Annotated in this window: 46 protein-coding genes, 2 tRNA genes and 1 pseudogene (1 of these 49 only partly in view); 35 read left to right on the top strand and 14 right to left on the bottom strand. The window is 70.0% G+C overall.

Going from position 1 to position 57,534, the window contains the following annotated elements; all coding sequences use genetic code 11:
- Window positions 1–1,158: the 5' portion of a type VI secretion system ATPase TssH gene (gene tssH / locus Q0480_RS09930; protein ID WP_299132505.1), read on the bottom strand. It extends 1,545 nt beyond the left edge of the window; the window shows 1,158 of its 2,703 coding nt (coding positions 1–1,158); it begins with the start codon at window positions 1,156–1,158; its stop codon lies beyond the left edge, outside the window.
- Window positions 1,159–1,270: 112 nt separating this feature from the next.
- Between tssH and Q0480_RS09925 the strand changes: the two genes are divergently transcribed.
- From Q0480_RS09925 to Q0480_RS09840, 18 genes are all read left to right on the top strand, one after another.
- Window positions 1,271–3,355: a serine/threonine-protein kinase gene (locus Q0480_RS09925; RefSeq protein ID WP_299132504.1), complete on the top strand. Its 2,085-nt coding sequence runs from the start codon at window positions 1,271–1,273 to the stop codon at window positions 3,353–3,355.
- Between the two features lie 89 nt (window positions 3,356–3,444).
- Window positions 3,445–4,584: a type VI secretion system protein TssA gene (tssA, locus tag Q0480_RS09920; RefSeq protein WP_299132503.1), complete on the top strand. Its 1,140-nt coding sequence runs from the start codon at window positions 3,445–3,447 to the stop codon at window positions 4,582–4,584.
- A 2-nt stretch (window positions 4,585–4,586) separates the two neighbouring features.
- On the top strand, window positions 4,587–5,117 hold the full coding sequence (gene tssB, locus Q0480_RS09915; RefSeq protein ID WP_299132502.1) for a type VI secretion system contractile sheath small subunit: 531 nt from the start codon (window positions 4,587–4,589) through the stop codon (window positions 5,115–5,117).
- Window positions 5,118–5,120: 3 nt separating this feature from the next.
- Window positions 5,121–6,629: a type VI secretion system contractile sheath large subunit gene (tssC, locus tag Q0480_RS09910; RefSeq protein ID WP_299132501.1), complete on the top strand. Its 1,509-nt coding sequence runs from the start codon at window positions 5,121–5,123 to the stop codon at window positions 6,627–6,629.
- A 44-nt stretch (window positions 6,630–6,673) separates the two neighbouring features.
- Window positions 6,674–7,150 carry a type VI secretion system tube protein TssD gene (tssD, locus tag Q0480_RS09905; protein ID WP_299132500.1) on the top strand — a complete coding sequence of 159 codons (477 nt, stop codon included), beginning with the start codon at window positions 6,674–6,676 and terminating at the stop codon, window positions 7,148–7,150.
- A gap of 13 nt (window positions 7,151–7,163) precedes the next feature.
- Window positions 7,164–7,883, top strand: coding sequence for a type VI secretion system baseplate subunit TssE (gene tssE, locus Q0480_RS09900; RefSeq protein ID WP_299132499.1), 720 nt, complete (start codon window positions 7,164–7,166; stop codon window positions 7,881–7,883).
- 2 nt (window positions 7,884–7,885) lie between these two features.
- A complete protein-coding gene (gene tssF / locus Q0480_RS09895; RefSeq protein ID WP_299132498.1) occupies window positions 7,886–9,760 on the top strand; it encodes a type VI secretion system baseplate subunit TssF in 1,875 nt (624 codons plus the stop codon).
- Window positions 9,724–10,794 carry a type VI secretion system baseplate subunit TssG gene (gene tssG / locus Q0480_RS09890; RefSeq protein WP_299132497.1) on the top strand — a complete coding sequence of 357 codons (1,071 nt, stop codon included), beginning with the start codon at window positions 9,724–9,726 and terminating at the stop codon, window positions 10,792–10,794. Before tssF ends, tssG begins: the two co-directional genes overlap by 37 nt.
- A complete protein-coding gene (gene tagH / locus Q0480_RS09885; RefSeq protein ID WP_299132496.1) occupies window positions 10,791–12,095 on the top strand; it encodes a type VI secretion system-associated FHA domain protein TagH in 1,305 nt (434 codons plus the stop codon). The genes tssG and tagH overlap by 4 nt, the downstream gene beginning before the upstream one ends.
- Window positions 12,096–12,097: 2 nt before the next feature.
- Window positions 12,098–12,559 carry a type VI secretion system lipoprotein TssJ gene (gene tssJ / locus Q0480_RS09880; RefSeq protein ID WP_299132495.1) on the top strand — a complete coding sequence of 154 codons (462 nt, stop codon included), beginning with the start codon at window positions 12,098–12,100 and terminating at the stop codon, window positions 12,557–12,559.
- A gap of 16 nt (window positions 12,560–12,575) precedes the next feature.
- Complete coding sequence (tssK, locus tag Q0480_RS09875) at window positions 12,576–13,910, top strand: type VI secretion system baseplate subunit TssK (RefSeq protein WP_299132493.1); 1,335 nt, start codon at window positions 12,576–12,578, stop codon at window positions 13,908–13,910.
- 6 nt (window positions 13,911–13,916) lie between these two features.
- Window positions 13,917–15,275 (top strand): type IVB secretion system protein IcmH/DotU, encoded by a 1,359-nt coding sequence (gene icmH / locus Q0480_RS09870; RefSeq protein WP_299132492.1) that lies wholly within the window; start codon window positions 13,917–13,919, stop codon window positions 15,273–15,275.
- Window positions 15,275–18,805, top strand: a complete 3,531-nt coding sequence (gene tssM, locus Q0480_RS09865) for a type VI secretion system membrane subunit TssM (protein ID WP_299132491.1) — start codon at window positions 15,275–15,277, stop codon at window positions 18,803–18,805. Before icmH ends, tssM begins: the two co-directional genes overlap by 1 nt.
- Window positions 18,787–19,293, top strand: a complete 507-nt coding sequence (tagF, locus tag Q0480_RS09860; protein WP_299132489.1) for a type VI secretion system-associated protein TagF — start codon at window positions 18,787–18,789, stop codon at window positions 19,291–19,293. The genes tssM and tagF overlap by 19 nt, the downstream gene beginning before the upstream one ends.
- Window positions 19,293–20,381, top strand: coding sequence for a DUF2169 domain-containing protein (locus tag Q0480_RS09855; protein ID WP_299132487.1), 1,089 nt, complete (start codon window positions 19,293–19,295; stop codon window positions 20,379–20,381). The genes tagF and Q0480_RS09855 overlap by 1 nt, the downstream gene beginning before the upstream one ends.
- Window positions 20,378–21,400 (top strand): beta-ketoacyl synthase N-terminal-like domain-containing protein, encoded by a 1,023-nt coding sequence (locus tag Q0480_RS09850; RefSeq protein ID WP_299132485.1) that lies wholly within the window; start codon window positions 20,378–20,380, stop codon window positions 21,398–21,400. The genes Q0480_RS09855 and Q0480_RS09850 overlap by 4 nt, the downstream gene beginning before the upstream one ends.
- Window positions 21,400–22,527 (top strand): DUF4150 domain-containing protein, encoded by a 1,128-nt coding sequence (locus Q0480_RS09845; protein ID WP_299132484.1) that lies wholly within the window; start codon window positions 21,400–21,402, stop codon window positions 22,525–22,527. Before Q0480_RS09850 ends, Q0480_RS09845 begins: the two co-directional genes overlap by 1 nt.
- Before the next feature lie 9 nt (window positions 22,528–22,536).
- Window positions 22,537–23,442 carry a hypothetical protein gene (locus tag Q0480_RS09840; protein ID WP_299132482.1) on the top strand — a complete coding sequence of 302 codons (906 nt, stop codon included), beginning with the start codon at window positions 22,537–22,539 and terminating at the stop codon, window positions 23,440–23,442.
- Between the two features lie 32 nt (window positions 23,443–23,474).
- Here Q0480_RS09840 and Q0480_RS09835 read toward each other — a convergent pair whose 3' ends face one another.
- From Q0480_RS09835 to tssI, 3 genes are read right to left on the bottom strand one after another with little or no spacing between them, the layout of a single operon-like run.
- On the bottom strand, window positions 23,475–23,813 hold the full coding sequence (locus Q0480_RS09835) for a hypothetical protein (RefSeq protein ID WP_299132525.1): 339 nt from the start codon (window positions 23,811–23,813) through the stop codon (window positions 23,475–23,477).
- 23 nt (window positions 23,814–23,836) lie between these two features.
- Window positions 23,837–24,235, bottom strand: a complete 399-nt coding sequence (locus Q0480_RS09830) for a DUF6484 domain-containing protein (protein ID WP_299132481.1) — start codon at window positions 24,233–24,235, stop codon at window positions 23,837–23,839.
- Window positions 24,236–24,252: 17 nt separating this feature from the next.
- Complete coding sequence (gene tssI / locus Q0480_RS09825; protein ID WP_299132480.1) at window positions 24,253–26,583, bottom strand: type VI secretion system Vgr family protein; 2,331 nt, start codon at window positions 26,581–26,583, stop codon at window positions 24,253–24,255.
- A gap of 221 nt (window positions 26,584–26,804) precedes the next feature.
- Here tssI and Q0480_RS09820 point away from each other — a divergent pair, with 221 nt between their 5' ends.
- From Q0480_RS09820 to Q0480_RS09810, 3 genes are all read left to right on the top strand, one after another.
- Window positions 26,805–27,005, top strand: coding sequence for a hypothetical protein (locus tag Q0480_RS09820; protein WP_299132479.1), 201 nt, complete (start codon window positions 26,805–26,807; stop codon window positions 27,003–27,005).
- A gap of 71 nt (window positions 27,006–27,076) precedes the next feature.
- Entirely contained in the window at window positions 27,077–29,197 is a 2,121-nt protein-coding gene (locus tag Q0480_RS09815) for a hypothetical protein (protein WP_299132477.1), read from the top strand.
- Window positions 29,197–29,610 carry a hypothetical protein gene (locus Q0480_RS09810; RefSeq protein ID WP_299132474.1) on the top strand — a complete coding sequence of 138 codons (414 nt, stop codon included), beginning with the start codon at window positions 29,197–29,199 and terminating at the stop codon, window positions 29,608–29,610. Before Q0480_RS09815 ends, Q0480_RS09810 begins: the two co-directional genes overlap by 1 nt.
- Here the strand turns inward: Q0480_RS09810 and Q0480_RS09805 are convergent.
- The 3 genes from Q0480_RS09805 to Q0480_RS09795 form a co-directional block, all read right to left on the bottom strand.
- On the bottom strand, window positions 29,594–31,030 hold the full coding sequence (locus tag Q0480_RS09805) for a radical SAM/SPASM domain-containing protein (RefSeq protein WP_299132471.1): 1,437 nt from the start codon (window positions 31,028–31,030) through the stop codon (window positions 29,594–29,596). The genes Q0480_RS09810 and Q0480_RS09805 overlap by 17 nt on opposite strands.
- The gene (locus tag Q0480_RS09800; protein ID WP_299132469.1) at window positions 31,020–33,140 is read right to left on the bottom strand and encodes a caspase family protein; all 2,121 of its coding nucleotides are present in this window, start codon (window positions 33,138–33,140) and stop codon (window positions 31,020–31,022) included. Before Q0480_RS09800 ends, Q0480_RS09805 begins: the two co-directional genes overlap by 11 nt.
- 73 nt (window positions 33,141–33,213) lie before the next feature.
- A complete protein-coding gene (locus tag Q0480_RS09795; RefSeq protein WP_299132466.1) occupies window positions 33,214–33,423 on the bottom strand; it encodes a DUF6324 family protein in 210 nt (69 codons plus the stop codon).
- A gap of 102 nt (window positions 33,424–33,525) precedes the next feature.
- On the opposite strand from Q0480_RS09795, the gene Q0480_RS09790 reads away from it, so the two are divergent.
- Both Q0480_RS09790 and Q0480_RS09785 read left to right on the top strand, forming a co-directional pair.
- Window positions 33,526–33,602 (top strand) — tRNA-His (locus tag Q0480_RS09790).
- A 192-nt stretch (window positions 33,603–33,794) separates the two neighbouring features.
- The gene (locus Q0480_RS09785; protein WP_299132464.1) at window positions 33,795–35,747 is read left to right on the top strand and encodes an elongation factor G; all 1,953 of its coding nucleotides are present in this window, start codon (window positions 33,795–33,797) and stop codon (window positions 35,745–35,747) included.
- Window positions 35,748–35,801: 54 nt separating this feature from the next.
- Here the strand turns inward: Q0480_RS09785 and Q0480_RS09780 are convergent, their stop codons facing one another.
- Window positions 35,802–39,716, bottom strand: coding sequence for a heme utilization protein (locus tag Q0480_RS09780; protein ID WP_299132461.1), 3,915 nt, complete (start codon window positions 39,714–39,716; stop codon window positions 35,802–35,804).
- Window positions 39,717–39,996: 280 nt separating this feature from the next.
- Here Q0480_RS09780 and Q0480_RS09775 point away from each other — a divergent pair, with 280 nt between their 5' ends.
- The gene (locus Q0480_RS09775) at window positions 39,997–41,859 is read left to right on the top strand and encodes a tetratricopeptide repeat protein (protein ID WP_299132459.1); all 1,863 of its coding nucleotides are present in this window, start codon (window positions 39,997–39,999) and stop codon (window positions 41,857–41,859) included.
- A gap of 7 nt (window positions 41,860–41,866) precedes the next feature.
- On the opposite strand, the gene araD1 is transcribed toward Q0480_RS09775, so the two are convergent.
- The 4 genes from araD1 to chvE are packed head-to-tail and all read right to left on the bottom strand — an operon-like array spanning window position 41,867 to window position 46,680.
- A complete protein-coding gene (araD1, locus tag Q0480_RS09770; RefSeq protein ID WP_299132457.1) occupies window positions 41,867–42,841 on the bottom strand; it encodes an AraD1 family protein in 975 nt (324 codons plus the stop codon).
- A gap of 4 nt (window positions 42,842–42,845) precedes the next feature.
- Window positions 42,846–44,033, bottom strand: a complete 1,188-nt coding sequence (gene mmsB / locus Q0480_RS09765; protein ID WP_299132455.1) for a multiple monosaccharide ABC transporter permease — start codon at window positions 44,031–44,033, stop codon at window positions 42,846–42,848.
- A 4-nt stretch (window positions 44,034–44,037) separates the two neighbouring features.
- Window positions 44,038–45,561: a multiple monosaccharide ABC transporter ATP-binding protein gene (gene mmsA, locus Q0480_RS09760; protein WP_299132453.1), complete on the bottom strand. Its 1,524-nt coding sequence runs from the start codon at window positions 45,559–45,561 to the stop codon at window positions 44,038–44,040.
- A 57-nt stretch (window positions 45,562–45,618) separates the two neighbouring features.
- Entirely contained in the window at window positions 45,619–46,680 is a 1,062-nt protein-coding gene (chvE, locus tag Q0480_RS09755) for a multiple monosaccharide ABC transporter substrate-binding protein (protein ID WP_299132451.1), read from the bottom strand.
- Window positions 46,681–46,878: 198 nt separating this feature from the next.
- Here chvE and Q0480_RS09750 point away from each other — a divergent pair, with 198 nt between their 5' ends.
- The 4 genes from Q0480_RS09750 (at window position 46,879) to Q0480_RS09735 (ending at window position 50,147) form a co-directional block, all read left to right on the top strand.
- Complete coding sequence (locus Q0480_RS09750; RefSeq protein WP_299132448.1) at window positions 46,879–47,853, top strand: LysR family transcriptional regulator; 975 nt, start codon at window positions 46,879–46,881, stop codon at window positions 47,851–47,853.
- Window positions 47,854–47,924: 71 nt separating this feature from the next.
- Window positions 47,925–48,968, top strand: coding sequence for a phosphoribosylformylglycinamidine cyclo-ligase (gene purM / locus Q0480_RS09745; RefSeq protein ID WP_299132446.1), 1,044 nt, complete (start codon window positions 47,925–47,927; stop codon window positions 48,966–48,968).
- Between the two features lie 8 nt (window positions 48,969–48,976).
- Window positions 48,977–49,579 carry a phosphoribosylglycinamide formyltransferase gene (gene purN, locus Q0480_RS09740; RefSeq protein ID WP_299132444.1) on the top strand — a complete coding sequence of 201 codons (603 nt, stop codon included), beginning with the start codon at window positions 48,977–48,979 and terminating at the stop codon, window positions 49,577–49,579.
- A 76-nt stretch (window positions 49,580–49,655) separates the two neighbouring features.
- Window positions 49,656–50,147 (top strand): copper chaperone PCu(A)C, encoded by a 492-nt coding sequence (locus Q0480_RS09735; protein WP_299132443.1) that lies wholly within the window; start codon window positions 49,656–49,658, stop codon window positions 50,145–50,147.
- Window positions 50,148–50,198: 51 nt separating this feature from the next.
- Here Q0480_RS09735 and ndk read toward each other — a convergent pair whose 3' ends face one another.
- Entirely contained in the window at window positions 50,199–50,621 is a 423-nt protein-coding gene (gene ndk, locus Q0480_RS09730) for a nucleoside-diphosphate kinase (protein ID WP_299132442.1), read from the bottom strand.
- Window positions 50,622–50,785: 164 nt separating this feature from the next.
- On the opposite strand from ndk, the gene Q0480_RS09725 reads away from it, so the two are divergent.
- The 7 genes from Q0480_RS09725 to Q0480_RS09695 all read left to right on the top strand — a co-directional run bounded on the left by Q0480_RS09725 (window position 50,786) and on the right by Q0480_RS09695 (window position 56,884).
- Window positions 50,786–52,642, top strand: coding sequence for an ABC-F family ATP-binding cassette domain-containing protein (locus Q0480_RS09725; protein ID WP_299132441.1), 1,857 nt, complete (start codon window positions 50,786–50,788; stop codon window positions 52,640–52,642).
- Entirely contained in the window at window positions 52,642–53,280 is a 639-nt protein-coding gene (locus tag Q0480_RS09720; RefSeq protein WP_299132439.1) for a MarC family protein, read from the top strand. The genes Q0480_RS09725 and Q0480_RS09720 overlap by 1 nt, the downstream gene beginning before the upstream one ends.
- The gene (locus tag Q0480_RS09715) at window positions 53,277–53,855 is read left to right on the top strand and encodes a TIGR02281 family clan AA aspartic protease (RefSeq protein WP_299132438.1); all 579 of its coding nucleotides are present in this window, start codon (window positions 53,277–53,279) and stop codon (window positions 53,853–53,855) included. Before Q0480_RS09720 ends, Q0480_RS09715 begins: the two co-directional genes overlap by 4 nt.
- A gap of 258 nt (window positions 53,856–54,113) precedes the next feature.
- Complete coding sequence (exbB, locus tag Q0480_RS09710; RefSeq protein ID WP_299132437.1) at window positions 54,114–55,244, top strand: tonB-system energizer ExbB; 1,131 nt, start codon at window positions 54,114–54,116, stop codon at window positions 55,242–55,244.
- A gap of 4 nt (window positions 55,245–55,248) precedes the next feature.
- Entirely contained in the window at window positions 55,249–55,686 is a 438-nt protein-coding gene (gene exbD, locus Q0480_RS09705) for a TonB system transport protein ExbD (RefSeq protein ID WP_299132436.1), read from the top strand.
- Window positions 55,683–56,570, top strand: coding sequence for an energy transducer TonB (locus Q0480_RS09700; protein ID WP_299132435.1), 888 nt, complete (start codon window positions 55,683–55,685; stop codon window positions 56,568–56,570). The genes exbD and Q0480_RS09700 overlap by 4 nt, the downstream gene beginning before the upstream one ends.
- Before the next feature lie 240 nt (window positions 56,571–56,810).
- Window positions 56,811–56,884: transfer RNA gene (locus tag Q0480_RS09695), tRNA-Cys, on the top strand.
- 347 nt (window positions 56,885–57,231) lie between these two features.
- Here Q0480_RS09695 and Q0480_RS09690 read toward each other — a convergent pair.
- A pseudogene (locus Q0480_RS09690) lies at window positions 57,232–57,534 on the bottom strand (transposase); the annotation flags it as partial.

The raw sequence follows: 57,534 nt of genomic DNA, 5'->3' as shown, positions 1-57,534 counted from the left end.
GTGCTTCTCCAGCACGCCCGCCACGCCGCGCAACATCTGGACGGCGGCGGCCTCCTCTGGTTCCTCGACCTTCACCACCTGGAAGCGGCGGGTCAGGGCCGGGTCCTTCTCGATATGCTCCTTGTATTCGGCCCAGGTCGTCGCGGCGATGGTGCGCAACTCGCCCCGCGCCAGGGCCGGCTTCAGGAGGTTCGCGGCGTCGCCCGTCCCCGCCGCGCCGCCCGCGCCGATCAGCGTATGCGCCTCGTCGATGAACAGGATCACCGGCGTCTCGCTCGCCTGCGTCTCGTCGATCACCGCTTTCAGCCGCTTCTCGAACTCACCCTTCACGCTGGCGCCCGCCTGCATCAGGCCGATGTCGAGCATCATCAGCGCCACGTCGCGCAGCATCGGCGGCACGTCGCCCGAGGCGATGCGCAGCGCGAAACCCTCGACCACCGCCGTCTTGCCGACCCCGGCCTCGCCGGTCAGGATCGGGTTGTTCTGCCGCCGCCGCATCAGCACGTCGATGATCTGGCGGATTTCCGGGTCGCGGCCGATCACCGGGTCGATCTTGCCACCGCGCGCCCGGGCGGTGAGATCGGTGGCATATTTCGACAGCGCCGACTCACCGCCTGGCGGCTTGCGTGGCGCGGCATCGGCGGCCGGAATGGCGGGCGCGGCGGCCTCAAGCGAGGTCTCCACCACATCCCCGAGCCGGGCGGCGACCGCGTCGGCGTCGATCCTGTCGAATTCCGGGCTGATCTTGCCGAGCAGTCCGTCGAGCACCGGCGTCTTCAGCGCTGCGAGCAGCACATAGGCCGAGCGCACCTCCTCGTCGCCGAACTGCAACGCGCCGTAGTTCCAGGCTTCCTGGATCGCGTGGAAGATATGGTCGGAAAACTCCTCGATCGAGCCCGCGCCATGCGGCAGCTTGTCGATCGCCCGGGTCATGTCCGCCGCGAGCCGGCCCGCGTCGACGCCCGCCTCGCCGAGGATCAGCTGGAAGTCCGAGCGCGTGGACAAGGCCAGTTGCTCGACCCAGTGCGCCAGCTCGACGTAAGGATTGCCGCGCAGCTTCGCCGCGTCCGCCGCCGCCTTGAAGGCCCTGAGGCAAGTGGGATTCAGCTTGCCGACGAGTTCCTTGCGCTTGAAACCCTGGGAAGTCGCACGCTGCATGGGCTGGCCTTTCGGGGGAGCGGATAAATTTCCGCGCATACGCCGCCTTGCCTGATAGAATGCCACAAAACCGCGACAATACAATCGCGGCGCGCAGGCTTCGGAGGCGTCGATGATCGACCCGCTGCCCGGTGACATCTTCCGCAAGGGGCAGGTGCTCAACAATACCTATGAGATCGAAGGCGTGCTCGGTCGCGGCGGCACCGGCGAGGTCTATCGCGCCCGCAACCAGATCACCGGGCGCGTGGTGGCGATCAAGGCGCTGAGCCGCGCCTTCTCCGGCAATGCCGACTATGTCGAGTTGATGAAGCGCGAGGAGGAGATCCGGGAGATCACCGACGACGCGGTGGTGCGCTATACCGACTGCGGTCGCGTGGCGGAGGGACCGGTCTATCTTGTCATGGACTATGTCGACGGCGTGCCGCTCAGCGATCTGCTGGCGCGGGGGGGCGTGCCGCCGCGCGATCTCATGGTCGTCGGCCTGCGGGTCGCCGAGGGACTGAAGGCGACCCACGCCCGCGGCATCGTCCACCGCGACCTGTCGCCTGACAATATCATCCTGCGCGGGGGCGAGCCGGACCGCGCGGTGATCATCGACTTCGGCATCGCCAAGGACAGCCGGGAAGGCGCGAGGACCATCGTCGGCAATGATTTCGCCGGCAAGTACGAATACGCGGCCCCCGAACAGTTGGACGGGCGGGCCGAGCCGCGCTCGGATCTCTACGCGCTCGGCGCATCGCTGCTCGCCAGCTTTCGCGGCCGTGTGCCCGACATGGGCGGCAGCCCGGGCGAGGTGATGCGGCGCAAGGCCCAGCCACTGGATCTCGCCGGCGTGCCCGAACCCTTGCGCGCGCTCATCGCCGACCTGACCCAGCCCGACCCGGCGCGCCGGCCGCCGAGCGCCGCCGCCGTCGCCACCGAGATCCAGCGGGCGCTGAAGCCGCTGAGCGCGAAGCCGGCGCCGCGCCGCTCCCGGCGCTGGCTCGCGGTCGTCACCGCGATCATCGTCGCGCTGGCCGGGGCCTGGGGATTCGGCGCCTTCGACCGATTGTTTCGCCCGGCGGAGCCGGAAGTCGCCCCCTTCACGCTCAGCGCCTCGGTCGAGGCGACCGGCGCCGCGCTGCTGGCGGGTTATGCGCCGGACGCGGCCGGGCGCGAGGCGATCACATCGGCCTTCGCCGCCGCGGCGGCGGCGGCGGTTCCGGCCGACTCGCTGCGGATCGCCCGCGGCGCGCCGACGCCGACCTGGGCCGCCGCGGTGGTCGCCCTGCTCGACAGCGCCGCGGGGCTCGACGAATGGCGGCTCGATATCAGTGGCGGCGAGGCGACGCTGACCGGGCTCGCCCCCGACCGCGCGGCGCACGACGCCGCCGCCGGGCGTTTCGCAATCGCGGCGCGGGAAGGCGGATTCGACGGCCGCGCCCGGATCGGCACCGGCCCCCGCCATCTCGACCCCCGCGACGTCGCCACCCTGCTCGCCCCGCTCGCGACCTGCGGTCCGCTGGCGCAGACCCCGCCACCTGGCGAGGACTATCCGCTGGAAGGCACCGTCGGCATCGCCGGCGCCGTGGCGACGCAGGCCGACGCCGCCGCGATCCGCGCGGCACTCGACGCCCGCGTCGGCGACCGGGTGGCGCGGGTCGATCTCACGGTGCTGAACCCCCAGCTCTGCGCGGTGCAGGCGCTGCTGCCGGAGGTGGCGGCCGGGCCGATCTCGATCGTCTTCGGCACCGGCTCGGCCAGCGAGGCGGCCGTCGCGCCGAACATGTCGGGGGTCTACGCCGTGGGCGACAATCCGGTGATCGACGTGCTGGCTCCCGGTACGCTCGACAGCGGCTATCTCTGGGTCGGCATCGCGGACGTGACCGGAAACCTCTTCAACATCCTGCCGAACATCGGCCGGCCGGACAACGCGCTCGCCGCGATTGGCACGCTCGACGGCGGAGTGCGCGACATCCGGGTCGCCTATTCGAGCGCGGAGGCGGCGGCCGATCCGGGCAAGCTCGCCTTTACCGTGGACGACACTTTCGGCAAGAGCCTCGTCATCGCCATGCATACCGACGCGCCGCTCTTCGCGGTCATGCGCCCGACGACGGAATCGGTAGAATCCTTCGCACAAGGGCTGCGAGAGGTCATCGCCAAGGGTGACGTCAAGGTGCTGTCGGTGACGAGCCGGCTGATAGATACGCGGCAATAGCGCTATTTTTTCCAGCGTCTTGCCTGAAATGTGGTACGATTAAGCGTTCTAAAGGAATCTTTTGAAACCTCCCGAATCGGGGTGATTCGTTGTTTGACTTCGATCCCTGGTTGCGACCGCTGGATGGCGAGAACCCTTCCGGCGAGAGCCTGCGCGACGACCCGCGATTTCACGAGATCGAACGGCTGACCCAGCCGCGCGTCGAGGTGGTGCGGGACGAGCGCAACAACCCGATCGCCGAGACCAACGTACCGGTCGACTGGGCCGAGGTGCTGCGCCAGGCCGAGGCGCTGCGGCCGCGCGGCCGCGACCTGCGGCTGCTCGTCATCGTCACCCGCGCGCTCGCCAACGAGCGGGGGCTCGCCGGGCTCGGCGACGGGCTGACCCTGATCGCCCGCACCTTGTCCGAACATTGGGACGGCCTGCATCCGGAACTGCGCGATGGGCCGCCGCGCGACGCGGCGCGGCGGCGGATCAACGCGCTCGCCCAGATGCAGGGCGATCCCGACGGGCTGCTCGGCGATCTGCGGGCGATGGAGATGATGGCGCCGCGCGGCGTCGGCCGGGTCAGCGGCCGCGATCTCGAACGCGGCGTGCTCAGCGTCCAGGCCGTGCTGGCCAAGGCGCCGCGGATGGCGACCGAGGCCGACAAGGCGGCGCTCGCCGCGGCCCATGACGACCTGCTGAGCCGGGTCGGCCGGGGTTGCAAGGCACAGGCCGAGCTTGATCCCGACGGCCTCGCGCGCATGCTGGCCGAGGCGCGCGCCGCCGCCGAGGCGGTCGCCGCCGTCGAGGTCGCGCTCAAGGCGAGCCTCGGCGAGACGGCGCCGGTGCTGGCGGATCTCACAGGGTTCCTCGCGGGCGTCGCCGGCTCGCTGGAACGCGCCGCGCCGGCATCGGCGCCCGCATCGACGGCGGAACCGACGCCGGCACCGGCCGAAGGGGCCGCGCCGGTCGCGATGGCGGCCGTGGCCCAGGTGTTTTCGGGCGGGTTGCCGGACCGGATCGCCACGCGCGACGAGGTGGTGAAATGCCTCGATCTCGTCATCGCCTTCTACGACCGGACCGAGCCTTCGAGCCCGATCCCGCATCTCGTCCGCCGCGTCCGGCGCATGGTGCCGATGGATTTCCTGCAACTCATGGAAGACCTCGCCCCCTCGGGGCTCAAGGAATTCCGCCTTCTCGCCGGCGTTCCCGACGCGGGCAAACAACGGACAAAAGGTGAATAAGCATGAGTGAGAGCAAGGCCAAGGTCATTGAACGCAACCGCGCGCCCCGCGTGCAGATCGCCTATGACGTCGAGCACTACGGCAGTCCGACCACCATCGAGCTGCCCTTTGTCATGGGCGTGATGGCCGATCTCTCCGGCGCATCGCAGACGCCGGAGGCGATGAAGCCGGTGCCGGACCGCGCCTTCGTCGAGACCGACGCCGGACGCTTCAACAAGTTCATGGAGGCGCTGGGGCCACGGGTGAAGGCGCGGGTGAAGAACACCCTGCCGCAACCCGAGGGCGAGGAGAAGGACGAGGAGATGGCCATCGACCTCACCTTCAACTCGATGGGCGATTTCGCGCCCGACAAGATCGCGATGCAAGTCCCTCAACTGGCCGAGATCCTGCGGATGCGCCGCCAACTCGAGGAATTGCTCGGCTATATGGACGGGCGGATCGACGCGGAGAAGCGCATCGCCCAGCTCCTGAACAACGAGCCGCTGCTGCGGCAGTTGGCGGACCAGTCGCTCGGCGACAAGACGGAGGGCTGAGCCATGGCCGAACAGGAAAAGGCCGTCGCCGCCGGCGTCGCGGAAGCGGAGGCCGTCGATCTCGGCGAGTTCAGCGAACTTCTGGAAAAGGATTTTCGCGTCAAGAAGGACGACAGCGACAAGCTGCGCGGCCTCGTGCGCAACCTCGCCCTCGCCGCGCGGGCGAGGTCCGAGACGACGACCATCTCCTCGAATGCCATCAAGTCGATCAAATCCCTGATCGCCGGCATCGACGGCATGCTGTCCGAGCAGGTGAACGAGATCCTGCACGCCCCCGAGCTGCGGGAGATGGAGGGCACCTGGCGGGGCCTATACTATCTCATCAACAATACCGAGACCGATCAGAAGCTGAAGATCCGCGTGCTCAATATCTCCAAGGAGCAGCTGGCCGATACCCTCGAGGATTACGAGGGCCAGATGTGGGACCAGAGCCCGGTGTTCCGCAAGGTCTATACCGACGAATATTCGATGTTCGGCGGCGAACCCTTCGGTTGTCTGGTGGGCGGCTACGAGTTCTCCAACCATCCGAAGGACGTCGGCCTGCTGCGCAATCTGTCGGGCATCTGCGCCTCGGCGCACACCCCGTTCGTCGCGGCCGCCTCGCCCAACCTGTTCCGCATGGACAGCTGGCAGGAACTGCCGAACCCGCAGGATCTGCAGCAGATCGTCTCCTCGCCCGCCTATGCCTCCTGGCAATCGCTGCGCGAGAGCGAGGATGCGCGCTATATCGGCCTCACCATGCCGCGGGTTCTGGCGCGCCTGCCCTATGGCGCGGAGACGGTGCCGGTGAAGGGCTTCGCCTTCGAGGAGGAGGTGAACCAGGATCACGACAAATACGTCTGGATGAACGCCGCCTTTCCGATGGGGGTGAACATCAACCGCAGCCACAAGCTCTATGGCTGGGGCACGCAGATCCGGGGCGTGGAATCGGGCGGCACGGTGATCAACCTGCCGGTGCATACCTTCCCGACCGACGACGGCTCGGTGGCGATGAAATGCCCCACCGAGGTGGCGATCGACGACCGGCGCGAGGCGGAACTGGCCAAGCTCGGGCTGATGCCGATCCTGCACCGCAAGAACACCGACCTCGCCGCCTTCATCGGCGCGCATTCGCTGCAGGACGACGAGGCGCGGGCTGGACGGCTGGTCGATCCCGACGCGCAGGCCAACGAGCGGCTGAGCGCCAACCTGCCCTATCTGTTCCCGGTGTCGCGCTTCGCCCATTATCTCAAGGCGATCGCCCGCGACAAGGTCGGCACCTTCAAGGAGCGCGCCGACATGCAGACCTGGCTGACCGAATGGATCAACCGCTACGTGCTGGCCAATCCGGCCTTCGCCGACGACAAGGCCCGCGCCCGGCGTCCGCTCGCCGCCGCCGAGGTCCAGGTCGACAGCGTCGAGGGACGGCCGGGTTACTACGCCGCCCGCTTCTACCTGCGACCGCACTATCAGCTCGAAGGGATCAACGCCTCGCTGCGGCTGGTCTCCGAGCTGCCGTCCGTGAAATCCTGATCATGAAGTCCCGATCCTGACCCAGATCCAAGGGGGAGACACGCATGCCGAGAGCCGACGGAACGACAATCACCAAGATCGACGGATTCCTGAAGGTCCCCGACATACCGGGACCGAGCGAACGGGACGGGCATGAGGAGGAGATCGAGGTCCATGGTTTCAGATTCGCCATGGACGCGCCCTATGACCCGAACAGCCTGTCGCGGCGCGGCAGGGTCAATCTGGATATGATAATCTTTACAAAGTACTATGACATGTCGTCGCCCTATCTGAAGAAGGCGCTGTTCGACAATACCCCGCTCGACGAGGTGGTCTTTTCCGCTCGCCGCACCATCGACGGCGAAACTTCGGACTATCTCGTCGTCACCCTGACCGATGCCTCGGTGATGAAATACGAAGTGACCCAGGCCGAGGAGGAACCCGATCTTCTGGAGGAACGGGTGGGATTTGCCTATCACGCCATCAAGTTCGCCTACGACACGGACCACGAGGTCGAGATGAACGTCCGCGTGGCCAAGTGAGAGAGGCGGGCGCGTGAAACAGCCGGAGGCGCCAGCGCGGGCGACGCGCGAGTCGGTCCAGCCCTCGCTCTGGGACCGGCTCGTCAACGATCTGCCCGGGCTCGGCTCCGAAATCGGCTGGCTCCGCCGCCTGCTGGAAGCCGAGATCGGCGCCGAGCGGCTGACCGCGCTGCTCGACGCCGGCGCCCGCGCCATCGACGCCGACGCGACCCTGACGGCGGAGCAGCGCAAGAGCCTGCGCCGTGTCCTCCATCAGGAGCGGCGCCGGGCCGAACTGGAGGAGCGTGGCATCGTTGTCTCGCCCGACGTGCTGCGCGAGGCGGTGCGCCGCGACATCGAGGCGCTGTTCAATACCGAACGCTTCGAGGCGACGCCGCTCCTTACCGACGCCGAGGCCGCCGCCCTGCCCGACGATCCGCCTTCGCTCGCCGACTTCCCGGAGGCGCGGCGCAGCGTGGTGAACTACGGCGTCCCGGCCTTCGCCGGCCGCTCCAGCCGCGACTTCGACCGCGAGGCGCTGGCGCGCGAGATTCTCGGCATCCTCGCCACCTTCGAGCCGCGGCTGAAGCCCGGGGCGACAAAGGTCACCGTCACCACGGCGGACAAGGCGGCCGGGCTCCGCATCGAGATCGACGCGCTCCTGATCATGGCGCCCGCGCCGGAGCGGTTGCGGCTGCGCACCATGATCGACCTCGACAACGGACGGGCGCGGACCGAAACGCGGGGGGCCTGAGCTTGGACCGGGTCTTTCTCGACTATTACGAAGACGAGCTTGGCCATATCCGGGCACTGGCGGCCGAATTCGCCGACATGCATCCCGCCGTCGCCCGCAACCTGTCGCTCGACACGGTTCCCTGCCCCGATCCTTACGTCGAGCGGCTGCTGGAAGGCGTCGCCTTCCTCGCGGCGCGCACCCGGCTGAAGGTCGATGCCGAGGGGGCGCGGTTCGCCCGCGACGTGATCGAGGCGCTCTATCCCGACCTGATCGCACCGGCGCCCGCGACCGGCATCGTCGCGCTGAAGCCGGGACAGCAGGTGCTGACCATGCTCGGCGGGCACGTGGTCCGCCGCGGCACGCGACTCGTCTCGAGCCTGCGGCCCGGGCTTTCCACCCGCTGCACCTACACGACGGCGCAGGATGTCACGCTGTGGCCGATCGAGATCACCGGCGTCGACTACCTGCAGGACCGGGGCGCGCTCGCCGCCGCCGGGATCGGGGCGATCGGCGGCGCGGGTGGTGTCTCGGGTCTGCGCCTCACGCTCGGGCGGCTCGGCAAGGGCACGCTGGCCGAGCTGTCGCTCGACCGGCTCGATCTGCATTTCGCCGACCGCGCCCGCGCGCCGGCGCTGTTCGATGCGCTCTTCGGCGCCTGCGCCGCCGTCGGCGCCCGGGCGGAGGGCCGCGCGAACCCTGTCTCCGCCCTGCCCCGGCCGGAGATGATCGGCATCCGCGACGACGAGGCGCTGCTGCCACGCTCCCGCCCGAGCTTCGAGGGATATCGGCTCCTGCGCGAATATTTCGTCGCTCCCGAGCGGTTCCATTTCGCCCGGCTGGACGGCCTCGCGCCCATCGTCCGCGCCTCGGCCGGGCGGCTGGAGATCCTGATCCTGTTCCGCCGCGCCACGCCCGAACTCGCCGGCCTGCGTCCCGCCGACCTGCTGCTCCATGCGACGCCGATCGTGAATCTCTTCGAGCGGGAATGCGGCACGCTGGAGCTCGACGGCCGCCGCGCGCGGCAGGTGGTGCATGCCGACCGCGCCCGACCGCGCGACTTCGAGATCCTGCGCGTCACTCATGCGGAGGACAGCGACGCCGAAGGCCCCGAGGCCCTGGTACCGGAGCTGTTCAGCCTCGGCCAGACAAGGGGCGGTGGCTGGGTCTTCTCGACCGAGCGCAGGCCGCGCCGCCCGGCGGAGGATGAGCGGCGGCAGGGCCAGACCCGGACATCCTACGCCGGGGACGATGTGTTCCTCGCGATCTCGCGTCCCGCGGGCGACGGTCGCGCCCGGCCGATCAAGCGGCTCGACATCCGCGCGCTCTGCACCAACCGCGACCTGCCGATCCTCGACGATTCGCCCAGCCTGACGCCCGAGAGCGGTGATCCGGTCGAGCAGGTGCGCCTGCTTGGCGCCTTGCGTCCGCCCCGGCGCGCGATCGCCGCCACGCTGCCGAGCGGGCCGGCCGGCGAGTCGCGCGCCGACGACCTGGCCTGGCGGCTGGTCGCGCAACTGTCGCTGAACTTTCTCAGCCTCGCGGAAGCCGGCGAGGCCGCGACGCCGCTGCGCGCCTTGCTCGAACTCTATGCCGACCGGGGCGACCCGGGCCTTGCCCGCCATGCCCGCTCCATCACCCGGGTCGGCGCGCGCCCCGTGATCGAGCGGTTGCCGTTTTCCGGCCCGATGTGCTTCGGCCGCGGGGTGGAGGTCACGCTCGATATCGACCAGTCGCTGCTGAGTGGACATAGCGGGCTTCTCCTTTCGGGCCTGCTCGCGCGGCTCTTCGCCCGCTACGCCGCGATCAACGCCTTCGTCCGCACCCGCGCGCGGCTGATCCAGAGCCAGGAGGAGGTGCCATGGCCGATGACGCCCGGCCGCCGCGGCCTGATCTAGACGCGACGCCCCCCGCGCCCGCGCCACCGGCCTTGTCATTGCCCGCCGAGGCGATGGATTTCTTCGAGCTGATGCGGCGGCTGGAGCGGGCCGGCGGGCGCTTCGCCGCCGGTGGCCGGCCGGACGCCGAGCCCGCGCGCCTCGGCCAGACCGTGCGGCTCGCCTTCGCCACCCAGGACATCGCGCATTGGCGACCGGCCAGCGACGCCGCGCCGGCCGAGGTGCGGGTGGTGAATTTCGGGCTGCTCGGGCCAGAGGGGCCGATGCCGCTGCATCTCACCCGCTGGGTCTTCGACCGGCTGTCGCAGCGCTGGTTCTCCGACCACGAGGCGGGGGCGACGCATGACACGACCTTCGTCGATTTCGCCAACCTGCTGCAGCATCGGATGATCGGGCTCTTCTATCGCGCCTGGGCCGATTCGCGCCCGGCGGTACAGGTGGAGCGGCCGGGCGGCGGCCGCGTATCGGCCCTGCTCGGCGCGCTGGCGGGCGTCGGCCTGCCGGACGCCGCGCCGAGCGAGGGTTTCGGCGCGCTGGCGCGGCGTCACGCGACCGCGCTCGGCCATCAGGTCGAGGGGCCGGAGCGGCTGACCCGCCCGCTGGCCGACGCGCTGGATGTCGGGGTCAGGCTCGAGGAGTTCGTGGGCGTCTGGATGCCCATCCCCGCGCGGCTGCGGTCGCGGCTCGGCGGGCCGCTGGCGCGGCTCGGCGCCGGGGCCACGGTCGGCGCGCGCGCCTTCCAGCGCCAAAGCCGGATCGAGATCGCCCTCGGACCGCTGACCCTCGACCAGTTCAACGCCTTCCTGCCCGGCGCCCCCGCGCTCGACGGCGTGCGCGAGATCATCCGGCACACGGTCGGCGAGACGCTCGATGTCGATCTGCGGCTGGTGCTCGCCGCCGGCGAGGTTCCGGCCGCCCGCCTCGGCACCGCGCGCCTCGGCCGCGTCGCCTGGCTCGCGCCCCGGCGCGCGGGCGATCGGGGCGACCTGCGCTTTCGCGGTTTCGTCGGCTTCGGGCTGGAGACCGCGGCATGAGCCTCGTCGTCAGCATCGAGCAGGGTCCGACGCCCCAGGCGGTGCGACAGGCAAGCCTCAGGAGCGGCGCGCTCGTCATCGGCCGGGGCGCGGACGCCGATCTGCGGATCGACGATCCCGACATGTTCGTGTCGCGCGCCCATTGCACCATCGAGGCCGGGCCGACCGGCTTCACCGTCACCGACACCTCGACCGGCGGTCTCTTCGTCGATGACGCGCGCACCCCGCTCGGCACCGGCAACAGCGCCGCGCTCCGCGACGGCACCCGGCTCAGGATCGGTGACTTCCTGCTTCGCGTGCGGATTGCCGCGGCGCCCGCCGTCGCACCCCACGTCGCACCCGAACCCTGGCAGGCATCCGCGCCGCCGCCCGCCGCCACGACGGCGCGGTCGCCCTTCGACGGTGACGATTTCTTCGCCTCGCCCCGGCCCGAACCGGCGCCGCCGCGTCCCGCCGACCTGCCCGACGCTTTCGAGAAACCGGTGGCGCCGCGCTATTTCGCGCCCGAACCCGCCACGCCGGCCCGGCCGAGCCAGCCCTTCTTCGACGACCCCTTCACCCTCGACCCCCTGCCCTCGGCGCCGCCCCCGCCGGTGGCCCCCACCACCGCCTTCGACTGGCCCGCTCCCTTCGCCGCGCCCGCCGCGGAGCCGGCGCGGCCCGAACCCGCGCGCCCGGAACCGATCCGCCCCGAAATGACCCATCCCGAACCGACGCGGCCCGATCCCGGCGCGCGCGACGCCTTCCTGCGCGGGCTCGGGCTCGAACCGGCCGCCTTTCCGGCGCGAAATCCGGTGGCGGAGATGGAGGAATTCGGCCGCGCCTACCGGCTGATGCTGGAGGGTCTCATGCATCTCCTGCGCAAGCGGGCGCAGGAAAAGGACAATGCCCGCGTCTCGCGGACGATCGTCGGCGCGGCGGACGTCAATCCGCTGAAATTCATGCCGACCGCCGACGCCGCCCTCGCCAGCATGGTCGGCGAGCCGAGCCCGGGCTTTCTCGGGCCGGAGGCGGCGATCACCGGCGCCGTCCGGGACCTCGCGCAGCATCACGTCGATGCCTGGCGCGGCGTGCAGTCGGCACTCGCCGCGATGATCGACCGTTTCGATCCGGCGGCGCTGGAAGACGAGCTGAAAGCCCAGTCCACGCTGACGACCTTGCTCGCCGGCGGGCGTCGGGCCAAGCTCTGGGAACTCTACGAGGACCGCTACCGCGAGATCGCCCGAAGCGCCGAGCAGCGCTTCCTCGGCGAGGTCGGCGCCGATTTCCGCGACGCCTACGAGAGCAGCAAGGGAGAATGACCATGCCGACCCGACGCGCCTTCCTGATCGGGACCGGGGCCGCCACGCTCCTCGCCGGCTGCGGCGGTGAGCCGCCAGGGCCGGCGATCGTGACGCTCGCCTTCACCGGCGGGCCGGGCATGAACCCAGGGCCCGACGGCACCGACCGGCCGCTGACCATCTCGGTCTTCCGCCTGCGCGATCCCGGCGCCTTCGAGGCGGCGGATTTTCTCGCACTGCAGGCCGACCCCGCGGCGGCGCTCGGCGGGTCGCTCGTCGGCCTCGCGCAGGTCGCGGTCCCGCCCGGCGGCGCCGCGAACCTCGCCGTTACCATGGAGCCGGAGGCCGCCTTCCTCGGCCTCGCCGGCCTCTTCCGCGACCCCGGCGGCAAGGTCTGGCGGGTCAGCGCGCCGATCGCCCCCGGCACCACGCCGACCGGCTCCGTCACGCTCGGGCCGGGCGGGCTCGCGCTCAGCCTCGCCTGACCGGATCGGTGGGGGCATGAGCGACGCGAACAAGGTACTGTGGAGCGAGGGCCTGTTCCTGCGCTCGCAGCATTTCCAGCAGCAGGACCGTTTCGCCGAGGGGCTGATGCGCGGCGCGTTGCGCGCGGGAAGGCTGCAGACCTTCGGCTTCGCCGAACTCTGCCTCGACACCGCGCTGCTCGAGGCCGGGCGCCTCGCGATCCGCTCCGCCCGCGGGCTGTTCCCCGATGGCACGCCCTTCGCGATACCCGAAACCATGGATGCGCCGCCGCCGCTCGCCATCGCCCGCGACATCGCCGCCGGCCCGGTCATCCTCGCGCTGCCGGTCGAGACGCCGGGCGGCGCCAGCTTCGATTCGGCGCATGCCGAGCCGACCGGCGCGCGCTATCACGGGCGGATCGAGACGGTGCGCGACGCGGTGCATGGCGGCGCCGATCCCGAGGAGATCGAGATCGCCCGGCCGCGCGCCCTGCTGCTGCCACCCGGAGTGCCCGCAGGCGGCTATACCACGCTGCCGGTCGCCGAGTGTCTCGGCCTGCGCGCCGACGGCGGCGTCGCCCTCGCCGAGGGCTTCCTGCCGCCCGCGCTCGTCACCCAGGCCGTGCCCGCCTACGCCGACCTGCTGCGGGAACTGGTCACCGGCCTCGACCGGATCGCCGACGCGCACGGCCGGATGGTGCTCGGCGGGCCCGGCCGCGGCGTCGAGAACCTGCTGGTGCTCGACCTCGCCAATACCTCGCGGCCCCGGCTCGCGCATATGCTGGCGCAGGATCTCTTTCACCCGGCCGAACTCTATCTCGAACTCGCCGGCCTCGCGGGGCGGATGGCGACCTATGGCTCCGGCTCGCGGCGGCTGACCGAGCTGCCGGCCTACGACCATATGGCGCCCGGTCCCGCCTACGCGGCGCTCGCCGACACGCTCCGCTCGCTGATCCTCAGCCTGCGTTATGTCGAGCCGAAGTCGCGCGCCCTGCCGGTGATGAAGCACGCGACCAATGTCTGGAAGGTGCGCATCGATTCTCCCGAGATCCTGACCGGGGGCCGCATCGTGGTCCGTGTCGGCTCGGAACTGTCGGACGAGGCGCTGCGCCGGGTCTTCGTCAATCAGGTGACCGTGGGCTCCGCCGACGAATTCGACGCCCTGTGGAAATCCCGGCTGCCGGGGATACCGCTGAAGCCCCTGCATTCCCAGCCGCGCGAGATACCTTACGACGGCGACCGCCTCTGCCTCGAGCTCGACCAGCGCAGCGAACACTGGGCGTCTCTCCTCAATGCGCCGGGCTTCGTGATCGGCGTCTCCGGCGCGCTGCCAAGCGAGCCGCAAGTCGATTGCTATTCGGTCAACAGGTAGCGCGCGATGGTGAAGGACGATCCCTTCGGCCTCTCCGCGGACAGCGGCTTCGGTGTGTCGGCGGAGCCCGGACGCACCCGGGTGCGGCCCGCGCCGGCGCAAGCGTCGGGCTATGCGCCGGCCCCGCAACTCGCCGGTGTCGCGCGGCCAACCCGGGCCAGTGCCAACCCGCTGCTCAACGCCTTCGCGAGCCTGCTCGAATTCGCGCCCGAGCTTGAGGACGCGGTCGCGCCCGGCGATCCCGAGGCGCTGCGGGCGCGACTGCTCGGCGAGCTGACCACCGCGCGGGACGCCGCCGTCACGGCGGGCGCGCCGCTCGCCCGCGCCGACGCGGCGGCCTGGGCGGTGGCGGCGCTCCTCGACGATCTCGCGCTCAATACGCCGTGGGGGGGCGCCAGCGCCTGGCCGCGCCAGCCGCTCGTCGTCGCGCTCTCGGGTGATGTCGACGCCGGCGCCCGCTTCTTCGCCCGACTGGAGGAACTGGAGCGCAATCCGAACCGCGACCCGCAACTGCTTGAACTGCATTACCTCTGCCTCGCGCTCGGCTTTCGCGGCAAGTATCGCGTACCGGGCCGCGCCGGCGACCAGTCGATCGCCGCCGTCCGCGCCGCCGCCGCGCGCTTCCTGCGCGCGCCGGGCGCCGAGACCGAGCCGCTGTCGCCGAACTGGCAGGGCGTGCTCGCCCCCGACACGCCGCGCCGCTTCGCGGTGCCGGTCTGGGTGATGGCCACCGCCGCGCTGGTGCTTGCCGCCGCGGTCTACACCTGGCTCTCGCTGCGGCTCGGCGAGCAGTCGGACAATCTCTTCACCCTCGTCCGCGCCCTGCCGCCGCCCGAGCGCGCCGAGATCTATCGTCCCGACCGGACCGAGGCCGCCGCCGTCCCCGCCACCCCGGTCGAAAGCGCCGATTTCGCCCTGCTGCCGCTGTTCCAGGGCGCGGCGCCGCCCGGCCTGCTGCCGGCCCTGAAGGGCCGCGAGAGCGTCTCGCTCGCCACGCTCGTCCTGCAATGGCCGGATCCTGAGCTGTTCCAGTCGGCCCGCGCCACGCTGACCGACGGGTTCGAGCCGCTGATCGTGGCGATCGGCCAGGTGATCGCCGCCAATCTCGACGTGATCGGCGATGTCACCGTCGTCGGCCATACCGACAGCGTGCCGCTACAGACCAGCAACCCGCTCAGCTCGAACCAGCGGCTGTCCGAGGCGCGGGCCGCGACCATCGCCCGCATCCTCGCCGCGAACGGCGTCCCCGCCGACCGGCTGCGGGCGGAGGGTCGCGCCGCCACCGAGCCCGTCGCGCCGAACGACGGCCGCGAGGGCCGGGCGCTGAACCGCCGCGTCGAAATCCTCGTCGAGAAGCGCCTCTGATGGCGGTCCTGCGCGCGCTCTGGGCAATCCTCACCTCGCGCTGGCTCTGGACGCTGATCGGCCTCGTCCTTTTGTCGTTCCTGATCTGGACCTTCGGCCCGATCATCGCGGTCGGCGACAGCGCGCCGCTCGCTTCCGAGATCGCGCGGCTCGGGCTCATCGCGGCGCTGATCATCGTCTGGCTCGTCTGGCTGATCCTGCGCCAGCGCCGGGCGATCCGGGCCAACCGTCTCTTCGTCTCCGAACTCGCCGCCCCGGCCGAGAAGCCGCTCAGCCCCGGCGAGGAAGGCGTCGCGGCGATCAATGCGAAGTTCCAGCAGGTTCTGGGCGAGCTCCGGCGCCGCAAGCTCGGCGGCAAGCGCTTCCTGCGCGAGATGCCGTGGTACGTCATCATCGGACCGCCCGCGACCGGCAAGACCACCGCGCTGCGCCAGTCCGGCCTCGGCTTTCCGCTCGATCTGACCGACGATCTGAAGGGGGTCGGCGGCACCCGGAACTGCGACTGGTTCTTCACCGAGGACGCGGTGCTGATCGATACCGCGGGCCGCTATACCCAGCAGGAAAGCCAGGCGGAGGTCGACGCCGCCGAATGGCTCGGCTTTCTCGACCTCCTGAAGAAGCATCGGGGCCGGCGCGCGCTCAACGGCGTAATCGTCGCCCTGTCGGTCGACAGCCTGTCCGAAGGTGACGCCGCGATCCGCGCCCATGGCCGGCAGATCCGCAAGCGGCTGACCGAGTTGCAGGAGCGGCTGGAAATTCGCCTGCCGGTCTATCTGATGCTGACCAAGGCCGACCTCATCCTCGGGTTCGAGCCGTTCTTCACCGATCTCTCCACCGCCGATCGCGAACAGGTCTGGGGCGCCACCTTCGCCGCGGGGGTGCGCGTGGACGGACCCGAGGCCGCCCGCGAGCTCGGCCTGCTGACCACCCAGCTCGAAACCCGGATGGTGCCGCGGCTTGAGGCCGAGGAGCGGCTGGAGGCGCGCGCGCAGGTCTTCCGCTTCCCCGCCCAGGTGGCAAGCCTGGCAGAGCCCTTGCGCCTCCTCGTCGACACGGTCTTCGGCGAGAGCCGCTACGAGGAAAGCGCCTGGCTGCGCGGGGTCTATCTCACCTCCGCCACGCAGGAGGGCACGCCGATCGACCGGTTGACGGCGGCGCTCGCCTCGGCCTTCGGCCTGCCCGCCGCGCCCCGGTCGGCGCCGGCGCGCGTCGAGAAGCGCAGCTTCTTCCTGCGCCGGCTGCTGACCGAGGTGGTCTTCAAGGAGGCCGGCCTCGGCACGCTCGACGCGGCGGCGGAGGAGCGGCGCGTCTGGATCCGGCGCGGCGCCGCCGTCGCCTGCGCGGCGGTCGTGGTGCTGTCCGGCCTCCTGTTCACCATGTCCTATCTCACCTACCGGGGTGCTATCGCCGCCCAGGCGGATCAGTTCGAACAGTTGCGGACCACGCTCGCCCCGATCGCCGCGCGGCAGGCGCCGCTCGACCCGCTGGATCTCGATCTGGCTCTCGACGCGGTGACCGGGGTCGCCAATGCCCGCGCGCCCTTGCCGACCGGCGCCGCCAGCCTGATTGGCCCGTCCGCCGCGTCCGAGATCACCCGCGCCGATCAGGCGGCTTACGACCGATCGCTGCGCAATATCCTCGAGCCGCGGATGGTCGCCCTGCTCGAAGCCACCATGTGGCGCCAGATTCGCGACCCGGAATTCCTGCTCGGCGCGCTCAAGACCTATCGCATGATGACCGGCCTCGCGCAGATGGACCCCGATTTCGTCGCCGAGTGGTGGCAGACGACCCTGCCCGAGCACGCCCCGACGCCGCCCTTCCCGACCGAGGGCGCGGCGGAGCATCAGGTGGCCGCGATCGAGCGCATGGCGGTGGACGACAGCTACGTTCCGCCCGACGACGCGCTGGTCAACGCGGCGCTCGCCGGCATCTGCGCGATCCCGCTGCCGGTCCGCGCCTATAACGCGCTGATGTCGGATCCGGCGGTCGTCGCCCTGCCCGACTGGGTGCCGCTGAGCTTCGCCGGTCCCAACGCCGCGAAGGTGCTGACCCGGCGCTCGGACAAGACGCTGCGGGTCGGGATCGACGGCGCCTTCACCTACGACGGTTTTCACAAGGTGATCCTCGACCGGCTGGAAGATGTCGCCGCTCAGGCCGCCCTCGACCGGTCGGTCTTCGCCGGCGGTTGCGCCGAGAGCGCGGAGACTTCGGTCGCCAGCCTGTCCTCGGACATGCTGAAGCTCTATTACGAGGACTATATCGCGCAGTGGGACGGGTTCCTCCGTGACGTCAGCCTCGCGCCGCTGACCGATCTGCGCACGGCGGGCGAGAATCTGAAGGATCTCTCCAGCGCCGATTCCGCGCTGAAGCGCCTCCTGACCGCCGTCGTCGCCGAGACCGATCTCGCCCGCCCGGAAGAAGGCGGCGAACCGGCGGCCGCGCCCGCCGGCGCCTCGAAGCTGCTCGCCAAGCTCGGCAAGATCGGCAAGCTGGCGAAGAAGGGCGCGAAACTGATCCCCGCCGCCGGCGCGACGTCGGACGTCGATACTTCCGGCCAGCCGGTCTCGGACCATTTCAAGCCGATCCGCGCGGCGGTGGTCGAGGTCGATGGCGCGCCGCCCGCGCTCGATGACACCGTGGCCGCCCTCACCCAGCTCGCGAACGTGCTGCAGACCGTCGCCGCCAGTCCGAATCCCGAGGATGCGATCAAGCAGCAGGGCGGGCTCGCCGAACTGACCGGCGCGGTGGCGAACCAGGCGGCGATCCTGCCCGACCCGCTGAACGAATGGCTGTCCGGCATCGCCGGCGACACGATCGGCCTGACCGAGGAGGCGGTGATCTCCGATCTGAACGCCATCTGGCGCGCCGATGTCATGCCCTTCTGTCAGGCGGCGCTGACCGGGCGCTATCCCTTCGACCAGGCGTCGCGCATCGACGTCAATACCGCCGACTTCGCCCGGCTGTTCGGCCCGGGCGGGCTGATCGACGCCTTCACCAACAACCATCTCGTCGGCTATGTCGATACCGCCGCCCGCCCCTGGCGCTGGCGCGCCGACTTCGGGCTCGATCCGGCCAGCCTCGCCGCCTTCGAACAGGCCCGCCACATCCGGGACGGCCTGTTTCCCGGCGGCGCCGGCCCGAGCATGAACTTCACGCTCGAGGCGAAGGATCTGTCGCCGACCGCCGCCAGCGTCTCGCTCAATCTCGATGGTCAGGCGCTCAGCTACAGCAACAACCTCACCCGGCCGCAGCCGATGAGCTGGCCCGGCAAGGACCATACCGGGGTCATTACCCTCGCGTTCCGCCCGATCGACGCCTCGCCCGATGTCATGATCAGCGAGACCGGCGACTGGGCCTGGCTGCGCATGCTGAAATCCGGGCGGCTCGGCGCCACCGGCCTGCCCGAGGTCTTCAAGCTGCGCCTCTCCGCCAAGGGTCACTATGCCGATTTCGAGCTGCGCGCCGCCAGCGTCGACAATCCCTTCGATCTCTCGATGTTCGCCAAATTCTCATGCCCCACCCGCATCTGATGCCCGATCCGGATCCGACCCCGCCCGGCTTCTTCGGCAAGCTGCCGAGCACCGGCGACTTCGTGACCCGCGGCCTGCCCGCCGCCTTCGTCCGGTTCTGGGACGGCTGGGTGTCGCGCCACCTCGTCGCCCGGCTCGACCGCGCGCTCCGTTTCTTCCTCGGGTCGCCCGGGCCCCTCACCGGCGTCGTCCTCCCCTCCACCGACCGCGCCGGGCGCCGCTACCCGCTCACCCTCGCCGCCCGGGCCGACACCCCCGCCGCGCCGGCCTGGTACGCCATGCTGGAAGCGATCGCCGCCGCCGCCCTCGCCGAGTGCCTCACCCCGGACGCGCTCGAGGCCCGCCTCGCCACCTGTCCAGGCGCCGCCGATCGTGTCGCCGGGCTCGGCGATCCGCCGCCGCTCCTGCTCTGGACCGGGTCGGTGCCCCTGCGCGCCGATCCGGATGCCCCGGCGGTCATCCTCGACCGCCTGCTCGGGGCCGCCTGATGCAGGTCTGGAACCAGACCGGCTTTCCGCACGAATTCACCATGGCGATGGACAAGGAGGCGCGGGAATATCTGCTGCTCGTGGTCAAGGCGACCTACGACTTTCCGGAGGCGCCGGACCACCGGCCGCGGCTCTCCGCCGAGCAGACGCCGCTCGTCATGGCCGATGTCGCGACCGGCGCGCCGGGCTATTCCGCCACGCTCTGGGAGACCGACTTCGCCTTCCGCAAGCCGCGCTGCGACATCGTCGCCAACGCAGCGGCCTATGCGCCCGCCGGGCGGCCGGTCGAGCGCGTCCGTGTCGGCGTCAAGGTCGGCGCCTGGTCCAAGACCTTCGACGTGCTCGGCGCGCGCGAATGGCGGGCGCGCGGGCCGCTGTTCGCCGCGACCGCGCCGATGCCCTTCCTGCGCCAGCCCTTCTCCTATGACACGGCCTTCGGTGGCACCGACCGGCTCGATCCCGACGACCCGCTCCCTGCGAGCTATGCCCGCAACCCGGTCGGAACCGGCTGGTCGCGCACCCGGAACCAGAGCCGGATCCCCGGCTTGCGCCTGCCGAATACCCAGGCCGTCGGCGAGGAGGTGACCTCGCCCTTCGGCGAATATGCCCCCATGAGCTTCGGTCCCATGGGTCGCGGCTGGCCCGGCCGGATCGAGTACGGCGGCACCTACGACCAGAACTGGATCGACAATGTCTTCCCCTTCCTGCCGCCCGACTTCGACGATCGCTATTATCAGATGGCGCCGCCGGACCAGTGGACCGACCCACCCCGGACCGGCGATCCGGTGATGCTGGTGAACCTCACCCCGCGTGGTCGCGAGGAATTCCGCCTGCCCGACACCGCGCTGCCCATGACGCTGTTCAAGGGCGTGACCAAGGTCCACGAGAGCTATCGCCTGCCCGACACCCTGCTGCTCGACTGCGAACGCCGGCGCTTCTCGCTGGTCTGGCGGCTCTCGCAGCGTATCCACCGCACCATCCTTGATTTCTCCGAAGCCTGGGTCGGCCCGCCGACCCCCGCCATGCTCCGCGCGCGCGCCGCGGGGCGAGACTATATCCGCGCCGCCGGTTTGCCGGAGGACGCATGACGGGCCAGCTCGACATCATCGGCGTCGGCATGGTCACCGCGGTCGGCCTCGACGCGCCCTCGTCCTGCGCGGCGATGCGGGCGCGGCTCGATGGGTTCACCGAAACCCGCCTTATCGGCTCGAACGACGCGTGGCTCGTCGGGGCGCCGGTGCCGCTGCCGCGCAAATGGATCGGCGAGCGGCGTCTCGCGCATCTCGCCGCCGGCGCCATCGCCGAGGCCTTCGACCACCATCCGCCGGCGCGCGACAACGCCGCCCTCATCCTCTGCCTCGCCGAGGAGGAGCGGCCGGGGCGCCTCGTGCGCGACGCCGCCGCCCTCGCCGCCACCATCGCCCGGATCCTCGAGATCCAGCCGCGGCACCACACGCGCCTCGTCGCCCATGGACGACCCTCCGGGCATGTCGCGCTCGACCAGGCGCGCCGGATGCTCGCCGCCGGCGAGGCGGCCTATGTGATGATCGCCGGCGTCGACAGCTATCTCGGCACCCTCGCCATCGCGCATTTTCTCGCTGCGAAACGCCTGCTGACACCCGAAAATCCGAACGGCTTCATCCCGGGCGAGGCCGCCGCCGCCATCCTTTGCGCGCCGCCGGGGACCGGAAACCTCACCCTGCGCGGCCTCGGCCTCGCGCGGGAGCCGGCGCCGATCTACAACGCCGAGGACCGCCCCTTGCGCGGCGACGGCATGACGGCGGCCTATCGCGCCGCCTTGGGCGAGGCGGGGATCGAAATGAACCGCCTCGGCTACCGGGTCTCCGATCTCGTCGGCGAGCAATATTGGTTCAAGCAGGCCGCGCTCGCCTCGTTGAGGTTGCTGCGCGGCCGACACGATTTCCAGGACCTCTGGAGCCCGGCGGAATCGCTCGGCAATGTCGGCGCGGCGGTCGGACCGCTGATGATCGGCATGGCCTGGACCGCGGCGCGCAAGCGCTACGCCGCGGGCGACCCCGTACTGGTCGAGGCATCAAGCGACTCGGGCGCCTGCGCGGCCGCCCTCCTCGGCGCGAGGGCGGCCTGATGTCCGGCGTCTTCGCCAACGGGCTCGAAGTCTCGGGCGGCGCGGTCAATGCCAAGACCATCGCCGCCTTCCCGGATGTCTGTTTCACGCCCCCGGAGAATCCCGCCACCCCGCCCGGCGTCCCGGTTCCCTATCCGAGCTTCGGCATGGCCGGCGATACGGACAAGGGCACCGGAACGGTCAAGATCGGCGGCAAGACGGTCAATATCAAGAACCAATCCTATCTCTCCAAGACCAGCGGCACGGAAGCCGGCTGCGCGGCGAAGAAGGGCCTCATCACCTCCAAGAACACCGGTAAGGAATATTTCAACTCCTGGTCGGGTGACGTGAAGTTCGACGGTGAACCGGTCATCCGCATGACCGATCTCGCCACCAACAATCACGCATCTCCCACCGGCAATTCGCCGCCTTGGTTGCATGCCGCTGGGGTGAACGTGCCGATCACCACATGCGCCCAACTCAACATCAAGCCCTATGACAAACTCGACTGCCCCGACGGCTACGAAAAGGAGCATACCGTCGAGGTGCAGTTCTTCTCGGTCGCCGGCATGCGTGGCCACACGCTCAATTGCTGCAAGAGTTACGACGTCGACAAGGCGCCCTGCATCTGCATGAAGGCGAAATGGGTTGAGTCGGACGAAATGGAGGGCGAGACGGTCAAGCGATCGAAAACCTCGGCCGGCGAAGCTCGTCCCGATGCCACGTTGGGCGCGGACGCCGCCGGCAAGAAAATCGGGACGCCGCACTATTACAAGAGCGCGGATGCGCGCAACTGGACCACCAACAACCCGGACGGCACGCTCGGCGATTTCACAGACACCTGTGTGAAGAGCAGCGTCGACAATACGTCCGCCTCCGAAGCGTCGGAAGCGCTTCGCACCGAATGCCTCAGGGCCGCCAATATGGAGTATCTCACCACGAGCATGAACAAGACCGAGGAGGAAGTGAAGAAGAAGAAACGGTGCAAGGGCGGCGCCGGACCGCCCGCGGTGGCCGGCTGCGGCTGGGCTACGGAACAGGGCGCCTGCGCGGCGGCGTTCAACAGGGGCGTCCGCGAAGGCAAATTCCCCGACACCATTGCGAGCAGGAAGGACAACTATGGATCTTCCGGAAAGTCCTGTCCCTGAGGCCGCCACATGTTGACACCGGACCATCTCGACGCCGATCTGGCCCGCGACCCGGAGACCGCCTTCGAATGTGTGCAGATCGCGCCGATGGGCGGCGATCTCTGCGCCATCCTCTTCATGCTCAGCGATCCCGCCTACGAGCGGACGCTTTCCCTCGTCTTCACCGCCCGGGACTTCGCGCCCGAGAGCGTGGAACGGATCCTGAAGACCCAGGAATGGCTGATGTCGCTGACCTGCCCGGCGCGCGAGGAGCTGTTCGCGCTCGAGGCGACGACCCGCGTCTGGCACTATCGGAACCGGATCTGGAACCGCGAAAAGGTCGCCGAAGAGAGCATGCGCCGGGTCTGGGGCGGCGACGGGACCCAGCCGCTGCTGGTTGGCCGGAACGGCCTCGCCTATCGCTACGAGGGCGCCTGGCTGCCGATCCCGCCGGCCAGCACGACGCAGTTCTTCGACGCGCACGGCGCTGGACCGCGCCTTGTCTATACCTGTGGCGACCGCGGTCATCTGCAGCGACTGGAGAACAATCTCTGGCGGGTGATCGACCTCGGCCGCCATGATCAGCTCCGCGGGCTCGACGTCGCCCCGGACGGCACGGTGCGCCTCGCCGGATCGAATGGCGTCTGCCTCGAAATTCGTGGGGAGGTCGAGTTGATCGAGATCGCCGCGCCGACGACCACCTTCTTCACCGTGCGCGGCTACGCTGGCGACTGGTACTGGGGGGATGAGACGCAGGTCTATATCCAGCGCGGCGCGGTGCTGGAGCCGTTCTTCGACACCGGCTTCGCCTTCGATCTCCGCACCGATGGACGCTACCTCTATTGCGTCGGCACCGATCGCGCCTGGCGCTTCGGCCACGACACCGGTTGGTCATCCCTGCGCCTGATCTACGACGGCGCCTTCCGACTGATCTGACATCAATAGCAAAGACCCGACGCGGATCCGCCTCACGGCAGATGCGCGGCCAGATAGGCGCGGACCTTGGCGAGGTCCAGCGCGGCGACGCGTTCGGGCGCGCCCACGACCAGCATTCGCGTCACGAATAGTTCCCCCGCCTCCGGATATTCGGCGAACCTTTCCTCCGAGATCCGCAGCCCCTCCGGCCCGGCCACCCGCAGGCCGTCGAGATGTGCCTCCAGCCGCTCCACCAGCCGCGCGAGCCGGTCCGCGTCCATCTCCGGATTTTCCTCGGGAAACAGCAGCGCGCGGTCATAGACCGTCCAGAGGAACGCAGCCATTTCCGCGTGCTGCCGGACGATCTCGGGGAGGATCGGCGCCCGCGCCATCTGGCCCACGCCGTCCGCGGGATTCAGTTCAGATGCACCGAGCCGCCTCGGACGCGATTGGTCGCGCTGGCATGGCTCGTCACATAGCTGCCGCGGATGGTGATCCGGCCATCCTTTTCCAGCACGATCGAGGCCTTGCCGACGCGAAGCTCGATGCGTTCCCCGGCGGTCACCCGCACCCGCGCGCCGTCGCGGACCACTACCGGACCCGCCTCCATCAGCCGGCCGACGATCAGCGCGCGGGTCGGGTCGCCCTCCTCGAACAGGACCGCCACCTCGACCCCGATCATCGCGGCGTCGAGCGCCGCGAGGCTGCGCGCGGGCAGGGCCTCGCCGCCGAAGGAGACGAGCGGCCGCCCGTCCTCGAACCCCGCGAGAAGCCCGATCATCACCCCGTCGATCCGTACTGGCGCCCCGTCCATCGCATCCCCCGAAATCGTCAGTTCTGGTTGATCTTGGAACCCTTGATCGTGACCTCGCTCGACGCCTTCAACGTGATCTTGCCTGAGCCGTTGATCGTGATGTCCTTGCCCTCGATCGAGATCGTGCCGTCCTTCTTCATCGCGATCGCGGCCGAACCGCATTTCAGCACGATCGAGTCCCCGGCGTCGAGCAGCAAGGCCTTGCCGACATGGATCGTGCCATCCTCGGCGATATCGACCATGCTGCCCTTGCCGATCTTGAGCTGTCGCGCGCCGGCGATCTCGCCGACGTCGTCCTCGGCGACCTTGGTCGCCCGACCCTTGCCGATCTCCGAGCTCTGGGCGCCGCCGATCTTCACGCCTTGGTCCGCCGCGATCTGCACCGTCTGCCCGGCGCCGATCTCCCAGCTGTCGGCCGCGCCGACGCTGTGCGACTGCGTGGTCCCGACAGAGACGGAGCGCGAGGCGCCGATCGTGTTGCTCTGCGAGGCCCCGACCGAGCGGGTCTCGACCGCCCCGACTGTGTCGGTGCGCATCGCGCCGACGGTGATCGTCTGGGCGATCCCGACCGTCTGGGTATGGTTCATGCCGATCGTCTCGGTCGAGTTCGAGCCGATGCCGATCGTCTCGTCGACCCCCACCGTCAGCGACCGGTTCTTGCCAACCGTCTCGGTGTCGTTCGAGCCGATATCGACCGTGCGATCGACGCCGACCTTGGTCGTCTTGTTGTTCCCTACATCCTCGTCGAGATTGACGCCGACGGAATGCTTGGCGTTGTTGTCGATCCGGTCGGACTGGTCATGCTGGACCAGCTTCGAGCGGTCGTTCTTCACCAGCAGCGCATGGTCCTTCTGCGCCTGGAAGTTCACCAGCTCGGATCCCGCCTTGTCCTCGAACATGAACTCGTTGTAGCCGCCGCCGCCGGGGCTCGAGTTCGATTTCCACCCCGATTGCGTCGCATTGCCCGGCAGGCCGTAGGGCGGCATCTCGCTCGCATTATAGACCCGCCCGGTGATCAGCGGCCGGTCGGGATCGCCGTCGAGGAAATCGACGACCACCTCCTGGCCGATCCGGGGGATCTGGATGAAGCCCCAGCCGGCGCCGGCCCAGCTCTGCGACACCCGCACGAAGCAGGAGCTGTTCTCGTCCCGCTTGCCCAGCCGGTCCCAGTGGAACTGCACCTTCACCCGGGCATATTCGTCGGTGAAGATCTCCTCGCCGCCCGGCCCGACCACGGTCGCGGTCTGCGGTCCGCGCATCACCACCCGCGGCGTCGTGCGCGGCGGGCGATAGGCCAGCGCGGTCGGCGCCGCCGCGATCTCGAGGTGAAAGATCTCGCCCTCGGGCGCGAGGCCCGTCCGGAACCCGGGGTCGCGCAGACGGTAGCGCGCGCGCAGCACCAGATGCTCCGCGTTCTGATCCTCGCGCGGGAAATTCTCCAGCTTGAAGACATGGCCCGAGGCGAGCCCGCGCACCGTCCCCGCCGCCCGGACCCGCCGGTGCACCGCCTGCAGCTCCTCGCGCCGGATCGCAGCCACGGCGTCGCCGCGACCAAGCTCAAGATGCGCGCCGGGGTGGCGATAGACCTCGTGATCCGCCTCGTCATGGCCGAAGGGCTGGCTCGATCGGGCCATCAGATCGGCGGCCGGCTTCTCGAAATCATAGTCGGTGTGGGTATAGGCGCCGGGGGTCAACCGGCTCGTCGGCTCCCATTCCGAGAGATAGTCGCGATCCCGCCGCGCCGCCTGCCCCTCGAAATGAAAGGGCACCGTCGCATAGCCCTTGGCGGCCTTCAGCTTGGCCATGGCGTCGAACAACACCAGCGTATGGACGCCGTCGTCATATTCGAAGAAATAGCCGATCCCCTCGTGCTCCATCAGCCGCTGGACGAAGTCGAGATCGCTCTCGTCGTACTGGACGCAATATTCGCGCGCGGCATAGGTGCCCTGAAGCCGCTTCTCGAACTTCGCGGCCGGATATTCGCCGAAGATCTGCTCGATGATCTCCACCACGCTCAGCGCCTGGAACACGCGGCAATCCGTCGACTGGCCGAGCAGCCAGAGCCAGGGCCGCAACACCGTCTCGTAATGCGCGTATTCGCCATCGATCCGCGCCAACCGGAAATCGGTGACGAGGCCGCTGATCCAGCGACCGGGATCGCCGGACTCGACCTCGACCGACAGCGGCTTGCCGATCAGCTTGTCGGGATCGACGTCGAAATCGGTGCTGGCAAAGCCGGTCGTGAAGCAGAAACACTCGGCGACCGCGTCCCAGCCGTCGAGATGGGTGAAGATGAGCTTGCCCTCGGGGAGGCTCGTCCGGACGACTGTCGCGCGATCCTCTGGCACCTCGGCGCTGCTCCGGCTTCGCGGCGCCGGCCCACCGCCGCGCGCGCGGGCGATTGTAGCCCGAAGCGTCGCGCCCGCCCAATGGAAACTGCCAGACCGAAGACATCGCGATAGCGTCGTCGTCGCGGAAGATATGTGGTTAACAAGGCTATGATCGTGCTAGACTGGCAGAGCGCCGGACTTGGCCGCGACTACCAGATTACCGCCGGGGGAGAATCGCGATGGCAAGACTTCGCGCCTTGATGGCCGTGGCGATCGGCGCCGCCCTGACGGCGTCCTGCGGCGCGCAGTTCAAGCCAAGCCACGGCGGCGACGCACCCCAGACCCTCGGCAAGACCGCCAGCGACGGCGGCGGGCATTCCGACGGCGGGGCATCGGGGGCCTCGTCCGGCGGCGGCGGCGGTGGCGGGGGCCCGTACTGAACCGCTCCGACAGCTACGACATCGCGCTGATCGCCGACCTCCGGTTTCCCGGAGGAACGAGCACCGCGCTTGTGAACGAGCTTCTCGCCATCCAGCGCGCCGGCCTGCGCGCCGTCGTCGCCCCGGTCCAGTCGCCCATCCTGTCGCCGCGACGCCCGCCGCATCCCGGCGTACTCGCGGCGATCGAGGCGACGGCGACTCCTGTCCTGCCGACCGGCGCGCCGGCGCGGGCGCGTCTGGCACTCGTCTGTCACCCGACGCTGCTCGACCGCCCGCCGACGCGGCGGACGCGGCTCGAGGCGGACGTCCTCGGCATCGTCATGCACGGACCGGCGCGCGATGGCGCCGGCGAGTCGCAATGCGATCTCGCGACCGCGCGCGCCCTCGCCCATGATCTCTGGCGCGCCGATCCGATCCTGCTGCCGGTCGGACCGAACGCGCGGCGCGGCCTCGCGGCGGACGCGCATGGCGCGGCGATCTGGGAACGCGACTGGACCAATCTGATTGACTGCGACGCCTGGCCCGCGGTGCCGGTACGCCAGGGATGCGAGACGCTGACTATCGGCCGGCACAGCCGTCCCGACCCGCTGAAATGGCCGGAGCCGGAGGAACGCGCGCTCGTCTATCCCTACGATCCCGCCTTGCGTTTCGTCATGCGCGGCGTCGATGCGAAGCTGCGCGACATCCTCGCGCCCTGGCCGGCGAACTGGAGCTTCCAGCCGTTCGGCCATGGCGCGATCCAGGCCTTCCTGGCCAGCCTCGACGTCTACGCCTTCTATCATGGCCCGCGCTGGATCGAGGCCTTCGGCTACAATGTGCTGGAAGCCGTCGCGAGCGGGCTGCCGACCGTTCTGCCGCCCTCCTTCGCCCCGCTGTTCGGCGAGGCGGCGCTCTATGCCGAGCCGGGGCAGGCGCATGCGCTCTATTCCCGCCTGCGCGCGGATCCGGCCGAGCGCGCCGCGCAAGGCGCGCTGGCGCGCCGCGTCGCGCACGAACGGTTTGGGCTCGACCTCTATGGCGCGCGGGTCCAGGCGCTGCTCGGGACGGCGCCCCGGCGGACCGGCCCGCGCCGGGGCGAGCCGGCCCCGCGCGCGCCGGTGGAGACGCTGCTCGCGATCACCTCGAACGGGGTCGGCGTCGGCCATATCGCGCGCCAGATCGCCATCGCGCGGGCACAGCCCTACGAGATCGCAACGGTATTCCTGTCCCTGTCCAAGGCCGCGCAATTCGCCGAGCAGGCGGGCTTTCTCACCGAGTACCGGCCGTTTCACGCGCCACTCGGTGTTTCGGCCGAACGCTGGAACCGCTGGTTCGCCGAGGAGGTGCGAGAGGCGATCGCCTTTCACCAGCCCGCCGCCGTGATCTTCGACGGAAACGTGCCCTACGCGGGCCTGCTCGCCGCGCTCGACGATTTTCCGGGCGTCGCGCGGATCTGGATGCGGCGGGGCATGTGGCGCCAGCCCGAACCGACGATCACCGCCCGCGCGGAGAGCTTCCATCTCGTGATGACCCCCGGCGAGATCGCCCAGGCGGCGGACCCCGGCCATGACACCGGCGGCGACGCCTTCGTCCACCATCTGCCGCCGATCCTGCAGATTCCGCCGCGCCAGCGCCTCGGCCGCAAGCTGGCGCGGCGTCTGCTGGGCCTGCCCGAGACCGCCGAGATCGCCTTGCTGCAGCTCGGCGCCGGCGCGAATTTCGATACTTCGCTCGCCAGGGAGATGGCGCTCGCGCGCCTGCTCGCCGATCCGGCGCGGCACGTGGTCGAGATCGTTTCCCCGATCGCGCCCCGCGCGGTAACTCCGGTCGATCCGCGCCACCACCTCCGAACCGTGTTTCCCGCTGCCCAGTATCAGCGCGCCTTCGATTTCGCGGTCAGCGCGGCCGGCTACAACAGCTTTCACGAGATCATCGCCGGCGCTCTGCCCTGCCTCTTCACGCCGAACGACGCGCCGGAGATGGACCTGCAGGAAGCGCGCGCCAGCTACGCCGCCCTCGCGGGCTGGGCGCTCGCCGCCTCGGCGCGCGACCCTTACGCGCTCGACCGGGGGCTCCGCGCGCTGCTCGATCCGGAGCGGCGCGCCGGGCTCGCCGCCGGCTGCGCCGCGGTTCGGTCCGACTGGAACGGCGCCGAGATCGCCGCCCGGCTGGCCACCCTCGTCGCGCGCCAGACCCCGGCGGCCCGGCGGTGATGATCCTCCGGCGCGCCGTCCTGCGCCTCGGCCTCGCCGCCAGCCGGCGCGCCCGGCCGGCCGATCCGGGGCTCGGCCTCCTCCTGTCCGACCAGCGGCGGGCGGGCGGCGTCGCCCTCGTCTGGACGCTCGACTGGAGCTGGGACGAGGCGGCGTTCGCAAAGCTCGCCGCGACGCTCGCCGCCTTCGAGACGGCGGTCCATGTCACCGACGACCTCGACTTCCGCCGCTATGTCGAAATGGGCGCGCTGTTCGAGGCGCTGCCCGGCCCCGCCGCCCGTGCCATCGCGCCGGGTCGCGACTGGCCGCGCTATATCGAGCGTCGCATCGCCCGGATCCGCGCCGCCTGGCAGCCGGATTTCGAGGCTGTTCTCGCCCAGACGCCGGAGGATTTCGTCAAGGCCGCGCGCTGAGCGGCGCGGGCGCCAGCCGCGCCAGCGTGCCGAGTTCCACATTCGCGGCGCCGAGCCGCGGATCGGCCAGCATGTCGCGGAGCGCGCCATGCTCGGGATGCCGCGCGTCACAGATGTCGATCTCGCGGAACCGCGCGGGCGACAGATGCCCCCAGTTGCGCAGGCGCAGGAAATAGACCCCGTCCGCCCCCACCCGGCGCGCGAGATCGACGAAGGCGCCCATCTCGCGGTAGTTCCCGGCCTGCACCACGAAATCGAGCCGCAGGCTGTTGAAGGCGTCGTGACGACGCAGGGTGCCGAGAAAGTCGAGGTTGCGGAGCAGCGCGGCGAAATCCCCGCCCCGCCGCAGGACGGCGTAGGTCTCGGGGCGCGCCGCGTCGATCGAGATCCAGACGGAATCGACCTTGCCCTCCAGCTCCAGCTCGACCCAGGCGCGCTGGTCGAAGAGCAGGCCGTTGGTATGAAGCTGGATCCGCCGCTGGCCGGCCAGTACCGGGATCCGCCGCAGGATGGAGCGGAAGTGTCGGCTGCCGAACGGGTCGCCCGATCCCGTCACCTTGATCGCCCGCGCTTCGGTCAGGAGCGGCAGCAGGCTGGTGTCGAACAGTGTGTCGAGCTCCCGGCTGCGCGCATGGTCGAGCTGGATAACATCGGACCGGCAACTGGGGCAGGCGATGTTGCAGGAGCGATCATGCGACAGGATGACCCGCGCCGGCGGCGCCGCCAGCCGCGTCGCGCGCGCGCGGACAACCTCGGCCATCGGCCCCCCGACCGCCGCGACCTCCGCCCGCCGCGGCAGGTGCCGGGCGGCGATGGGGAGACAATGCCAGCGGCTGCAGTGGGAGAAATCCCCGTCGAGGATCGAGCGCCGGATCTCGCGCGCATTCTCCGAATTCCACATCGCCTCGGCACCCGAGGCGAGATCGCCGATCGGCACCGGCTGCCAGCCGGAGCAGCAGAAATGCACCGCGCCATTGGTCCGCGTCTCGATCTGCTCGAAGGGCGCCGAGCAGAAGCGGTCGCGCAGCCAGAGGTCGGTCTCGTCCGTCAGCTCGGCCGACCGCCGCCGCGCCGCGTCGACGATGCGCTGCGCTGGCAGGTCATGATGATCCCGCGCCACCACCTCGCCGGCCAGATCCTCGGCCGCCCGCCAGTCGTCGCGCCGGAGCGCCACCAGCGCGGCGGCGTTCAGGGCGACAAGCGACAGGCGCTCACGCGCCGCCACCGCCGCCGCCGGCAGGTCGGCGAGCGCCTCGGGCGCGAGTTCGGCGACGAGCCCTTCGATCATGGCGAGCGCGGTCGCCTTCGGCCCGTCCGCCAGCACGCGGGCGCGCAGATAGGCGCGCTGTCGTCCGTCCCAGTCGCTCAGGACCGCCGCCGGCCCAGTGAAGATCTGGGCGGCGGGCGCCTCATATCCCATTCAGCTGCCTGCGCTCTTCGATCAGCCGCTCGACCTCGGCCTTGTGGCCGGTGTCGAGTTGCGATCCCGTCGCGGCGACGAGTTCCCCCGCGCCCTTGATCTCGCTGATCTCAGCCAGCCGCGCCCAGAAATAGGCCTGGGCCGGATTGGCGGGCAGGATCTCGCCGTTGGAATAGACCCTGCCAAGCTCCAGATAGGCCTCGCGAAAGCCGCGGTCGGCCGAGAGCGTCAGGAGGTCCAGCACCGCCTGGGGATCGGTCTTGCCCTCGCCGGTCGAAACCAGATCCCGCGCGAGGTAGTAGGGCGAGTATCGGTCGCCGGCGTCGATCGCCCGCTCGAACCAGCCGCGGGCCGTGGCCCGGTCCTTCTCGACACCCCAGCCATTCAGATAGCTGCGGCCGAGGCTGCTCATCGCCTCGCGCTGACCGTTCGCCGCCGCCAGGGCGTAGAGCGCGGCGGAGGCGCGCTCGTCCTTCTCGACCCCCATTCCGCGGCGATACATGTCGGCGAGCGCGTTCTGCGCGTTCGGCCAACCCATGCCGGCCGCCAGCCGATACCACAGGATCGCCTCCTCGGGGCGCGGCTCCACCCCCTGCCCTTTGGCATAGATCTCGCCGATATTGGTTCGCGCGCGCAGGTTGCCGAGCGCGGAAGCCCGGTGGTACCAGTCGGCGGCGGCGGCGTAGTCGATCTCGCCGCCCCGCCCCTCGATCGCCATGTAGCCGAGGCTGGTCATCGCCTCGGCATAGCCGGCGCTCGCGGCCATGCCGTAGAAATACCGCGCCCAGGGGAAGTTCTCGCCGATATCGAGCGCGCGGCCGAGCTGGAACGCCAGCCGGGCATTGCCGGGGTCGTTCGCCAGCGCATAGCCGCAGACCCGGACCGCGCGGCGCGCATTGACGAGGCCCCATTCCACAGCCGGCGCCACCCGCTGCTGGTCGGCCGGATCGCCGGCGATCAGATCGCATTCGGTGACGATCTCGCCAAGGCCGCCCGCCGTCCCCGGCAGGGCGTTCGGCCAGATGTCGAAGAGCTCGGCCGGAATGCTGGTCCGCGGCTCGTAGCCGCCGGCGGCGGGCAGCTTCGCGCGCAGGTCGAGCACCGCCGTGACGCTCTGCGCCGGGATCGCCTCGCCGTCGATCACCACCGCCCGCGTGGCGTCGGACCCGGCCAGCTCGATCTCGCGCAGCCGCGTGGTGGCCTCGGGCGCGTAGCGGCTGCTCGGGAACACCTGCACAAACCGGCTGAGCTCGTCGGGCGTGATCTCGGCGCGGATCGACCACCAGACGACTTCGTCAAGCGGCACCTCGCTCCCGATCGCGGCGACCGGCTGACTGGGCGCCGCGGAGCGGTTCACGACATAGTCGGTCTCGATCGAGCCGACGACCCAGGGGATCTGCCGCGCCTCGGTCGCGAGCCGCACGTCGCGCCGGATCGAGCGCAGCATATCCGAAACCGTCACCCCCGGCCGCTCGACCGCCCGCGCCAGCGACAGCGCGAAGGGGCTGTTGCCATTGTTCGGCCCGTCGAAGGCGAGTTGCCCGGCGCCTGTCGAATAGGCGATCAGCGTCTCGTCCGCGCCGCTTTCCTCGAAGGCGAGGCCGCGCGAATAGGCTGCGCCGACGGTGGAGAAGGGATCGTTGCGGCAACCGTCGAGGATGACGAGCCGCAAGCCGCCCCCGGCGCCGCCCTCCGTCGCCGCGGCCGCCAGAACCTCGCGCAGCGGCAGGCGCTTGGCATTGATCACCTCGGCCGTCATCTCCGGCACATCGACGGACAGCAGCTGGTTCTCGCCGTTGTACTGGAAGGCATGGCCGGCGTAATAGACGAGGCCGATCTCGGCGCCCTGAAACCGCGTGCGAATTTCGTCGAGAAGCGCCGGCACCTGGTCGGAAGTCACATCGACATGCACGCTGACGGCGAAACCGGTCTCGGCCAGCGCCTTCGCCACCAGCGCCGCGTCGTTGCCGGCGTTGCGCAGCGGCGCGGCCGGATAGTCGTTGTTGCCGATGACGACCGCGACATAGGCCGGCCGCTCCCCGGCCATCGCGCCTCCCGCCAGCACAAGGAACGCCACGGACCAGATCGCGGAATGGATCGCCCGACGCATGCCCCTACCCCCGACCCGGTCTCGGCGCGGGAGTATAAGCCCCCGTCGGCTGCTTGTCGACAAAACGAAGGGACTAGCGCGACTTCTTCCGGCCTTCCGGGGCACCCTTGCGCGCGCGCGCGGCGGCGGCGCGAAGTTCCTCGGCGATCTCCTCGGCCTCCTCGGGCTCGAAGTCGAGCGGCAGATCAACGGTGTCGGTCGAGATATAGAGCCGCACCATGCCGAGCGTCGTCGGTCCGATCTGCAGGTTCGCGGAGACGTCGCTTTCGCGGTCTATGCCCATTCCCAACTCCCAGCCGTTTGACCCCGCATAGTGAGAAGCTGGCCGCGCCGGAGCAAGGGGGACTTGCATTCGCCGCCCCGCGAATATAGTCGGTTCCCCAGTGCCGGCGTAGCTCAGTTGGTTAGAGCGCCTGATTGTGGATCAGGAGGTCCCCCGTTCAAGCCGGGGCGCTGGTACCACTCGCCTCCCGAAAATTCGCCTTGCCGCTTGCGCTCGCCGACGGGCGATAATGACGTGATCGCGGGAACATAGGCCGCGCTTCTCACGTAACGTCCTCACCGCCGCGCGCGTCGGGATCGCGCGCCGCGCTGGAATTTCACTGCGAACTGTCGGAGAGTTTCCCCCAACAAGGAAAACCAGGGGGAAACGTCATGACGCGGGCCATCGCGATACTCGGGGCATCGAACACCGGCAAATCGACGCTGGTCGATCGCATTTGCGCGCTCGAAGGCAAGCCGCCGGCCGCCGCCGCGCCGGGTGAGCTTCGGATCGCGGGCTTCACCCATCTCGGCGATGCCTGGCAGGCGATCGACACGCCGGGGTCGATCGAATTCCTCTCGGTCGCCGCCGATGCCCTGCTCGCGGCCGACGCCGCCGTGATCTGTGTCGCCCCGGACCCGGCCGCCGCCGTCCTCGCCGCGCCCTACCTGCGGCTGGTGGAGCGCGCCGGCACGCCCGCGCTGATTTTCGTCAATCGCGTCGATGAGGCCGCCGGCCGCCTGCGCGACGTGGTCGCCGCCCTGCAGGACTACACCCCGCGCCCGATCGTGCTGCGGCAGGTGCCGATCCGCCGCGACGGCCACGTGGTCGGCGCCGTCGATCTCGTCTCCGAACGCGCCTGGGCCTATCGCGAAGGCGAGCCGTCGCGGCTGATCGAGATCCCGGCCGAGGTCACCGAGCGCGAACGCGAGGCGCGGGGCGACCTGCTCGAACATCTTTCGAGCTTCGACGACCATCTGCTGGAGGAGCTGATCGAGGACCAGACGCCGCCGAGCGACGAAGTCTATGCGATCTGCGCCCAGGTGTTGACCAGTCGCGCGGCGATGCCGGCGCTGATCGGCTCGGCCGCGCATGGCAACGGCCTCGTCCGGCTGATGAAAGCGCTGCGCCATGAGGCGCCCGCCCCCGGCGTGCTGCGCGACCGTCTGCGCGGGCAGGCCGGCCTCGACACAGCGCCGAACGCCGTCGTGCTCAGCGGCGCCTATCGCAAGCATCTCGGCCGCGCCTTGCTCGTCCGCGCGCTGGAGGCGCTGCCCGCCAACCGGCCGCTCGGCGGACGCGCACCCGGACAGTTCGGCTCGGCCGATCCGCGCGACGGTCGCCACTTCGACGCCGCCGCCGAGGGTGAGATCGTCTCGCTGGTGAAGGCGGACCACCTGACGCCGGGGCTCCTCGTCACCGGGACCGGCGCCTTCCCCGCCCCCGCTTGGCGCCGGCCGCCGCGGCCGCAGGCCCAGCGCATCCTCGAACCGATGACCGAGCGCGAGGGGGTGAAGCTGTCCGGTGCGCTGGCGACGCTGGCCGAAACCGACGCGGCCCTGCGCGCCGGGCAGGATCCGGTGACCGGCGCCGCGCTCGTCGGTATCCAGGGACCGCTGCATCTGCGCGTTCTGCGCCAGCGTCTGAAGGAGATCTTCGGGCTCGAAGCCCGCGATTGCGTGCCGCCGCCGGCCTATCGCGAAACCATCGCCCGCCCGCGCGACCAGGCCTATCGGCACAAGAAACAGACCGGCGGCGCCGGACAGTTCGCCGACGTCAAGCTGAGCGTCGCCCCGGGTGCGCGCGGCGCCGGCTTCGTCTTCTCCGAGGTGGTGAAGGGTGGCGCGGTGCCCCGCAACTATATCCCCGCTGTCGAGCAGGGTGCGCGCGACGCGATGGAACGCGGGCCGCTCGGCTTTCCGGTGGTCGATGTCGAGGTGGTGTTGAGCGACGGGCTGCACCATCCCGTCGACAGTTCGGAAATGGCATTCCGCATCGCGGGCCGCCGCTGCGTCGCCGAGGCGCTGCGCGAGGCGGCGCCGGTCCTGCTGCAACCGATCTTCAAGCTGGCGATCCACGCGCCGGCGGTCTTCACCGGGGCGATTTCGCCGATCGTCTCGGCCCATCTCGGCCAGGTGCTCGGCTTCGACGCCGATCCAGAGGCCAAGGGCTGGGAGGTCTTCGCGGCGCTGATCCCGGGCGGCGCCCTCGCCGATCTGGCGAACGACATCCGCGCGGCGACCCAAGGGGTGGGTTCCTTCGACGCGGCGTTCGACCACTACGAGGAACTGCACGGCAAGGCGGCCGATCGCGTCGTCCAGGATCACGCGCGCGAACCGGCGTAGAAACGAAACGCCCGCCCCGGCCTCCCGGGACGGGCCTGCGCGGGAAGGTCGCGGTCAGAGGAACAGGGCGTTCACCTGCGCGCTGCTCATCGCGCCGATCTGGCTGGTGGTGAAGGCGGCGACCTGGGCGGTGCTCAGCGCCTTGATATCCACCGTCTCCAGCGCGGCGATCTGGGTCGTGGTCAGCGCCGAGATCTGCGCCGTGGTCAGCGCCCCCATCTGCGCCGTGGTCAGCGCGGTGATCGCCGGGGCGGTCAGGGCGACGACCTGGGCCGTGCCGAGCTTGCCGACCAGCGTCGAGGCGATCGAGGCCACCTGCGCCGTGGTCAGCGCCCCGACCTGCGCCGTCGTCAGCGCCGGCACCTGCGCGGTGGTCAGCCCCTTCAGCGCCGCCGTGGTCAGCGCCGCCAGATCCGCCGTCTCGATCGCCGCCACCTGCGCGGTGGTCAGCGCCGCGACCTGGGCGCTGCCGAACGCCGCGACCTGACCGGTTCCGAGCGCCGCGATATCCGCCGTCTCGAGCTTCGCCACCGAAGTCGCCGGCATCGCCGCGATCTGCGCCGTGGTCAGCGCCGCCACCTGGCCGGTGGTGAGCGCCACGATCTGGCCGGAGGTCAGGCCGGCGACCTGGCCGGTGGTCATCGCGGCGACCTGCGCCGTGGTCAGAGCCGCCACGTCCGCGGTCTCGAGCCGGGCGATGTTCGTCGCGGAGATCGCCCGGATCTGCGCCGTGGTCAGCGCCGCGACCTGCGCCGTGGTCAGCGCCGGCACCTGCGCGGTGGTCAGGCCGGCGATCGCCGCCGTGGTCAGCGCCGCGAGATCGGCGGTCTCCAGCGCCGCGATCTGGTCGGTGCCAAGCGCCGCGACATGCCGCGCGGCGAGCGCCGCCGCCTGATCCGTGCTCAAGGCCGCGACCTGCGCGGTGGTGAGGCCGACGATGCCGGCCGTGGAAAGGCCGCTGATCCTCGCGGTGGTGATCGCCGCGAGCTGCGCGGTCGAGAGCGCGCCGACCTGCGCCGATGTGAGACCGGCGAGCTGGGTGGAGGTCAGCGCCGCCACCTGCGCCGTGGTCAGCGCCGCCACGTCGGCGGTCTCGACCTTCGCGACCTGCGTCGCGGTCAGCGCCGCGATCTGCGCGGTCGTCAGGGCCGCGACCTGCGCGGTGGTCAGCGCCGGCACCTGCGCGGTGGTCAGCGCCATCACCTGCGACGTGGTCAAAGCCGCGATCTGCGCCGTGGTCAGCGCGGCGAGGTCGGCGGTCTCCATCTTGGGCAGCGTCGCGGCGGACAGCGCCCGCACCTGCGCCGTGGTCAGCGCCGCGGCCTGCGCGGTCGAGAGCGCCACGACCTGAGCCGAGGTCAGCGCCCCGACCTGCGCGGTGGTCATCGCGGCGATCTGCCCGGTCGAGAGCGCGACGATCTCCGCCGTCGTCAGGCTGGTCAGCGCCGTGACGGTCAGCGCCGCCACCTGCGCGGTGGTCAGGGCCGCGACCTGGTCGGTGGTCAGCGCGGCCGCCTGAGCGGTGGTCAGCCCCTTGATCGCGGCGGTGGTCACCGCCCCGAGGTCGCCGGTATCCACGGCCCGCAGCTGCGTCGTGGTCAGCGCGGCGATCTGCGCCGAGCCGAAGGCGGCGGTATGCGTCGGGGTCAGCGCCTGGATATCGACGGTCTGGAACGCGGCGATCGCCGTCGTGGTCAACGCGGCGGCCTGCGCCGAGGTCATGCCGACGACCTGGTCGGTGGTCAAGGCGACGACCTGCGCCGAGGTGAGGCCCTTGATCGCGGCGGTCGAGATGGCGCCGAAATCGCCGACCTCGATCGCCGGGATCTGCGTGGTGGTCAGGCCGGCGATCTGCGCCGAGCTCAGTCCGGCCCAACTGGCGCCGGCGATGCCGACGATGGCCTGGGTGCTCAGCCCGCGGATCGCGGTCGGGGCGATGCCCGAGACGCGCACGCCGAGATTTTCGACCTGCGGCCGAGACATGGCCGCGAGCTGGGCCGAGCCGAAGGCGCCGATCTGCGCGGTCGAAAGCGCGACCATCTGGTCGGTGGTCAGCGCAGCGACGTCCGCGGTCTCCAGCGCGGCGATCTGCGCCGAGCTGAGCGCGGCGATCCCGGCGGTACCGAGTGCCACGACCTGCGCCGTGGTCAGCGCGGCGACCTGCGCCGTGGTCAGCATCGGCACCTGCGCCGTGGTCAGCGCCGCGATCTGCGTCGTGGTCAGCGCGGCCAGATCGGCGGTCTCGACCTTCGGCAGCGCCGCGGCGCTCAGCGCGCGCACTTGCGCGGTGGTCAGCGCCGCGGCCTGCGCCGTGGTCAGCGCCACGACCTGCGCGGTGGTCAGGCCGGCGACGACGGCGGTCGACATGGCGGCGAGATCCGCCGTCTCGAACGCCGCGAACTGCGCGGTGCTGAGCCCGACGACCTGGGTCGCGGTAAGGGCGGCCGCCTGATCGGTGGCCAGCGCCACGATATCCGCGGTCTCCAGACCCTTGATCCCGGTCGCGGTCAGGCTCTTCAGCGCCGCGGTGCCGATCGCCGCGACCTGCGCCGTGGTCAGCGCGGTCACCTGCGCCGAACCGAGGGCGCCGATCTGCGCCGAAGTCATGGCCGCGATCTGGGCGGTGGTCAGCGCCGCGATATCCGCGGATTCCATGGCGCCGATCTGGGTCGCGGTCAACGCCCTCGCCTGCGCGATGGTCAGGCCGGCGACCTGCGCGGTGGTCAACGCGGGAATCTGCGTCGAGGTCAGCGCGGCGATCGCCGCGCTGCCGAGCGCGGCGACGTCCGCCGTCTCCATCGCCGCCAGTTGCGCCGTCGTCAGCGCCGAAACCTGCCGCGCCGACAGCGCCGCCGCCTGGTCGGTGCCGAGCGCCACGATCTGCGCGGTGGTGAGGCCGGCGAGGCCGATGTTCGACAGGCCGCCGATCTTCGCGGTGCCGATCGCCGCGATCTGCGTGGTGGTCAGCGCCCCGACCTGCGCCGAGGTGAGCGCCGCGAGCTGCGTCGAGCTCAGCGCGGCGACCTGCGTGGTGGTCAGCGCGGCGACATCGGCGGTCTCGACCTTGGCGACCTGGCTCGCGGTGAGCGCCGCGACCTGCGTCGTGGTCAGAGCGGCGACCTGCGCGGTGGTCAGCGAAGGCACTTGCGCTGTGGTCAGCGCGGCGATCTGCCCGGTGGTGAGCGCGACGACCTGATCGGTGGTCATCGCGGCGATGCCGGCGGTTTCGAGTTTGGCGATCGCGGCGACCGACAGCGCGCGGGTCTGGGCCGTGGTCAGAGCGGCGACCTGCGCCGTGGTCAGCGCCGGCACCTGCGCGGTGGTCAGGCCGGCGACGACGGCGGTGCCGAGCGCGGCGAGATCGGCCGTCTCGAAGGCGGCGATCTGCGCGGTTCCGAGCGCGGCGACCTGCGCGGTGGTGAGCGCGGCGGCCTGGGCGGTGCCGAGGGCGACGATGTCGGCGGTCTCCAGCCCCTTCACGGCGGTGACGGTCAGGCCCTTCAGCGCGGCGGTGCCGAGGGCGGCCACCTGCGCGGTGGTGAGCGCGGTCACCTGCGCCGAACTGAGCGCGGCGAGCTGGGCCGAGGTCATCCCCGCGACCTGCGCCGTGGTCAGGGCCGCCACGTCCGCGGTCTCGAGCTTGCCGACCTGCGCCGCCGTCAGCGCGGCGACCTGCGCGGTCGAGAGCGCGGCGATCTGCGCGGTGGTCAGGGCCGGAATCTGCGCCGTGGTCAGCCCGGCGACGACCGCGGTGCCGAGCGCCGCCAGATCCGCCGTCTCCATCGCCGCGACCTGCGCCGTGCCGAGCGCCGCGACCTGGGTCCGGGTCAGCGCCGCCGCCTGCGCCGTGGTCAGGGCGACGATCTGCGCGGTGGTGAAGGCCGCCATGTCCGCCGTGGTCAGGGCGGCGATGGTTTCGGTCGGAAGGGCCGCGATCTGGCTGGTGGTCAGGCTGGGTATCACCGACATTTTGCGCTCCAAAGCAAAGGGAAACCCGGTCTGGAACGACGGTCCGTCTGCCAGCGGGGTCCATTGGGCGAACTTTCTGTCGGCCTCCGGATGGCCGGTTTCTGGCAGAGCGCCGTTACCAAAATCTGAAACGAAGGGTGAACTCGGCGGGTCCATCGCCGTCATTTGTCGCGAGAACGGCGAAAATTCGCGACGTATCCCCGCCGCGGAATCGCCGGCTTTACCGGTTGTTCACCAGGACCGGCGGTTATGGGCGCGCATTCAGACGGGGACCCCGGCCATGACGCTCCAGACCGCCTTTCCGGCGCCGCCGACCAAGGAAGACGATGCCTGGCTGGGCGCGATCCTCGCCCGCGCCGGCGGACTGTCGGGCGCGACGCTGGGCGAGTCACCAAGGCTGGAGCGTATCGTCGCCGGGTTCGATCTCGACCAGTTGCTCCGCTGGACGGCCGTGGCCGGGGATGAGGCGGCGGCGCATCTCTATGACTGGTGGCTGGCCGCGCATCCCGCGCGCCCAGAGGCTTGCGGCGTCTGGTTCAACCTCGGCGTCTCGCTGGCGCGCCTCGGTCGCGCCGGCGAGGCGGCCCGCGCCTTTGCGCGCGCGCTGGCGCTGAAACCCGACTTTCACGAGGCGGCGATCAATCTCGGCCTTGCGCTGGAAGCCGATGGCCGGCCGGAGGAAGCCGTACTCGCCTGGCGCCGGGCCGTGCCGGGTCGCGACGCGCGGCGGCTTCTCCACCTGCATCTCGGGCGGCTGCTCGAGGAACAGCGCCAGCTGGAGCCGGCGGCGGAGGAACTGCGCGACTCGCTCGCCGTCTTTCCCGACCAGCCGGACGTGCAGCAGCATCTCGTGCATCTGCGCCAGCGCATGGCGACCTGGCCGGTGCTCGAGGCGCCGGGCCTCGCCATCGACGCCGAGACCCTGGCGCACAATTGCGGCCCGCTCGCCGCGCTCGCCCTGCGCGACGACCCGGCGTTCCAGACGAGCGTCACCCGCGCCTGGATCGAGCGCAAGGTGCCGGCCGCGCCGGAGCGCCTCGCGCCCGCCGCGGGCTATGACCATTCGCGGATCCGCGTCGGCTATCTCTCCACCGACTTCTGCCGTCATGCGATGAGCTACCTGATCGCCGAACTGCTGGAACGGCACGACCGCGCGCGGTTCGAGGTCTTCGGCTATTGCGCCTCGCCGGAGGACGGCAGCGACATTCGCGCCCGCGTGATCGCCGCCTTCGATCATCATGTGCCGATCACCGCGCTCGACGACGCGGCGGCGGCGCGTCGGATCCGCCGCGACGAGATCGACATCCTGGTCGATCTCAACGGCCTTACCCGCGGTGCCCGGCTCGGTGTGCTGCGCTGGAAGCCGGCGCCGGTACAGGCGACCTATCTCGGCTATATCGGGCCGGTGCCCCTGCCCGAACTCGATTGGATGATCGCCGACGCGGTGACGATCCCGGACGAAAGCCTCGCCGACTACGCGCCCGCGCCGCTGCGACTCGACGGCTGCTTTCAGGCGAACGACGGCCGCGTGCCGGACCTGCCGGCGGTGTCGCGGGCGGAGGAAGGGTTGCCGGAGGACGCCTGCGTCTTCTGCTGCTTCTCGCATCACTACAAGATCACGCCGGCGCTCTTTGACGCCTGGCTCGAAATCCTCGCCCGCTGCCACGGCGCTGTGCTCTGGATCGTCGACGACAATCCGGCCAGCCGGCGCGAGTTGACCGCGCGCTGGACGGCGGCCGGGCTGGCGGCGGAGCGCTTGATCTTCGCGCCCCGGGTCGATCCGATGCGCTATCGGGCGCGGCTGGCACTCGGCGATCTCCTCCTCGACACGACGCCCTACAACGCCGGCACCGTTGCCTCGGATGCGCTCCGCGTCGGACTGCCGCTGCTCACCTTGCGGGGACAGGCCTTCGCCGCGCGCATGGCGACGAGCCTGCTGACGGCGATCGGCCTCGAGGACTGCGTCGCCGACGATCTCGGCGACTATGTGACGCGCGCCGTTGCCATCGCAACGCATCCGGCGTTGCGGGCGGATCTGAAGCGCCGGCTTTCCGGGGACGCCTGGGCGCGGACGCTCGGCGACAGTGCCGGCTTCACCCGCCGCCTCGAAGCCGCCTACGAGCGGATCCGCCTGCGCCCCTGAAGGACGATCAGAGCGCCCGCACCAGGACGGGCTCCGGCGCCGCGATCCGCAGCGCGTTGCGCAGCGGCAGGCCGAAGGCGTCGGCGGTGATCTCGAAGACATCGCCCTCGCGGGTCTCGATCCCGTCGGCGAAGCTCAGCGTCGCGGTGCCGAGCATGTGGACATGCACCTCGCCCGGCTCGCGGAACAGCGCATACTTGAAATGATGGTGCTCGAGATTGGCGATGCTGTGGCTCATGTTCGCCTCGCCGGAGAGGAACGGCCTTTCCCAGATCACCGCTCCACCGCGCAGGATCCGGCTGGTGCCGCGCACGTCCCGGGGCAGATCGCCGAGCAGGATCTCCGGCCCGAAGGACGCCGGGCGCAGCTTGGAATGCGCCAGGAACAGGTAGTTCACCCGCTCCGTCACATGGTCGGAGAATTCGTTGGCGAGCGCGAAGCCGAGGCGTCGCGGCACACCGTCGGGTCCGATCAGATAGATGCCGGCGATCTCCGGCTCCTCGCCGCCGTCCCGCGCGAAGGAAGGGCTGACCAGCGCGGCGCCGGGGGCCACGGCCTGGGTTCCGTTGCCCTTGTAGAACCACTCGGGCTGAACCCCCGGCAATTCGGCCGGCTTGCCGCCCTCGACGCCCATGCGGAACATCTTCATCGAGTCGGTCAGCGTCTCCACCCCGGCATGCATCGCGTCGCGCGTCGTGGCGCTGCCGAGATGGGTGAGGCCCGTCCCGGTCAGATGCAGATGCGCCGGGTCGGGATGATCGATCGGGGTCAGCACCCGCCCCTCGCGCAGCGCCGTGGCGAGATCGATCGGCTCGGCGAGGCCATGGGCGGCGATGACCCCGGCGAGGCTCTGCCCGGCGAGGATCGCCTCCTGCGCGAGGTTGTAGGTCGTGTCGGCGCCGGCCACGAGGCGCGCCACCGCGCCGTCGCGCATCACCACCCGGCGCGCGCCATCGCTGTCGATCACCTGCGAGATCCGCATGTCGTCAGGCCTTGTTCTTGTTGTAGACGTCGAAGATCACGGCCGCGAGCAGGACCAGCCCCTTGATCACCTGCTGGAAATCGATGCCGACGCCCATGATCGACATGCCGTTGTTCATCACCCCCATGATGAAGGCGCCGATCACCGCGCCGACGATCCGCCCCACGCCACCCGAGGCCGAGGCACCGCCGATGAAGCAGGCGGCGATCACGTCGAGCTCGAACGAAACGCCGGCGCTCGGCGTCGCCGAATTCAGCCGCGCGGCGATGATCAAGCCGGCCAGCGCCGCCAGCATCCCCATGTTGGTGAAGACGAGGAAGACCAGCCGGTTGGTGCGGATGCCCGACAGCTTGGCCGCCTTTTCGTTCCCGCCCAGCGCATAGATCCGCCGGCCGATCGTCGTCTTGTTGGTGACGAAGGTATAGGCGGCGATCAGCACCGCCATGGTGATCAGGACGTTCGGCAGGCCACGCGCGGTCGCCAGCAGGAAGCTGATATAGACGATGGCAAACGCGATGATGCCGTTCTTCAGGAGGAAGAAGGCGAAGGGCTCCTCCACCGAATCGTATTTCGCCTGCTTCGCCCGGGTCCGAACCGCGCCCCAGACCAGCACCGCGGCCGCGCCGCAGCCCAGCACCAGCGCCGTCATGTTCAGACCGGCGCCGCCGAACAGGTCCGGCACGAAGCCCGAGCTCAACAACTGGAACGATTTCGGGAACGGCCCGATCGACTCGCCGTTCAGCAGCGCGAGGTTCAACCCGCGAAAAACCAGCATGCCGGCCAAGGTTACGATGAACGACGGTATCCGCCAGTAGGCGATCCAGTAGCCCTGCGCCGCGCCGATCGCCGCGCCGACCGCCAGACAGAAGATGACGGTCGGTACCACGGGATAGCCGTGGGTGACGATCGCGACACCGGCGATCCCGCCGACGAAACCGCAGACCGAGCCGACGCTGAGGTCGATATGACCCGACACGATCACCAGCAGCATGCCGAGCGCCATGATGACGATATAGCTGTTCTGCAGGAACAGGTTGGTCAGGTTCAGCGGCCGCAGCAGCACGCCGCCGGTCATGAACTCGAAGAAAGCCATGATGATGACCAGCGCCATCAACATGCCGTATTCGCGGAAGTTCGCCTTCAGATGGTTGCCCATCGTCGCGCTGGTCTGACTGTCCGGGATGCTTGCCATGGTTCTATCCGTTCAGGATCATGCGCATGATGCGTTCCTGGCTGGCATCCGCCGCCGCCAGTTCGCCCACCATGGCGCCTTCGTTCATCACATACACGCGGTCGCACATGCCGATCAGTTCGGGCATTTCCGACGAGATCATCAGCACCCCCTTGCCCTGCTCGGCCAGCGCGTTGATCAGCGTGTAGATCTCGTATTTCGCGCCGACGTCGATGCCGCGCGTCGGTTCGTCGAGGATCAGCACCTCGGGGCCGGAGAACAGCCACTTCGACAGCACCACCTTCTGCTGGTTGCCGCCGGACAGGTTCAGCACCTTCTGGTAGACCGACGAGCAGCGGATATTCATCCGCCGCCGATAGTCGAGCGCCACCTGCCGCTCGAGATGGGCGTCGATCACCCCCGCCTTCGCCACCCCCGGCAGGTTGGCGAGGGTAATGTTGTTGGTGATGTGATCCTCGAGGATCAGCCCGAGCCCCTTGCGATCCTCGGTGACATAGGCGAGCCCGGACGCGACCGCGTGCCCGACGGTGCTCACATCGATCGGCTTGCCATGCAACTTGGCGACGCCGGTTATATGGTGTCCGTAGGACCGGCCGAAGATGCTCATCGCCAGTTCGGTGCGGCCCGAGCCCATCAGCCCGGCGATGCCGACGATCTCGCCGGCCCGCACGTTCAGCGACACGTCGTGGATCTGCTGCCGGTCGGAATGGACCTGGTGAAAGACGTTCCAGCCTTCGATCTCGAACAGCATTTCGCCGACCTTGGGCTCCCGGTGCGGATAGCGGTCCGACATCGAGCGACCGACCATGTCGCGGATGATGTGATCCTCGCTGATCTCCTCGGCGGCGGTGTCGAGCGTGCTGACCGTCGACCCGTCGCGCAAAACGGTGATGCGGTCGGCGACCCGGCTGATCTCGTTCAGCTTGTGGCTGATCAGGATCGAGGTGATTCCCTGCTTCTGGAATTCCAGCAACAGGTCGAGCAGAGCCTGGCTGTCGGTTTCCTGCAGGCTGGCGGTCGGCTCGTCGAGGATCAGCAGCCGCACCTTCTTGCTGAGCGCCTTGGCGATCTCGACCAGTTGCTGCTTGCCGACGCCGATGTCGGTGACGAGCGTGGTCGGCCGCTCGCGCAGTCCGACGGTTTCAAGCAGCTTCGCGGTCCGCGAATAGGTCTCGTTCCAGTCGATCACCCCGCCGGTGGCGACCTCGTTGCCGAGAAACAGGTTCTCGGCGATCGACAACAGCGGCACCAAAGCCAGTTCCTGGTGGATGATGACGATGCCGAGATGTTCGCTGTCCGCGAGGTCGCGGAACTGCCGCGTCTCTCCCTCGAACAGGATATCGCCCTCATAGGTGCCAAAGGGATAGACGCCGGACAGCACCTTCATCAGCGTGGATTTTCCGGCGCCATTCTCGCCGGCCAGCGCGTGTATCTCGCCGGGCATCACCACGAGGTTGACATTGTCGAGCGCGCGCACGCCCGGAAACGTCTTGGTGATGCCGCGCATCTCCAGTATCGGCTGCGTCATCCGCTCCCCTCCGAAACGCCGGGGCGGACCCGTGGGCCCGCCCCGGAAGCCGGCATGTTACTGGATCTGGTCTTTGGTGTAGTAGCCCGAGCCGACCAGGACCTCTTCCCAGTTCGACTTGTCGACCTCGAGCGGCACCAGCAGGTAGGACGGAACGACCTTGACCCCGTTGTCGTAGGTCTTGGTGTCGTTCACCTCCGGCTCGCCGCCCGCCGCGACCGCGGTGACCATGTCGACGGTCACCTTCGCCAGATCGCGCGTGTCCTTGAACACCGTCGAATATTGCTCGCCTGCGAGGATCGACTTCACCGACGGCACTTCGGCGTCCTGGCCGGTCACCACCGGCATCGGCATGTCGCCCGAGCCGTAGCCGACGCCCTTCAGCGAGGACAGGATGCCGATCGACAGACCGTCATATGGCGACAGCACGCCGTCGAGCCGCGCGTCGGTATAGTTGGCGCTCAGCAGGTTGTCCATGCGGGCCTGTGCGGTGGCCGGCAGCCAGCGCAGCGTGCCGACCTTGTCCATGCCCATCTGGCCGGACTTCACCACCAGCGTGCCGTTGTCGATCAGCGGCTGCAGCACACTCATCGCACCGTCATAGAAGAAGAAGGCGTTGTTGTCGTCCGGCGACCCGCCGAACAGCTCGATGTTGAACGGACCCTTGTTCTCCGGGATGCCGAGACCCTTGAGAAGGCTGTTGGCCTGGAGCACCCCGACCTGGAAATTGTCGAACGTCGTGTAGTAGTCGACGTTCGGCGTGTCGCGGATCAGCCGGTCATAGGCGATCACCTGAATGCCGGCCGATTTGGCGTTCTCCAGCGCGTTCGACAGCGTGGTGCCGTCGATCGCCGCGATCACCAGCACATCGACGCCCTGGACGATCATGTTCTCGATCTGCGCCAGCTGGTTCGGAATATCGTCCCCGGCGTATTGCAGGTCGGTCTTGTAGCCCGCCGCCTCGAACTGTTTCACCATGTTGCTGCCATCGGCGATCCAGCGGGCCGAGGTCTTGGTCGGCATGGAAATACCGATGGTGCCCTTGTCCTGCGCCGCGGCGGGCATCGCCAGCGCGGCGACCAGCGCGGCGCCGGCCAGAACCTGCGTTAGAAATTTCATGAAGCTCTCCCTGTGGGCAGGATCCAACCGCCGCCAACCGACGACACCTTCCAAAGATCCAGCGTTTCCTCCTGATCGGACCGGCGCGCGTTCGCGCACGTCGCGGCTTTGACCGATCCACAGCATAGAGCCGGCTCGTCATACCGCGCAAATGAATTATTCGTCGCATCTCATACCCGATATGGTATGTCTTTCATCATGACACTGGACGCCACCGAATTCCCGAAACCCGCGCGCGGCGCGGAACGCCTGATCGGTCGCGGCCTGAAGCTGACGCACCTGCGACTGATCGCAGCGCTCGCCGAAACCACGCAATTGACCGCCACCGCGCGGGCGCTGTCGATCTCGCAGCCCGCGGCCTCCCGCCTGCTCGCCGAGGCCGAGGGAATCGTCGGCCATGCGCTGTGCGAACGGCGGGCCAAGGGCATCGCGCTCACCGCGGCCGGACACGCGCTCGCCGCCCGCGCACAGGCCGTTCTGCTCGAAATCGCCGAGGCAGGGCGCGAAATCGGCGACGTCGCCGCGGGTCGCCTCGGCACGGTCTCGCTCGGGGCGGTCACGGCGGCGGCCGTCGATCTGGTGGTCCCCACACTGCAACGGCTGCAACGCCAGAACCCCGGCCTGCAGGCGAGCGTCGATGTCGCGACCAGCGACGTGCTCATCGAGGATCTGCGGCGCGGGCGGCATGACTTCATTGTCGGTCGGGTGCCGATCTCCATGGATCCCGCCCCGTTCGAAATCCGGCCGCTCCGCCCGGAGGTCGTGGCCTTGATCGTGCGCTCCAACCACCCGCTGGCGCAGCGGGCCAGTGTGGGCGCGCGCGATCTCGCGCCCTATGACTGGGTGATGCAGCAGCCGGGCTCGCTGCTCCGGGCGACTCTGGAGGAAGCCCTGCTCGAGCGCGGGTCACCGCCACCGAACTGCCGCCTCTCCACTTCCTCGCTGCTGCTTACCCTGGCACTTGTCACCCGCTCGAACGCGATCGCGCCGGTCTCGGCCGAGGTCGCGCGCCTCGTCTGCGGCCAGGGCGGGCTCGGCCGGGCCATCGCGACGCTGCCGATCGACTTCTATGTCGAGATCAAGCCCTTCTGCCTGATCCGCCTCCGCGGCCATCGTCCCTCGCCCTCCGCCGCGCTGGTTCAGGACGCGCTGCTCGAAGACTTTCGCGGCTGACGGCGCTGTTCCCATCCGCCGCGACTTGGGCTAGAGCGGGCCGCGCGGCGGCGGACGAGGGAGAGACACGGGTGACGGAGCGGCGAAACGGCCTGACCTACGCGGACGCGGGCGTCGATATCGACGCGGGCAACGCGCTGGTCGAACGGATCAAACCCGTGGCGAAGCGCACCGACCGCGCCGGCGTCATGGCCGGCCTCGGCGGTTTCGGCGCCCTCTTCGACCTGCGCGCCGCCGGCTACCAGGATCCGATCCTGGTCGCCGCCACCGACGGCGTCGGCACCAAGCTGCGGGTCGCCATCGAGAGCGGGCGGCTCGACACGGTGGGCATCGATCTCGTCGCCATGTGCGTCAACGATCTCGTCTGCCAGGGCGCCGAACCTCTGCTCTTTCTCGACTATTTCGCCACCGGCAAGCTCGACGTGGCCGAGGCGGCGGCGGTCGTCGCCGGTATCGGCAAGGGCTGCCTGCGCGCCGGCGCCGCGCTCGTCGGCGGCGAGACGGCCGAGATGCCGGGCATGTACGCCGCCGGCGATTTCGACCTCGCCGGCTTCGCCGTCGGCGCGATGGAGCGTGGACAGGGCCTGCCGCGCGACGTGTCCGCGGGCGACGTTCTGCTCGGCCTCGCCTCCAGCGGAGTGCATTCCAATGGCTACAGCCTCGTGCGCCGCGTCGTCCAGAGCGCCGGCCTCGACTGGGACGCGCCCTCGCCCTTCGGGAGCGGCACGCTCGGCGAGGCCCTGCTGGCGCCGACGCGGATCTATGTGAAGCCCGTGCTCGCGGCCATCGCGGCGGGCGGGGTGCATGGGCTCGCCCATATCACCGGCGGCGGCCTGACCGAGAACACGCCGCGCATGCTGCCCGGAGATCTCGGCGTCGAGATCGACCTCGGCGCCTGGGACTTGCCGCCGGTGTTCCGCTGGCTGCGGGCCGAGGCGGGGATCGCGCCGGCCGAGATGCTCAAGACCTTCAACTGCGGCATCGGCCTCGTCCTCGCCGTGGCACCGGAGCGGGCCGAGGATTTGGCCGCCCTCCTCGCGGCCGAGGGCGAAACCGTCGCGGTCATCGGCCATGTCGCCCCCGGCGCCGGCGCGCGCTTTTCCGGCGAGCTGTGAGCGCCGGCTTGTCCCGCCGTCGCGTCGCGATCCTGATTTCCGGCGGCGGCTCGAACATGCTCGCGCTGCTCCGCGCCATGGCCGATCCCGCGCATCCGGCCGCGCCCTGCCTCGTCCTCTCCAACCGGCCGGGCGCGCGCGGCCTGTCGCTCGCCGCCGAAATGGCTGTGCCGACCGCCTGCGTCGACCATACCGCGTTTCGCGGCGATCGCGCCGCCTTCGAGGCGGCGATGGCCGAGCCGCTGCGGCGCGCGGGCGCCGAGATCCTCTGCCTCGCCGGCTTCATGCGCGTCCTGACGCCCGGCTTCACCGCCGAGTGGCGTGGGCGGATGCTGAACATCCATCCCTCGATCCTGCCGCTCTTCCCCGGCCTCCATACCCATGCGCGCGCGCTCGAAGCCGGCATGGCGGTGCATGGCTGCACGGTGCACGAGGTGACGGGCGAGCTGGATTCCGGCCCGATCCTTGGCCAGGCGGTGCTCGCCATCCGGCCCGGCGACACACCTGAAACCCTCGCGGCCCGCCTGCTGCCGCTGGAGCACCGGCTCTATCCCGCCGTGCTCCACCGCTTCGCCACCGGTGACCGCGAGAGGATCGCGCTGTTCGAATGATCCGGCGCAAGAATTTGGCACGCCGCCGGGGAGACGTTAGGACCGCGCATCCGCAGCGCGTGAAAGGAAAAGCGAAATGAAATTGCCCTTCTCCGCGATGGTTGTCGGACTGCTGGCGGTTCTCGCCGACGGCTCCGCGGCGCATGAGTTCACGGCCGGACAGCTGGTGATCGAGCATCCCTACGCCCTGGAGACGCCGGCGACCGCCAGGACCGGCGCCGGCTACATGAGCATCGTCAACCACGGCGACCGGCCAGACCGGCTGATCGCCGTGCGCGCGGAGTTTCCGTCCGTCACGCTGCATGTGACCGAGGTGGATGCGAGCGGCGTCGCCCGGATGAGAGCGCTGGACGCGGTGGAGATTCCGGCCGACGGGGCGGCCACGCTGGAGCCGAAGGGCGCGCATGTCATGTTCATGGGCCTGACCGGGCCGCTGGTCGCCGGCGACAGGATCGCGGCGACGCTGGTCTTCGAGACGGCGGGCGAGGTGCCGGTCGTGTTCAATGTCGAGCCGCGCAAGGCAGGCGGGTCGGACGCTGGTCACGACGGCATGGACATGACCCACTGAGCGGGCGCCGGCGGTCCGCCGCGTAGCGCGGAGGCCGCCTGCCCGCGCGGATCAGCCGACGATTTCGAGGCCGGAGAAGAAATAGGCGATCTCGACGGCGGCGGTATCCGCGCCGTCCGACCCATGTACCGAATTCTCGCCGATCGACAGCGCGAACTCCTTGCGGATCGTGCCGGCGGCGGCGTCGGCGGGGTTGGTCGCGCCCATGACCTCGCGGTTCTTCAGGATCGCCTCCTCGCCTTCCAGCACCTGGGCGACGATCGGGGCCGAGGACATGAATTCGGTCAACTCGCCGAAAAACGGCCGGTCCTTGTGCACACCATAGAAGGCCTGGGCCTGGGCCAGCGTGAGATGGATCCGCTTCTGCGCGATGATGCGCAGGCCAGCCGCTTCCAGCTTGGCGTTGATCGCGCCGGTCAGGTTGCGCCGGGTGGCGTCCGGCTTGATGATCGAAAAAGTACGCTGCGTTGCCATTGTCATCCCTCGCATTTTGCGCGCCGCAGTTAGCATGCGCCGCCGGTCTCGGGGAAGCGGAAAACGCCCCCGCGATTCGCGGAACCAGGACCGCCGGCAGGCGCGCGCCACGCTCACGTCCGGTTCGGTTGACAAGTCCGGCCGACCACGCCAAATCGCTCGCCATGCTCGCGTTCAAGAACATTTCCTTCACGTTGGAGGGCAAGAAGCTCTTCGACGATGCCTCGGCGCTCATTCCCGCCGGGCACAAGGTGGGGTTTGTCGGACGCAACGGCACCGGCAAGACCACGCTCTTCCGGTTGATCCGGGGCGAGCTCGCCCTCGACGGCGGCGAGATCGAGGTTCCCCGCCGCGCCCGGATCGGCGGCGTGGCGCAGGAGGCGCCGGCGACGCGCGACAGCCTCGTCGAGACCGTGCTTCTCGCGGACACCGAGCGCGCCGCGCTGATGAACGAGGCCGAGACCGCGACCGAGGCCGGGCGCATCGCCGAGATCCACGCCCGCCTCACCGATATCGACGCCCATTCCGCCGAAGCGCGGGCGGCGGGCATCCTGCACGGCCTCGGGTTCGACGCCGAGGCGCAGGCCCGACCCTGCGCCGATTTCTCCGGTGGCTGGCGAATGCGCGTCGCTCTGGCCGCCGTGCTGTTCTCGCGGCCCGATGTGCTGCTGCTCGACGAGCCGACGAACTATCTCGACCTCGAAGGCGCGATCTGGCTGGAGAATTTCCTTCGCACCTATCCGCACACCGTGCTCGTCATCAGCCACGACAAGGATCTGCTCAACCGGTCGGTCGGGGCGATCCTGCATCTCGACCGGCGCAAGCTCACGCTCTACCAGGGCAATTACGACACGTTCGACACCACGCGGCGCGCCCGGCTGGAACAGCTCGTCTCCGAGAAGAAGAAGCAGGACGCCGCGCGGGCGCATATGCAGTCCTTCGTCGACCGCTTCAAGGCCAAGGCCTCCAAGGCCCGCCAGGCCCAGAGCCGGATCAAGGCGCTGGAGCGGATGAAGCCGCTGGCGGCGATCGTCGAGGATCATGTGACGGGCTTCAACTTCCCGACGCCGGAGGAGCTGTCGCCGCCAATCATCCGGCTCGAGGATGTCTCGATCGGCTATGGCCACCGGCCCGTGCTCACCGGGCTCGACCTGCGCATCGACCAGGACGACCGGATCGCGCTGCTCGGCGCCAATGGCCAGGGCAAGTCGACGCTGTCGAAGCTGCTCGCCGACCGACTCCAGCCGATGCATGGGCGCAAGCTCGCCTCCTCGAAGCTGCGTGTCGGCTATTTCGCCCAGCATCAGGTGGACGAGCTCGAGATCGACGAGACGCCGCTCCAGCATATCGCCCGGCTGCGACCGGAGGAGACCCCGGCCAAGCAGCGCGCGCGGCTCGCCGCCGGCGGCCTCGGCGCGGATATCGCCACGACCGAGGTGCGGCGGCTGTCGGGCGGCCAGAAGGCGCGGCTGAGCCTGCTGCTCGCCACGATCGACGCGCCGCACCTGATCATCCTCGACGAGCCGACCAACCATCTCGACATCGAGAGCCGCGAGGCGCTGGTCGAGGCGCTGACCGAATATGGCGGCGCGGTAATCCTCGTCAGCCACGATCCGCATCTGGTGGAACTGGTCGCCGACCGGCTGTGGCTGGTCCGCGACGGGCGCGTGCGGCCGTTCGATGACGATATGGAGGCCTATCGCCGGCTGCTGCTGTCCGAACGCGGCGGCGCGCCGGTCCGCGCCCGCGAGGAGAAGCCCCGGGCGAAGCCGGCGGCGCGGGCGAGCGGCCCGCTGCGCGCCGAGGTGGCGAAATGCGAGGCGCGGGTGGCGAAACTCGCCGAGATGCGGGACGCGATCGATTCGCGGCTGGCCAATCCGATTTTCTACGCCCGCGCCAATCCCACCGAAATGGCGAACCTGCGAAGCAAGCGCGCCGAGGTCGAGGAAGGCATCGAACGGGCCGAGGCGCTGTGGATGGCGGCGCTCGAACGGCTGGAAGCGGCGGGTGAAACCGGCTGATGGGTTTCGACGCGCTGGTCACCACCTTCGTGACGCTGTTCGTGGTGATCGATCCGATCGCGCTCGCACCGCTGTTCGTCACCCTGACCCGCGGTATGCCGAGCGCCCGGCGGCGTCGCGTCGGCCTGCGGGCGGTGGTCGTCGCCTTCGGCCTGCTCGCGCTCTTCGGCATCGCTGGCGAGCCGCTGCTCTCCGCGATCGGCATCGGCCTGCCCGCCTTCCGCATATCCGGCGGGATGCTCCTCTTTCTGATCGCGGTCGACATGCTGTTCGAGAAGCGGACCGAGCGGCGCGAGCGGCACACGGCCGAGGCGACGGCCGATGACAGCACGCCCGACCCGTCGGTCTTTCCGCTGGCGACGCCAATGATCGCCGGGCCCGGCGCGCTCGCCACCATGATCCTGCTCGGCGGCCAGCAAGCCGGGAACCCCGCCGGTCTGATCGCCGTCAATCTCGTGATGGTGGCCACGCTCGGCGTCACCTATCTCGCCTTCCGCGCCGGCAATATCATCGAGCGCGCGCTCGGTGCCACCGGTGTGCTGGTGGTGACGCGCCTCTTCGGCATCCTGCTCGCGGCGCTCTCGGTGCAGTTCGTGTTGAACGGTCTGCGCGATCTCGGTGTCCTGAGCCTGCCATGACCGGGGACGATATCGCCCATGCGATCTATCTCGTCATCCTCCTCGTCTTCCTGCTCGGGGTTTTCACCGTCGGCGGCCGGAACATGGGGCGAAAGCTGCGCGACCTGCTGGTCTGGGTGCTGATCTTCGCCATGGTGGTGATCGCCTACGGCTTTCGCGACCGGTTGAGCGAGGGGCTGTTTCCCTCCGGCACGCGGCAGGTCTCGGCCGACGCGATCGAGCTCCGCCGCCTCGACGACGGGCATTTCCACGCCGATCTCGAGGTGAACGGCGCACAGGTCCGCTTCATCGTCGATACCGGCGCGACGCAGTTGGTCCTTTCCCGGGACGACGCGGCGGCGGCGGGGATCGATGTCTCGAACCTCGCCTATCTCGGCCGCGCCGAGACTGCGAACGGCCCGATCGCCACCGCGACCGTGCGCCTCGACGAAGTCACCTTCGGCGATTTCGTCGACCACGACCTGACGGCGAGCGTCGGCGCCGGCGATCTCGGCGTCTCGCTGCTCGGCATGGATTATCTCAACCGCTTCGCGAAGATAGAAATCTCCGGCGACGTCATGCGGCTCACGCGCTAGCATCGCCGGACGTTTCGCTACCGGGCGTTTCCGCCCGGCAGCCGGTGCCTCCGCGCCGCTTCGATGTCGGCGAAAAAGCTCCGCGACGTCCGGTCTTGGCATTTCCCGCCTTCCCGACTAATTTCGACAGGAATCCGGGAGCGGGCCGTTCCGTTCTCTGCCAGCGAAGCCGCCTTCGCGCGCTCAGCCAGCCAGCACGACAGTTGACAGGTGGGCTCTCCCGAGACGGGAGAGGCAAGCGAGAGGTGGGGAATGGGGATGGACGCAACCAAGGCGCGGGTCGCGGCGTGGCGGCTTCCGCTTACCGCGCCGCGGATGGCCGCGCTGGTCGTCGCGCTGGCAACGCTGGCTCCCGCCGGCGAAGCCCTGCACGCGCAGGAAACCCCCGCGAACCCGCCGCCGGTGGTCGCGGCGCCCGCGCCGCTGCCGGGTCCGACGGCCGCTCCGGACCTCGGGACGGTCGCGGCGGAGCCCGGCGCGGCTGTTTCGGCTACCCCGCCCGCGCAGGCCATCGTACCGGCGGAAACGTCTCCAGCCCCGATGCAGGCTCCGACACAGACGCAGGCGGGCGCGCCGGAAGCCGCCGCGAATACGCCCGCCCTTCCCTCGTCCGCCGCTCCGATTCCGACTCCGGCCCCGGTCGCCGACCACGCCCCCACGACCAGCCTCGCACCCATCCATCCGCGGAGTGATCTCTCGCCCTGGGGCATGTTCCTCGCCGCCGACACGGTGGTGAAGGGCGTGATGATCGGCCTCGCTCTCGCCTCCCTCGTCACCTGGACGGTCTGCCTCGCCAAGAGCCTCGAACTTCTCGCCGCCAAGGCACGGCTCAGGCGCGGGCTGCGCGCGGTCCTCGGCGCGCGCTCGCTCGGCGATCTCGCCGACAGCCCTGGCGCCCGGCGCGATCCGGCATCTGTGATGGCCGCCGCCGCCCGGCACGAGGTCGAAGCCTCCGCCGCGGCGATCGACGCGGCGAGCGCGGGCGGCCTCCTCGACCGGGTCGCCTCGACTCTGTCGCGGATCGAGGCGCGCATGGGTCGCCGTCTGACGCTCGGCACCGGACTGCTCGCGACAATCGGCGCGACGGCGCCCTTCGTCGGGCTTTTCGGCACCGTCTGGGGCATCATGAACAGCTTCATCAGCATCTCGGAAACGCAGACCACCAATCTCGCCGTGGTCGCGCCCGGCATCGCCGAGGCGCTGCTCGCCACCGCGCTCGGCCTCGTGGCCGCGATACCGGCCGTGGTGATCTACAACCATTTCGCGCGGTCGATCACCGCCTACCGGGCATTGCTCGCGGATACCGCCGCCGGGGTCGAGCGGCTGGTCAGTCGGGATCTCGACCTCGAACGGCTGCCCGCGCCCGCGCTGCGCCGCGCGGCGGAGTAGCGGCATGGCCGGCAGCCTGCGCCAACGGGGATCGGGCGACGACCTCGAGGTGACCCACGAGATCAACGTGACGCCGTTCATCGACGTCATGCTGGTCCTGCTCATCATCTTCATGATCGCCGCGCCGCTGGCGACGGTGGACGTGCCGGTCGATCTGCCCGGCTCGACCGCGACGCCACGCCCGCGCCCGGCTGATCCGATCTTTCTCACCGTCCGCGCCGACAAGTCGCTGGATCTGGGCGAGCAGCCCGTCGCGCCGGAGGCGCTCGGGCCCGCGCTCGACGCCCTCGCCAAGGGTGACAAGGAAACGCGCGTCTTCCTGCGCGCGGACAAGACGGTCACCTATGGCGACCTCACCGAGGCCATGAACCTGCTGCGGAGCGCTGGCTATCTCAAGGTGGCGCTGGTCAGCCTCGAGACACCGCCGCCGGCCACCCCATGACCATGCCGATCGGCCTCGCGCCTGACGACCGGCTGTCGGGGAACCAGGCGACGCTCTGGCTGACGGCGGCGGCGGTGGTCGCCGCGGCGCATGTCGGCGGCGTGGTCTGGGCGCTGCAGCGGCCGCCGAGCACCGCGCCGTCGGACTCCGCGCCCGCGGCTGTGATGATCGAACTCGCGCCCGAAGCGGTGGCGCCCGAGGCCCCGGAGCCGATGATCACCCCCGACGCCGCCGACGCGCCCGATGTGCCGGACGCGACCGAACAGCCGACGCCGCCACCGCCGACCGAGATGGCGGCCCTGCCCTCGCCCGAGACGCCGCCGCCGACCCTCGCCCCGCCGGAGATCGTCGAGGCGCCCGTCGATACACCGCCGCCGCCGGACCCGACGGTGGAGCCGCCACCTGCGCCGTCCGAGGTCTCGCTCGCCCGGCCGCTCGCGCGCCCCGAGACACCGCCGCCTCCGCCGGCCGAGAAGCCCGACCCTAAGCCGGTGCGCGAGGTCAAGGAGAAGCCGTCCCAGGCCGCGCGCAAGGCGGCGGTCGAGGCACCACCCGCGCCGACGGCGGCCGCGCCCAAGACCTCGGCCGGCGGCGCCGGATCGGTCGCGCCCCAGAAATGGCAGGCACGGCTGATGGCGCATCTCGAACGCCGCAAACGCTATCCGGCCGGCGCCAAGGGCCGCCGCGAGGAGGGCGTGGTCTATGTCCACTTCTCGATCGACGACCAGGGTCGGGTACTGTCGGTCGCGCTCGCCCGCTCCTCAGGCTTCCGCGAGCTCGACGAATCCGTCCTGTCTCTGGTCCGCCGCGCTTCCCCGGTCCCGGCCCCGCCGCCCGGCGCCCCCCACGACATCACCGCCCCGGTCCATTTCAACATCCGCTGAGGCGCGCGCGGCGTCGGCATCGGACGCCTCGTCACGGTTCCGAACGGCCCGGGTCGGCGGAGAAGGCGTTCGGCTGCCAGGATAGTCGTTTGACCCCGGATTCCGAAAAGCCGAGGCGCGGCGGGAGATGGCCGCCAGTAGAGCACGGGAGACGAGAAAGTGAACGGAGCGGAACGGTGAAAGCCCGCCTGATATCCGCTTGCAGGCCGAACCCGCCAAGCATATGAGAACGTTCAGCGAGGCGACGTGGCGGAGTGGTTACGCAGCGGATTGCAAATCCGTGCACACCGGTTCGATTCCGGTCGTCGCCTCCAGTACTTGGCGGAAACCGCCAGGCTGTTTCGCAGCCCGTTTTGCAGAAGCCGCCGCCAGACGCGCCATTGCCGCGTCCGCGGCGGTCCGGTTCATGGCCGCGTAGACCTCCACCATCGCCGCCGCTTGGCAGGCTGGCCCGCGATCCCCCTGGAGGGGTCAGGGTATCCGATCTCCCCGATCAGGTTGCCGGGATGAATGTGGCCTCTGACGTGACCCCGATCCCTCATCCGCGGACGACTGGAATCGCGGGCTGAGAATTGCGCGAGAGCGCGACGGTAGCAACGGGCGTCGGTGCGAAGCTTTCCGACTGGCGCAGCGCCGGCGCTCGTTGCGGTTTCAGGCCCGCGGCATAGGCGACGGGCGTCACGTATCCGATCGCCGAGTGCGGCCGCTCGGTGTTGAAATCCTGAACCCAGCCGGCAATCACCGCGCGGGCATGGCCCAGCGAGAAGAAGAGGTGCTCGTTGAGGCATTCGTCCCGCATCCGCCCCTGGAAGCTCTCGGCGCAGGCGTTCTGGGTGGGTTTGCCCGGCGCGATGTAGCGCCAGTCGAGCTTGGCCTCCTGAGTGAAGGCCAGGACTGCCGAGGAGGTGAACTCGGTGCCCCTCGCCATGGTCTCTCGGACCAGTGGCGTTCCCATGGCTCGATC

Origin of the sequence: uncultured Amaricoccus sp. (assembly GCF_937891315.1) — a bacterium.
Lineage (GTDB): Bacteria > Pseudomonadota > Alphaproteobacteria > Rhodobacterales > Rhodobacteraceae > Amaricoccus.
The sequence above is the reverse complement of the archived record's forward strand: the minus strand, read 5'-3'. Positions and strand labels throughout refer to the sequence as shown.

Coding starts and splice junctions, on each gene's coding strand:
- Q0480_RS09725 (WP_299132441.1), top strand. CDS start 50,786: ATGCTCGCGTTCAAGAACATTTCCTTCACGTTGGAGGGCAAGAAGCTC.
- Q0480_RS09830 (WP_299132481.1), bottom strand. CDS start 24,235: ATGGACGGGGCGCCAGTACGGATCGACGGGGTGATGATCGGGCTTCTC.
- Q0480_RS09850 (WP_299132485.1), top strand. CDS start 20,378: ATGACGGGCCAGCTCGACATCATCGGCGTCGGCATGGTCACCGCGGTC.
- Q0480_RS09835 (WP_299132525.1), bottom strand. CDS start 23,813: ATGGCGCGGGCGCCGATCCTCCCCGAGATCGTCCGGCAGCACGCGGAA.
- Q0480_RS09805 (WP_299132471.1), bottom strand. CDS start 31,030: ATGGGATATGAGGCGCCCGCCGCCCAGATCTTCACTGGGCCGGCGGCG.
- Q0480_RS09785 (WP_299132464.1), top strand. CDS start 33,795: ATGACGCGGGCCATCGCGATACTCGGGGCATCGAACACCGGCAAATCG.
- mmsB (WP_299132455.1), bottom strand. CDS start 44,033: ATGGCAAGCATCCCGGACAGTCAGACCAGCGCGACGATGGGCAACCAT.
- tssD (WP_299132500.1), top strand. CDS start 6,674: ATGCCGAGAGCCGACGGAACGACAATCACCAAGATCGACGGATTCCTG.
- tssK (WP_299132493.1), top strand. CDS start 12,576: ATGAGCGACGCGAACAAGGTACTGTGGAGCGAGGGCCTGTTCCTGCGC.
- tagH (WP_299132496.1), top strand. CDS start 10,791: ATGAGCCTCGTCGTCAGCATCGAGCAGGGTCCGACGCCCCAGGCGGTG.
- Q0480_RS09700 (WP_299132435.1), top strand. CDS start 55,683: ATGACCATGCCGATCGGCCTCGCGCCTGACGACCGGCTGTCGGGGAAC.
- icmH (WP_299132492.1), top strand. CDS start 13,917: ATGGTGAAGGACGATCCCTTCGGCCTCTCCGCGGACAGCGGCTTCGGT.
- Q0480_RS09845 (WP_299132484.1), top strand. CDS start 21,400: ATGTCCGGCGTCTTCGCCAACGGGCTCGAAGTCTCGGGCGGCGCGGTC.
- tssM (WP_299132491.1), top strand. CDS start 15,275: ATGGCGGTCCTGCGCGCGCTCTGGGCAATCCTCACCTCGCGCTGGCTC.
- Q0480_RS09775 (WP_299132459.1), top strand. CDS start 39,997: ATGACGCTCCAGACCGCCTTTCCGGCGCCGCCGACCAAGGAAGACGAT.
- Q0480_RS09795 (WP_299132466.1), bottom strand. CDS start 33,423: ATGGGCATAGACCGCGAAAGCGACGTCTCCGCGAACCTGCAGATCGGA.
- araD1 (WP_299132457.1), bottom strand. CDS start 42,841: ATGCGGATCTCGCAGGTGATCGACAGCGATGGCGCGCGCCGGGTGGTG.
- Q0480_RS09840 (WP_299132482.1), top strand. CDS start 22,537: ATGTTGACACCGGACCATCTCGACGCCGATCTGGCCCGCGACCCGGAG.
- mmsA (WP_299132453.1), bottom strand. CDS start 45,561: ATGACGCAGCCGATACTGGAGATGCGCGGCATCACCAAGACGTTTCCG.
- tssB (WP_299132502.1), top strand. CDS start 4,587: ATGAGTGAGAGCAAGGCCAAGGTCATTGAACGCAACCGCGCGCCCCGC.
- Q0480_RS09820 (WP_299132479.1), top strand. CDS start 26,805: ATGGCAAGACTTCGCGCCTTGATGGCCGTGGCGATCGGCGCCGCCCTG.
- tagF (WP_299132489.1), top strand. CDS start 18,787: ATGCCCCACCCGCATCTGATGCCCGATCCGGATCCGACCCCGCCCGGC.
- chvE (WP_299132451.1), bottom strand. CDS start 46,680: ATGAAATTTCTAACGCAGGTTCTGGCCGGCGCCGCGCTGGTCGCCGCG.
- Q0480_RS09925 (WP_299132504.1), top strand. CDS start 1,271: ATGATCGACCCGCTGCCCGGTGACATCTTCCGCAAGGGGCAGGTGCTC.
- Q0480_RS09720 (WP_299132439.1), top strand. CDS start 52,642: ATGGGTTTCGACGCGCTGGTCACCACCTTCGTGACGCTGTTCGTGGTG.
- exbD (WP_299132436.1), top strand. CDS start 55,249: ATGGCCGGCAGCCTGCGCCAACGGGGATCGGGCGACGACCTCGAGGTG.
- Q0480_RS09715 (WP_299132438.1), top strand. CDS start 53,277: ATGACCGGGGACGATATCGCCCATGCGATCTATCTCGTCATCCTCCTC.
- tssG (WP_299132497.1), top strand. CDS start 9,724: ATGGCCGATGACGCCCGGCCGCCGCGGCCTGATCTAGACGCGACGCCC.
- Q0480_RS09855 (WP_299132487.1), top strand. CDS start 19,293: ATGCAGGTCTGGAACCAGACCGGCTTTCCGCACGAATTCACCATGGCG.
- Q0480_RS09735 (WP_299132443.1), top strand. CDS start 49,656: ATGAAATTGCCCTTCTCCGCGATGGTTGTCGGACTGCTGGCGGTTCTC.
- ndk (WP_299132442.1), bottom strand. CDS start 50,621: ATGGCAACGCAGCGTACTTTTTCGATCATCAAGCCGGACGCCACCCGG.
- tssC (WP_299132501.1), top strand. CDS start 5,121: ATGGCCGAACAGGAAAAGGCCGTCGCCGCCGGCGTCGCGGAAGCGGAG.
- Q0480_RS09780 (WP_299132461.1), bottom strand. CDS start 39,716: ATGTCGGTGATACCCAGCCTGACCACCAGCCAGATCGCGGCCCTTCCG.
- Q0480_RS09750 (WP_299132448.1), top strand. CDS start 46,879: ATGACACTGGACGCCACCGAATTCCCGAAACCCGCGCGCGGCGCGGAA.
- tssJ (WP_299132495.1), top strand. CDS start 12,098: ATGCCGACCCGACGCGCCTTCCTGATCGGGACCGGGGCCGCCACGCTC.
- Q0480_RS09800 (WP_299132469.1), bottom strand. CDS start 33,140: ATGCGTCGGGCGATCCATTCCGCGATCTGGTCCGTGGCGTTCCTTGTG.
- exbB (WP_299132437.1), top strand. CDS start 54,114: ATGGACGCAACCAAGGCGCGGGTCGCGGCGTGGCGGCTTCCGCTTACC.
- Q0480_RS09810 (WP_299132474.1), top strand. CDS start 29,197: ATGATCCTCCGGCGCGCCGTCCTGCGCCTCGGCCTCGCCGCCAGCCGG.